Source organism: uncultured Roseibium sp. (assembly GCF_947494555.1).
Taxonomy (GTDB): domain Bacteria; phylum Pseudomonadota; class Alphaproteobacteria; order Rhizobiales; family Stappiaceae; genus Roseibium.
Genome location: NZ_CANLVF010000007.1, coordinates 343,368 through 395,929, shown reverse-complemented (window position 1 = coordinate 395,929; position 52,562 = coordinate 343,368). Strand labels below are relative to the sequence as shown.

At 57.6% G+C, this 52,562-nt stretch carries 51 protein-coding genes and 1 pseudogene (1 of these 52 only partly in view); 18 read left to right on the top strand and 34 right to left on the bottom strand.

All coding sequences use genetic code 11. The annotated features are described in order from the left end of the window. Positions 1 to 337 precede the first annotated feature (337 nt). The 3 genes and pseudogenes from Q0915_RS29170 to Q0915_RS29160 form a co-directional block, all read right to left on the bottom strand. A pseudogene (locus tag Q0915_RS29170) lies at positions 338 to 1,053 on the bottom strand (transposase); the annotation flags it as partial. 123 nt (positions 1,054 to 1,176) lie between these two features. Continuing rightward, a complete protein-coding gene (locus tag Q0915_RS29165; RefSeq protein ID WP_299482339.1) occupies positions 1,177 to 1,689 on the bottom strand; it encodes a DinB family protein in 513 nt (170 codons plus the stop codon). Between the two features lie 89 nt (positions 1,690 to 1,778). Then, positions 1,779 to 2,378 carry a TetR/AcrR family transcriptional regulator gene (locus Q0915_RS29160; protein WP_299482342.1) on the bottom strand — a complete coding sequence of 200 codons (600 nt, stop codon included), beginning with the start codon at positions 2,376 to 2,378 and terminating at the stop codon, positions 1,779 to 1,781. Positions 2,379 to 2,456: 78 nt separating this feature from the next. On the opposite strand from Q0915_RS29160, the gene Q0915_RS29155 reads away from it, so the two are divergent. From Q0915_RS29155 to Q0915_RS29140, 4 genes are all read left to right on the top strand, one after another. Further along, on the top strand, positions 2,457 to 3,248 hold the full coding sequence (locus Q0915_RS29155; protein ID WP_299482345.1) for a crotonase/enoyl-CoA hydratase family protein: 792 nt from the start codon (positions 2,457 to 2,459) through the stop codon (positions 3,246 to 3,248). Between the two features lie 2 nt (positions 3,249 to 3,250). Further along, positions 3,251 to 3,670 carry a DUF1330 domain-containing protein gene (locus Q0915_RS29150; RefSeq protein WP_299482348.1) on the top strand — a complete coding sequence of 140 codons (420 nt, stop codon included), beginning with the start codon at positions 3,251 to 3,253 and terminating at the stop codon, positions 3,668 to 3,670. Between the two features lie 261 nt (positions 3,671 to 3,931). Continuing rightward, positions 3,932 to 4,201, top strand: coding sequence for a hypothetical protein (locus tag Q0915_RS29145; RefSeq protein ID WP_299482351.1), 270 nt, complete (start codon positions 3,932 to 3,934; stop codon positions 4,199 to 4,201). Positions 4,202 to 4,204: 3 nt separating this feature from the next. Then, on the top strand, positions 4,205 to 4,591 hold the full coding sequence (locus Q0915_RS29140) for a transglycosylase domain-containing protein (protein WP_366525354.1): 387 nt from the start codon (positions 4,205 to 4,207) through the stop codon (positions 4,589 to 4,591). A gap of 284 nt (positions 4,592 to 4,875) precedes the next feature. On the opposite strand, the gene hisC is transcribed toward Q0915_RS29140, so the two are convergent. Further along, positions 4,876 to 5,988 (bottom strand): histidinol-phosphate transaminase, encoded by a 1,113-nt coding sequence (hisC, locus tag Q0915_RS29135; RefSeq protein WP_299482354.1) that lies wholly within the window; start codon positions 5,986 to 5,988, stop codon positions 4,876 to 4,878. A 92-nt stretch (positions 5,989 to 6,080) separates the two neighbouring features. Here hisC and Q0915_RS29130 point away from each other — a divergent pair, with 92 nt between their 5' ends. The 7 genes from Q0915_RS29130 to Q0915_RS29100 all read left to right on the top strand — a co-directional run bounded on the left by Q0915_RS29130 (position 6,081) and on the right by Q0915_RS29100 (position 13,453). Continuing rightward, positions 6,081 to 6,848 (top strand): glucose 1-dehydrogenase, encoded by a 768-nt coding sequence (locus Q0915_RS29130; RefSeq protein ID WP_299482357.1) that lies wholly within the window; start codon positions 6,081 to 6,083, stop codon positions 6,846 to 6,848. A gap of 190 nt (positions 6,849 to 7,038) precedes the next feature. Next, positions 7,039 to 8,106, top strand: a complete 1,068-nt coding sequence (locus Q0915_RS29125) for an ABC transporter ATP-binding protein (protein WP_299483414.1) — start codon at positions 7,039 to 7,041, stop codon at positions 8,104 to 8,106. 41 nt (positions 8,107 to 8,147) lie between these two features. Next, complete coding sequence (locus Q0915_RS29120; protein WP_299482360.1) at positions 8,148 to 9,251, top strand: PotD/PotF family extracellular solute-binding protein; 1,104 nt, start codon at positions 8,148 to 8,150, stop codon at positions 9,249 to 9,251. Between the two features lie 67 nt (positions 9,252 to 9,318). Next, positions 9,319 to 10,263 (top strand): ABC transporter permease, encoded by a 945-nt coding sequence (locus tag Q0915_RS29115; protein ID WP_299482363.1) that lies wholly within the window; start codon positions 9,319 to 9,321, stop codon positions 10,261 to 10,263. Beyond that, on the top strand, positions 10,260 to 11,060 hold the full coding sequence (locus Q0915_RS29110) for an ABC transporter permease (RefSeq protein WP_299482366.1): 801 nt from the start codon (positions 10,260 to 10,262) through the stop codon (positions 11,058 to 11,060). Before Q0915_RS29115 ends, Q0915_RS29110 begins: the two co-directional genes overlap by 4 nt. 30 nt (positions 11,061 to 11,090) lie before the next feature. Continuing rightward, entirely contained in the window at positions 11,091 to 12,416 is a 1,326-nt protein-coding gene (gene hisD / locus Q0915_RS29105; RefSeq protein WP_299482369.1) for a histidinol dehydrogenase, read from the top strand. Positions 12,417 to 12,421: 5 nt separating this feature from the next. Then, the gene (locus Q0915_RS29100; RefSeq protein ID WP_299482372.1) at positions 12,422 to 13,453 is read left to right on the top strand and encodes an alcohol dehydrogenase catalytic domain-containing protein; all 1,032 of its coding nucleotides are present in this window, start codon (positions 12,422 to 12,424) and stop codon (positions 13,451 to 13,453) included. Between the two features lie 199 nt (positions 13,454 to 13,652). Here Q0915_RS29100 and hutC read toward each other — a convergent pair whose 3' ends face one another. The 7 genes from hutC to Q0915_RS29065 all read right to left on the bottom strand — a co-directional run bounded on the left by hutC (position 13,653) and on the right by Q0915_RS29065 (position 21,963). Beyond that, positions 13,653 to 14,366 carry a histidine utilization repressor gene (gene hutC / locus Q0915_RS29095; RefSeq protein WP_299482375.1) on the bottom strand — a complete coding sequence of 238 codons (714 nt, stop codon included), beginning with the start codon at positions 14,364 to 14,366 and terminating at the stop codon, positions 13,653 to 13,655. Positions 14,367 to 14,813: 447 nt separating this feature from the next. Then, entirely contained in the window at positions 14,814 to 15,755 is a 942-nt protein-coding gene (locus Q0915_RS29090) for a hypothetical protein (protein ID WP_299482378.1), read from the bottom strand. Beyond that, on the bottom strand, positions 15,752 to 17,419 hold the full coding sequence (locus tag Q0915_RS29085; RefSeq protein ID WP_299482381.1) for an ABC transporter ATP-binding protein: 1,668 nt from the start codon (positions 17,417 to 17,419) through the stop codon (positions 15,752 to 15,754). Before Q0915_RS29085 ends, Q0915_RS29090 begins: the two co-directional genes overlap by 4 nt. Next, a complete protein-coding gene (locus Q0915_RS29080) occupies positions 17,416 to 18,282 on the bottom strand; it encodes an ABC transporter permease (protein WP_299482384.1) in 867 nt (288 codons plus the stop codon). Before Q0915_RS29080 ends, Q0915_RS29085 begins: the two co-directional genes overlap by 4 nt. A 1-nt stretch (position 18,283) precedes the next feature. Further along, the gene (locus Q0915_RS29075) at positions 18,284 to 19,207 is read right to left on the bottom strand and encodes an ABC transporter permease (protein WP_299482387.1); all 924 of its coding nucleotides are present in this window, start codon (positions 19,205 to 19,207) and stop codon (positions 18,284 to 18,286) included. 91 nt (positions 19,208 to 19,298) lie between these two features. Continuing rightward, positions 19,299 to 20,852, bottom strand: coding sequence for an ABC transporter substrate-binding protein (locus Q0915_RS29070; RefSeq protein ID WP_299482390.1), 1,554 nt, complete (start codon positions 20,850 to 20,852; stop codon positions 19,299 to 19,301). A gap of 256 nt (positions 20,853 to 21,108) precedes the next feature. Continuing rightward, a complete protein-coding gene (locus Q0915_RS29065) occupies positions 21,109 to 21,963 on the bottom strand; it encodes a MurR/RpiR family transcriptional regulator (protein ID WP_299482393.1) in 855 nt (284 codons plus the stop codon). 83 nt (positions 21,964 to 22,046) lie between these two features. Between Q0915_RS29065 and Q0915_RS29060 the strand changes: the two genes are divergently transcribed. Then, positions 22,047 to 22,703, top strand: coding sequence for a DUF1028 domain-containing protein (locus tag Q0915_RS29060; RefSeq protein ID WP_299482396.1), 657 nt, complete (start codon positions 22,047 to 22,049; stop codon positions 22,701 to 22,703). Between the two features lie 329 nt (positions 22,704 to 23,032). On the opposite strand, the gene fumC is transcribed toward Q0915_RS29060, so the two are convergent. Further along, the gene (fumC, locus tag Q0915_RS29055) at positions 23,033 to 24,427 is read right to left on the bottom strand and encodes a class II fumarate hydratase (RefSeq protein WP_299482399.1); all 1,395 of its coding nucleotides are present in this window, start codon (positions 24,425 to 24,427) and stop codon (positions 23,033 to 23,035) included. 306 nt (positions 24,428 to 24,733) lie between these two features. On the opposite strand from fumC, the gene Q0915_RS29050 reads away from it, so the two are divergent. Beyond that, positions 24,734 to 24,919, top strand: coding sequence for a hypothetical protein (locus Q0915_RS29050; RefSeq protein ID WP_299482402.1), 186 nt, complete (start codon positions 24,734 to 24,736; stop codon positions 24,917 to 24,919). Positions 24,920 to 25,021: 102 nt separating this feature from the next. Here the strand turns inward: Q0915_RS29050 and nqrF are convergent, their stop codons facing one another. From nqrF to Q0915_RS29020, 6 genes are read right to left on the bottom strand one after another with little or no spacing between them, the layout of a single operon-like run. Next, a complete protein-coding gene (nqrF, locus tag Q0915_RS29045) occupies positions 25,022 to 26,242 on the bottom strand; it encodes an NADH:ubiquinone reductase (Na(+)-transporting) subunit F (RefSeq protein ID WP_299482405.1) in 1,221 nt (406 codons plus the stop codon). 14 nt (positions 26,243 to 26,256) lie between these two features. Further along, entirely contained in the window at positions 26,257 to 26,865 is a 609-nt protein-coding gene (nqrE, locus tag Q0915_RS29040; protein ID WP_299482408.1) for an NADH:ubiquinone reductase (Na(+)-transporting) subunit E, read from the bottom strand. Next, positions 26,865 to 27,518 (bottom strand): NADH:ubiquinone reductase (Na(+)-transporting) subunit D, encoded by a 654-nt coding sequence (locus tag Q0915_RS29035; RefSeq protein ID WP_299482411.1) that lies wholly within the window; start codon positions 27,516 to 27,518, stop codon positions 26,865 to 26,867. The genes nqrE and Q0915_RS29035 overlap by 1 nt, the downstream gene beginning before the upstream one ends. Then, positions 27,515 to 28,336, bottom strand: coding sequence for a Na(+)-translocating NADH-quinone reductase subunit C (locus tag Q0915_RS29030; RefSeq protein ID WP_299482414.1), 822 nt, complete (start codon positions 28,334 to 28,336; stop codon positions 27,515 to 27,517). Before Q0915_RS29030 ends, Q0915_RS29035 begins: the two co-directional genes overlap by 4 nt. Beyond that, positions 28,329 to 29,537 carry an NADH:ubiquinone reductase (Na(+)-transporting) subunit B gene (locus tag Q0915_RS29025; protein WP_299482417.1) on the bottom strand — a complete coding sequence of 403 codons (1,209 nt, stop codon included), beginning with the start codon at positions 29,535 to 29,537 and terminating at the stop codon, positions 28,329 to 28,331. The genes Q0915_RS29030 and Q0915_RS29025 overlap by 8 nt, the downstream gene beginning before the upstream one ends. A gap of 4 nt (positions 29,538 to 29,541) precedes the next feature. Then, on the bottom strand, positions 29,542 to 30,885 hold the full coding sequence (locus Q0915_RS29020; RefSeq protein ID WP_299482420.1) for a Na(+)-translocating NADH-quinone reductase subunit A: 1,344 nt from the start codon (positions 30,883 to 30,885) through the stop codon (positions 29,542 to 29,544). 285 nt (positions 30,886 to 31,170) lie between these two features. Between Q0915_RS29020 and Q0915_RS29015 the strand changes: the two genes are divergently transcribed. The 3 genes from Q0915_RS29015 (at position 31,171) to Q0915_RS29005 (ending at position 33,185) form a co-directional block, all read left to right on the top strand. Further along, positions 31,171 to 32,202, top strand: coding sequence for an FAD:protein FMN transferase (locus tag Q0915_RS29015; RefSeq protein WP_299482422.1), 1,032 nt, complete (start codon positions 31,171 to 31,173; stop codon positions 32,200 to 32,202). Between the two features lie 31 nt (positions 32,203 to 32,233). Beyond that, entirely contained in the window at positions 32,234 to 32,479 is a 246-nt protein-coding gene (gene nqrM, locus Q0915_RS29010; protein WP_299482425.1) for a (Na+)-NQR maturation NqrM, read from the top strand. A gap of 181 nt (positions 32,480 to 32,660) precedes the next feature. Further along, on the top strand, positions 32,661 to 33,185 hold the full coding sequence (locus tag Q0915_RS29005; RefSeq protein ID WP_299482427.1) for a CBS domain-containing protein: 525 nt from the start codon (positions 32,661 to 32,663) through the stop codon (positions 33,183 to 33,185). Between the two features lie 106 nt (positions 33,186 to 33,291). On the opposite strand, the gene Q0915_RS29000 is transcribed toward Q0915_RS29005, so the two are convergent. Genes Q0915_RS29000 through Q0915_RS28950 form a run of 11 tightly spaced genes read right to left on the bottom strand, consistent with a single transcriptional unit; the run spans position 33,292 to position 44,512 of the window. Then, entirely contained in the window at positions 33,292 to 33,942 is a 651-nt protein-coding gene (locus Q0915_RS29000; RefSeq protein ID WP_299482429.1) for an HAD family phosphatase, read from the bottom strand. Then, on the bottom strand, positions 33,942 to 34,949 hold the full coding sequence (locus tag Q0915_RS28995) for a LacI family DNA-binding transcriptional regulator (protein ID WP_299482431.1): 1,008 nt from the start codon (positions 34,947 to 34,949) through the stop codon (positions 33,942 to 33,944). Before Q0915_RS28995 ends, Q0915_RS29000 begins: the two co-directional genes overlap by 1 nt. Positions 34,950 to 34,971: 22 nt before the next feature. Beyond that, entirely contained in the window at positions 34,972 to 36,141 is a 1,170-nt protein-coding gene (locus tag Q0915_RS28990; RefSeq protein ID WP_299482434.1) for a dihydrodipicolinate synthase family protein, read from the bottom strand. A gap of 22 nt (positions 36,142 to 36,163) precedes the next feature. After that, positions 36,164 to 36,478, bottom strand: a complete 315-nt coding sequence (locus Q0915_RS28985; protein WP_299482437.1) for a Dabb family protein — start codon at positions 36,476 to 36,478, stop codon at positions 36,164 to 36,166. Next, a complete protein-coding gene (locus tag Q0915_RS28980; RefSeq protein ID WP_299482440.1) occupies positions 36,475 to 38,067 on the bottom strand; it encodes a GMC family oxidoreductase N-terminal domain-containing protein in 1,593 nt (530 codons plus the stop codon). Before Q0915_RS28980 ends, Q0915_RS28985 begins: the two co-directional genes overlap by 4 nt. Before the next feature lie 9 nt (positions 38,068 to 38,076). Beyond that, a complete protein-coding gene (locus Q0915_RS28975) occupies positions 38,077 to 38,835 on the bottom strand; it encodes a 3-ketoacyl-ACP reductase (RefSeq protein WP_299482442.1) in 759 nt (252 codons plus the stop codon). Further along, complete coding sequence (locus tag Q0915_RS28970) at positions 38,832 to 40,316, bottom strand: GMC family oxidoreductase (RefSeq protein WP_299482445.1); 1,485 nt, start codon at positions 40,314 to 40,316, stop codon at positions 38,832 to 38,834. Before Q0915_RS28970 ends, Q0915_RS28975 begins: the two co-directional genes overlap by 4 nt. Before the next feature lie 4 nt (positions 40,317 to 40,320). Beyond that, complete coding sequence (gene ugpC / locus Q0915_RS28965) at positions 40,321 to 41,430, bottom strand: sn-glycerol-3-phosphate ABC transporter ATP-binding protein UgpC (protein WP_299482448.1); 1,110 nt, start codon at positions 41,428 to 41,430, stop codon at positions 40,321 to 40,323. 4 nt (positions 41,431 to 41,434) lie between these two features. After that, the gene (locus Q0915_RS28960; RefSeq protein ID WP_299482451.1) at positions 41,435 to 42,307 is read right to left on the bottom strand and encodes a carbohydrate ABC transporter permease; all 873 of its coding nucleotides are present in this window, start codon (positions 42,305 to 42,307) and stop codon (positions 41,435 to 41,437) included. Continuing rightward, positions 42,307 to 43,212, bottom strand: a complete 906-nt coding sequence (locus tag Q0915_RS28955) for a sugar ABC transporter permease (RefSeq protein ID WP_299482453.1) — start codon at positions 43,210 to 43,212, stop codon at positions 42,307 to 42,309. The genes Q0915_RS28960 and Q0915_RS28955 overlap by 1 nt, the downstream gene beginning before the upstream one ends. A gap of 55 nt (positions 43,213 to 43,267) precedes the next feature. After that, a complete protein-coding gene (locus tag Q0915_RS28950) occupies positions 43,268 to 44,512 on the bottom strand; it encodes an ABC transporter substrate-binding protein (RefSeq protein ID WP_299482456.1) in 1,245 nt (414 codons plus the stop codon). Positions 44,513 to 44,786: 274 nt separating this feature from the next. Between Q0915_RS28950 and Q0915_RS28945 the strand changes: the two genes are divergently transcribed. After that, positions 44,787 to 45,836, top strand: coding sequence for a LacI family DNA-binding transcriptional regulator (locus Q0915_RS28945; RefSeq protein ID WP_299482459.1), 1,050 nt, complete (start codon positions 44,787 to 44,789; stop codon positions 45,834 to 45,836). Between the two features lie 8 nt (positions 45,837 to 45,844). Here the strand turns inward: Q0915_RS28945 and Q0915_RS28940 are convergent, their stop codons facing one another. The 5 genes from Q0915_RS28940 to Q0915_RS28920 all read right to left on the bottom strand — a co-directional run bounded on the left by Q0915_RS28940 (position 45,845) and on the right by Q0915_RS28920 (position 51,177). Further along, a complete protein-coding gene (locus tag Q0915_RS28940; protein WP_299482462.1) occupies positions 45,845 to 47,365 on the bottom strand; it encodes an aldehyde dehydrogenase family protein in 1,521 nt (506 codons plus the stop codon). A 2-nt stretch (positions 47,366 to 47,367) separates the two neighbouring features. Continuing rightward, a complete protein-coding gene (locus Q0915_RS28935; RefSeq protein WP_299482465.1) occupies positions 47,368 to 48,135 on the bottom strand; it encodes an enoyl-CoA hydratase/isomerase family protein in 768 nt (255 codons plus the stop codon). Continuing rightward, positions 48,132 to 49,706, bottom strand: coding sequence for a CoA-transferase (locus Q0915_RS28930; RefSeq protein ID WP_299482468.1), 1,575 nt, complete (start codon positions 49,704 to 49,706; stop codon positions 48,132 to 48,134). The genes Q0915_RS28935 and Q0915_RS28930 overlap by 4 nt, the downstream gene beginning before the upstream one ends. A gap of 3 nt (positions 49,707 to 49,709) precedes the next feature. Beyond that, a complete protein-coding gene (locus Q0915_RS28925) occupies positions 49,710 to 50,711 on the bottom strand; it encodes a Gfo/Idh/MocA family oxidoreductase (RefSeq protein WP_299482471.1) in 1,002 nt (333 codons plus the stop codon). Positions 50,712 to 50,907: 196 nt separating this feature from the next. Further along, a complete protein-coding gene (locus tag Q0915_RS28920; RefSeq protein WP_299482474.1) occupies positions 50,908 to 51,177 on the bottom strand; it encodes a helix-turn-helix transcriptional regulator in 270 nt (89 codons plus the stop codon). Between the two features lie 176 nt (positions 51,178 to 51,353). On the opposite strand from Q0915_RS28920, the gene Q0915_RS28915 reads away from it, so the two are divergent. Continuing rightward, a protein-coding gene (locus Q0915_RS28915; protein WP_299482477.1) for an alpha/beta fold hydrolase crosses the window boundary here: on the top strand, positions 51,354 to 52,562 show its 5' portion. 438 nt of this gene lie beyond the right edge of the window; only the first 1,209 of its 1,647 coding nucleotides appear in the window; the start codon lies at positions 51,354 to 51,356; the stop codon falls past the right edge of the window.

Below are 52,562 nucleotides of genomic sequence, written 5' to 3'. Positions count from 1 at the left end.
AACGGGGCAGAAAAGCCAAATCCTAAACCCGAAACAAAAATCAGACCGCATGGCAAAAGCCGGCGGGCTTTTGTCGTTCTGACCTAAAACAGGCCACGCACCTTGACCTCCGTTTCCCGAAGCGCAACGGCTGACCGCTTCATAAGGGGCGGATCAACCATCCCGCCAAGAGCTGATGCCAGCACCGGCTTTGCTGCGAGAAATCCCGAGACAACACCCTTTTGCCGAAAAGCAACAACGGAGGCTCTAGGTGCAACGGCGTGTATGTCCGCCTGGTGTCCGGATTGACCCGGATCCGATCTGATGTGCGCTCTTCAGGATAAACGAGAGTGCGATCAACCAGCGTCAGGCACTCGCGACTGTAGTCATCGACCACGGCCAAAATCCGAAACCGGCGGCCGTCCGTAAAGGCATCCGACGCGAAGTCCAAGCTCCACCGCTCGTTTGTCCTACCGGGCAGCACCATCGTCCGCCTGGTACCCAGAGCTCGCTTCCGGCCACCTCGTTTGCGGACTTGCAGCTTTTCCTCGCAATAGAGCCGTCTCAACTTCTTCTGGTTCATTCGGATGCCCTGGCGTTCCAGCATCAGATGGATACGCCTGTAGCCAAAGCGCCGGCGCTATCCGGCAACCTTCTTCATAGCTTCACGAAGATCGGCATCATTAGGCCGAAGACTTCGATACCGAATACTCGACCGGTCAATTGCCAAGACCGCACACGCCCGACGCTGGCTCGCGCCGTGCGCTCCACACAGGTGAGCCGCAGCTTCCCGTCTTGCATCGGGCGTTACCATTTTTTTGAAGCGACGTCCTTCAGCATGGCGTTGTCGAGCATGGCTTCGGCCAGGAGCTTCTTCAGCTTCGCGTTCTCGTCTGCCAGCGCCTTCAGCTTGCGAGCATCAGACACGTCCATACCCCCAAACTTGGCTTTGTACTTGTAGAAGGTCGCTTCCGAGATGCCGTGACGCCTGCAAACGTCCGCCGTCTTCTGGCCGCTCTCCTGCTCTCGCAAAATGCTGATGATCTGTTCTTCTGTGAACCCTGAACGCTTCATTCCGTCCGTCTCCTGACTGCGACGGACTCTACATCAAACTGGAGGAGTTTTGGGGGATCAGAGCAATCCCTCTTAACAACTCCAAACCGGACCTTCGTTTACCCGAATACATCACATTTACTTCTATCCAGCAAAGAAGCCCGCGCCGGGGCGCCATGGGATATCCGTCGAGCCATAGTCAACGCCCATGCTGTGCAACGCTATCGTGACCTGGCTTCGATGATGGGTTTGGTGATTGAAGATCTGTACAACCATCACCCAGCGCGGAATGGCGGGAATGTCGTCCCCCAGCGGATCGCGCTTGGTGGTTTTTCCTGCCAACCATGCCTCTGTCCAGTCGCGTGCACCCGCCGCAAGTTGATCGTCCTGCTCCAGTCGAGCGCGTTTCAGATCGTCCCAATCAGGCCATGCCACATGACCCTTCGGATTGCGTTCCGGCAAGGTCCCATCTAGAAATGTCAGGATCCTGCGATTGACCACACAAATGTGGTCCAGTGTTTTATGAATCGACCCAAAAAATAGCCCCCGATCCCGGTTGCGTTCGTCATGGCCAATACCGTCACAAAGCTGAAAGACGGTGTCGTTTTGCCAGCGTGTATAGGTGGCCATCTCGTCGATGTAATCACTTGTGATCATGGAGCTTTTCTTTCAATCGTTTAATCGTCGCCGATGGTGAAGACAGGCGTTGGCAACCCACCATCTCATGAATTCAACCGAAGACTGGATTACTCTGTCGGGGCGTCGTTATCGGCCATCTTCAAGGCGATAAGGCTCTTTGCTGTCTCACCTGCGGCCAATGCATAGTCTGGATCCCTGTGGATCAGCATTGTCGAAAACGCACCTTCCATCAGCAGTACGATGCTGCGGGCAGTTTGCCCGGGGTGCCGGAGGCCCGCATCCTCGTATTTTTCCGCCAACCAGCTTTCGAATTTCTTTTTGTGGCCAGCACCAACGACGACCGCCGGGTGACCCGGCATGCTGGCAAGTTCCGCAGCGGTTCTGATAAAGCCACAACCCCTCCACTTGGGATGACGGGCACTCTCTGCCACACGCAGGAAGATCTCGGCTGTTTTGTCAGCCAAGCTGCCCTCGCACTCATCAAACCAACTGGCAAACGCTATCAGGTTGGGGTGATCACGTGACTCCAGATATCCGGTTATGAGATCGTCCTTGCTCTTGAAATGATAGTAGAGCGTTTTCTTCGTGATACCTGCCTTCTCGGCGACGGAATCGACGCTGACGGCGCGAATACCCTCCTTGTAGAAGAGCTTGTTGGCCGCATCCAAAATGCGATCTCTCGTCGGCTTTTCGGGTTCCGCGATCATGTATACTCCTTAGTGAGTGTACCTATGAACGCATTACCCATAGCTTTAGTCAAGCTTAAGAGACTGGAGAAAAAAGTGATGCAAAACAGTGTCCTGATCGAGATCAAGAATCGCGTGGCTCTTCTGACACTAAACAGACCGGAGAAGCTGAACGCACTGAATTATCTTACCAATGACCGACTATTGGAGCTTCTGGATCAGATCGAAAACAACGATGACATCGGCGCTGTCATTCTGACCGGGGCAGGGGATCGGGCCTTTTCTGCCGGGGGTGATATTCACGAGTTCACGGCAAGCATAAAAGAAGGTGTCGATGTTGCGGTGAGAGAGTTCTGCAAGCGCGGTCAAACCATGACGGCCAGACTGGAATCCTATCCAAAACCCATACTGGCGGCCGTCAATGGAATTGCCTTTGGAGGCGGTTGCGAAATCACCGAGGCCGTCCACCTGGCTGTCGCCTCGGATCAGGCAGAATTTGCCAAACCGGAAATCAACATAGGCATTCCACCAACATTCGGCGGTACCCAGAGATTGCCGCGTTTGGCGGGTCGGAAACGGGCTCTGGAGTTGCTCCTGACCGGCGACAGGTTCTCGGCTCAGCGCGCATACGAGCTCGGGTTGGTGAACAAGGTTGTTCCGCACGACAAGCTGCTTCCTGCTGCATTTGAACTGGCAGAACGCATTCTCCGGCATTCACCTCTTGCCGCGTCGAGAATTATCTCGGCCGTCACCAGAGGGATCAATACGACGATTGAAGAAGGCCTCCTGATTGAACGGGAACAGTTCGCGCGCATGGCCGCGACACAGGACGTCCTGGAAGGCCTCGATGCCTGGATTGCCCGCAGGGCGCCGATCTATCAAGGAGCCTGACAATGGAGGTTCATACCAGTTTCGACAAGGCAACCTGGCAAGCGTTCAAATCCTCCGATCGCGAGGGGCCAATTCAAATGCTGAACTTGATAAAACTGCGTGACAAGGCCGAGTATTCTGTTGGGTTCGATACCACCGGGGAAAGAGCGTATGCGGAATACAGCCGATTGAGCGCGCCGGTTTTGAAACGTGTCGGCGGCCGGATTGTCTGGCGCGGGGGCTTTGAACTCATGATGATTGGCCCGCAATCGGAGAGCTGGGACATCTGCTTTGTTGCCGAATATCCTTCTGTCATCGCCTTCATCGAGATGATACGCGACCCTGCCTACCAAGAAGCTTCGGACCACAGGACAGCCGCTGTTGAGGACTGCAGATTGGTCCGGTTGGCTGTGAAGGACGCAGGCGAACAGTTCTGCGAATGATGCCGCTCGTGACTTCAAGATGTCCGACACGCGCCGGAATGTCAGATCACCCACAAGAAACGATCGGGCGAATTGGAACGGCAATGGAAATGGCAACAGTGGCAGGTTACGCTTGTACCCAAACATGACACTCGTTGTCGAAAAATCAGCGCATCGTGTAAGCTAAGGGCCGAATTGGGGCATTCCTGATACCTGTGTCATTCCAACGCCTCAATTTCATTTGTTTTCTGGCACCAGGCAAAATCTATATGGCCCTTTTCCATGAGAAAACTTATCAAGATCTCGGCTGTTTCCTTGATGATAGCGTTCCTAGGTTTGGTGTTTTACGGAGTCCATGGATATTTCGATGCAATTTCTGACTCGGAAGAACTTGAAGCCCGTGCGGACAGTCTTCTCGCCGCGGATTTAGGCGGTTCATCGCTCGGTGAGGAGCGCTATCGTCAGCTCTTAATGGTTCAAGACCCAGCGTTCGAGCAGCATAGCGGCGTTGACATGACCACACCGGGGGCCGGTGTCACGACTATTACGTAATCGCTGACCAAGCGTGTCGGGTTTGAGCACTTTACACCGGGCATTGGCAATATCAGACAGACGGGCTACGCGCTCGGATTGGAGCGAGAGCAAGACAAAGAGCAGATCATGGTGCTCTGGCTTGCGACCTTGGAAATGGGTCGTGGACCAGACGGCTGGGTCACTGGATTTCACAAAATGAGTGAATCCATGTTCGGCTCGCCACCAGGTGCAATCGAAGCTGATGAGTATTTATCCTTGCTTGCAGTCCTTGTTGCGCCGGGCCGCTACAACCTCGGAACGGACGACCAGGCACTTCAGGAAAGGAAGGATCGAATTCGTCGTCTCTTGGCGGGAGAGTGCGTGCCCAATGGCAATTCCGATGTTTGGCTGGAGGGTTGCAACTCGTAAGTCGAAAGCCAGCAAAGTCCGCACAGCGCCAATGCTGTTCAGCGCTACGAACGGCCGCTTGCAGTCCAACTCGTAGACTTGATGCGTCTCCAAGGAATGTCTACTTTCAGGCCCAGGCTTCAACGCGGTGAACGTCTGTATTAGGGGCCCATAGCGGAAATTTGGGTCAATCGGAAAAACGATTGGAAGATCGGCAAGTTCGGAGACGAAAGGGAGGCGTTGGAAATTATTTCCGGGCCGGATGAGGACGTCAGACGGTATGCCGATTGGCAACACAGCCCGGCTCAAGCCTGAGCCCTGATGCTGTCCAGGTGGTCAAGAAATAGCCGGTTTTCTTCTTGTCGTCCCACGGTAACTCTGATGAACCTGTCGAAACCCTCCTGTTTCCAGGGCTTGACCAATGTGCCCAGGCGCATGAGGGCGTTCGCAACCTCAACGGATGGTAGGTCCGTTTCAAAGAAAACATAGTTAGCTTGCGTCGGTGCGACGCGAAGGTCGCGTTCCATCAACGCTGCACGCATCTTGTCGCGCTCTTTGGCAATCGCGGCGACGCTTCTCTTCATGTGGGCTTCGTTGCCCAATGCGAGCAAGGCTGCGGACTGGGCGAGCGTGTTTGTGTTGAAGGGTGTCTTGGTCAGGTCAAGAGCCGCTGCCAAGTCGGGGGAACTGCATACGCCATATCCTATTCTGAGGCCGGCAAGCCCCCAGGCCTTGGAAAATGTCCTCAGAACGATCCAGTGCCCCTTGCCCGGTGCCAGAAGGTCAAGTCCGCTGCAGTAGTCTCCGTTCAGGGCAAATTCGAAATAGGCCTCGTCGAGCACAAGCAGCGTCTCCGGATGCCGGGCATCCAGCACCTTCAAAAGGTCGTCGCGCGACATCCAGCACCCCGTCGGATTGACGGGATGTGAAAAGATCAGGAGCTTTGCGGGTTTTCTGGCGGCCTCGACCAATTTGTCCACATCGATGGTCAGGTCGTCGCTAAGGCCCACTCGTTCGATGCCGGCACCCATGAGAACCGCATAATCTTCGTGGAGCGGGAAGGAAGGGTAAAGCGTAATCACCCTGTCGCCAGGTTCGATCACGCTGCGAAAAATGATCGACAACAGTTCTTCAGAACCGTTGCCGAAAACGAGCAGGTCCGGATCCGTATCGAGATAGGCTGCAAGCCCGGTCCGCAGGTCGGATGCCTCGCTTGACGGATAAATGTGCAAATGACCTTGCTGCTTCCCGATATACTCCAGCACGTCTGGTGCGGGTCCAAAGGGGTTCTCGTTCGATGCCAGGCGGTTCACGTCCGCAAGTCCGCAAAGCCTGCGGACCGCAGCAACGGACAGACCCGAATTGTAGGGTTGAAGCTGTTTCAGGCTTGGCCTGATTATCTTGTCCAGATCGGTCATCGCGGGCTCGTGCTCGTTTCAGACGGGGGAACAATTGATTTGAAAGCATCTATGTATATACATAATAGCATGAAGCGGGAGGAAGCAAGACCATGGCACCGGCAAATTTTGATCTGACTGGCAAACGCGCACTGGTAACGGGCGCAAGCCGGGGCCTCGGCCAGGCGATGGCTGTAGGCCTGGCGGAGGCCGGAGCCAGCGTTGCGATCACATCGAGGTTCCTGGGCTCCCTTGAGGAGACGCAATCGCTCGTGGAGAAAGCCGGGGGAACTGCGCACAAGATGCAGCTGGACGTTCAGGATGTCCCCATGATGAAATCCGCAGTGGCCGGATTTGCAAGAGCTGTGGGTCGGCTGGACATTCTCATTAACAATGCCGGCTACGAAGAAGTTTGTCCGTCTCTCGACGTCGATGAGGCTCTTTGGGACCGGATCAATTCGATCAACCTGAAAGGCGCTTTTTTCTGCGCCCAGGAAGCGGCTCGACACATGCTTGAGAGCGGTGGCGGTTCTATCATCAACGTCTGTTCCCTGACGTCGTATGTCGGTGTGCCAACCGCAGTGCCCTATACGTCGTCGAAGTCCGGGCTGCTTGGAATGACCCGGGCCCTTTCCGCTGAATGGGCACCGCACAAGGTCCGCGTCAATGCGATTGCTCCGGGTTACTTTCGAACGGAGCTGACGGATGTCTTCTATGAGGATGATGCGTGGAAGGCCGCGATGCTCACGAAAATCCCGCTCGGGACGTTTGGCGATGCGCAGGACCTCAAGGGTGCGGCGGTGTTCCTGGCCAGCAATGCCTCGCAATACATCACGGGGCAATGCCTGGGGATCGACGGCGGATATCTTGCCGCAATTTGACCTAACGGGAGGGTGCCGGGCAGCATACGCTCCGGAGAGGGCTCACGTGTCTTGACAAGAATTCGCAATTTCGATTTCATGTATATACATAGCGTTTCGGCAGACCAGACCTGTCAAGTCTCGCGATGCACAAAGGCAGCAAAGAGTGACTGAAATCCAAGCGGCGGCAGTCTCGGCTATAAACGTCGAGATGACGTTCGGAACGTTCAAAGCTGTTAAAGACGCAAGCTTCGAACTTCAGAACGGCAAGTTCCTGACGATCCTTGGCCCGTCCGGGTCCGGAAAAACAACACTTCTGCGCTTGATCGCCGGTTTTCTGACACCCTCCAGTGGCGAAATCCTGATCAACGGCCGTTCAGTTCGAGCGGTGGCGGCAAACAAGCGCTCGATCGGCATGGTCTTTCAGAAGCTTGCCTTGTTTCCGCACATGACGGCTGCGGAGAACGTGGCCTTTCCCCTCAAGATGCGTCGCTTCGATGCGCGCACGATCCCGGACAGGGTGGCGCAGTATCTTAAGCTGGTACGGCTGGACGGCTTCGAAAACCGGAGGATTCATGAACTCTCGGGTGGGCAGCAGCAACGCGTGGCGATTGCAAGGGCGCTGGTGTTCGAACCGGATCTTCTTCTTCTCGACGAACCGCTGGCCGCCCTTGACCGGAAGCTGCGGGAAGAAATGCAGCTTGAATTCCGAAGAATACAGAAGGAACTCGGCGTCACCACGATCAACGTGACTCACGACCAGCGCGAAGCCCTGGTCGTTTCCGACCAGGTCATCGTGATGAATGATGGTGAAATCCAGCAAAATGCGGCGCCGACGCAGATGTACAGGATGCCAAGCAACCCCTTTGTTGCCAATTTTATCGGTGTGACCAACGACCTTTCTGGCATCCTTACGCGGGTAACCAGCGCTGACGCGACCGCGAGGTTCGGCAATGTCGAGTTGATGGGCGTTCACGGCGGGGCCGTTGCGCTGGAAGACGGAACGCCGATCAAGGGGGCGATACGCGCGGAACAGATACGTATTGCTTCAGCCGAACAGTCGATGGCGGGACTTGATGCCGATTTCCGGGGCACCGTTCTGGACGCGATTTTTGAAGGCGAACGCCATGTGTACGAAGTTGAGGTCCCGGAACTCGGCGGCGAGACGCTGAAAATCATTCATCACGATCGGAACGATCAGAGCGCCCTCGAACCGGGCGCCCTCGTGCACATAGGGTGGAAGAACCGGGATCTGCAGATTTTCCCGGCGAAACAATAAGGCGCGACAAAGCGCCGTCAGTCCATGAAAAGGGGAACGACATGAACTTTGAAAGAAAACTGAACAGAAGATCTATTCTCAAAGCATCGGCCGCTGTCGGCGCAACCGGCCTCGCGTCCGTTTCGATGCCAGCTGTGCTGCGGGCGGCTGAACCGGACAAGCCGAGCGAACTCATTATCCGTGCATGGGGTGGTCCCTGGGTGGAAGCGCTCAAGAATGGCGTTTCGGATCCCTTCACCGAAAAAACGGGCATCCGCATTATTCACGACCTGACGGAGGATAATGAAATCCAGCCGAAAGTCTGGGCCGCGGTTGCGCAGAACCGCACGCCGCCCATTCATATCAACTGGGACACGACGACGAATGCCACCAAGTCGGCCCTCCGGGGCGTTTGCGAAGATCTGTCCGACCTGTCCAATCTCTCCGGCACCACCGATCTTGCGAAGCCGGTCGGCGTGGACGGTTATCCGATCGTCAACACTTACGGCTACGTCTATGTTCTGGCCTATCGTCCGGAAGCCTTCCCCGATGGTCCTCCGAAGTCCTATCACGATCTTCTCGATCCGAAATTCAAGGGCCGGATCGCCTTTTACAACGACGGTATCGGCTTCCATTTCCCGGCGCAGGTCGCGGGCGGCGGCACGCTCGAGGATATCCCGGGCAACATGGATGCCTGCTGGGAGTTCGTTGAAAAGATCAAGGCGCAGAACCCGCTGCTCGGTGAGGACCCGGATTTCGTCACTTGGTTCCAGCGAGGCGAGATCGATGCTGCGTGTACGATTTCCACGAATGCGCTCGGCGCGAAAAGAAGTGGTGTCGACATAGCCTGGACGGTGCCCGAAGAAGGCGCAAAGTTCGATACGGATGGTCTGTGGATTCCGAAAGGTCATTCCGAATCCGATCTTTACTGGGCCAGGGAGTACATCAATTCAGCACTGACCCAGGCAAACCAGCAGGTCTGGCTGGACGGGCTCGGACTGCCGGGTGTTGTGCCCGGGCTGACACCTCCGGAAGGTCTGGCCGGGGATCCGTCCTACCCGACCAAGCCCGAGGATTTCGAACGCCTGATCCGTATTTCGGGCCAGATCCAGGTGGAAAACGAGAGCGAGTGGTTCTCGAAATTCAAGCAGATCATGCAGGGTTGATTGCAGGCAATCTGGTACCAGCCGGGCAGGTGAGACTTGCCCGGCATCCCACCCATTCGAGCCCTTCATGCGCAGATACAAGACTTCGTACCCGATCAGCTGGCGTTTCATGGACGTGCTGGAGGCGGCCTTCGCCCTTGTGCTGCCTCGAGGCGGCGGCCGGCTGACGCCCTACCTGTTGCTGACGCCAGCTGTGCTTCTTGTCGGCACGCTCGCGGTCGGCCTGCTTTACATAGGAGATTCGTCGCTGCGCGTACTTGACCGGAGCACGTTCCTCTTTTCCGACTACTGGACACTTGAAAACTACCAGCGTGCCTTTTCGGAGAGTTTCACGGCGACCATCATCTGGCGCAGCCTTGCTGGGGCTGTCATCGTAACCGCGGTTACGCTGCTGCTTGCCTTTCCGTACGCCTACGTGATGGTGAGGACATCAAGCGCGTTGCTCAGAAAGTTCCTTCTTGTCGCGCTGTTTCTTCCGTTTTTCATCGGTCAAGTTGTGCGCGCCTATGGATGGCTGATCATCCTTGGAAATCAGGGCATCGTTAACGATGCGCTTGCCCTCGTTGGTGTCGAACCGCTGCGTCTTCTTTTCAATTATCCGGCGGTTCTGTTCGGACTTGTTCAATACATGCTGCCATTCGGTGTCCTGATGCTGGCACCTGCTCTGACGGCAATTCCCGAAGATATCGAAGCGGCTGCAACGTCTCTCGGTGCCAACTGGGTCAGAGCGCTTTTCCATGTGGTCTTGCCAATGGCAAGGCCCGGCCTGATCGGCGCCGGTGTGGTTGTGTTGACCTTGTCGCTGACAGACTTTGCCATGCCTGCCATTCTGGGCGGTGGTTCGCAGGACTTCGTCGCCAACGCGATCTACGACCAGTTCTTCAGGACGTCCGATCAGGGCTTTGGGGCCTCGCTGACGCTTATCCTTATTGCCGTTGGATCAATGACAGTCGGCCTTGTCTTTGCGGTATTCGGTGCCGGGACGCTGGCCTTGGGGGCGAACCGGAAATGAATCGCTCACCCACGCAAACAATTGTCTTCTGGTCCGTGGCAATCCTGTGCGTCGTGGCATTGTCCGCGCCGACACTGGTGGTGCTCGGAGCGTCTTTCACGGCCGGCAACATCATAGACTTTCCACCCGACGGGTTCTCCCTCAAGTGGTACGTGGCGATATTGGGAGAGCGCGATCTTCAGCAGGCGTTTTTGCGCTCTGTCATTGTCGCCTGTATTTGCGTTGCCGTGTCGGTGCCCACCGGAACGCTCGCGGGGATCGCCCTGTCCAAGTATCAGGTGAAATGGGCGGGAGCGCTGCAGATCTATCTGCTGTTGCCGTTCACTGTGCCCCTCATCGGGTCGGGCATCGGCCTGATGCTTCTCTTCGGCGAGTTGAGAATTCTGGGAAGCCTCTGGCCGATCGGTATCGCGACGGCCGTCATCAACCTGCCATTCATGATATGGGCCGTGTCCTCCAGTGCCGCGTCGCTGGATCCGGATCTGGAGCTTGCTGCACAAAGCTGCGGTGCGGGTCCGCTGCAGACCTTTTTCAACGTGACGCTGCCGGCGGTCACGCCGGGTGTGATCACCGGGGCGTTGCTGATGTTCATTCTTTCGCTGAATGAATTCCTGGTGAGCCTGCTGCTCGTTGATGCGCGGATCGTGACGCTGCCCGTTCAGATTTACAATTCGATCCGGGCGATCATTACGCCCGACCTTGCAGCGGTGTCCGTGGTCTTTATCGCGGTCGCTGCGCTGGCGATCATTATTCTTGACAGGATCGTCGGTCTGGAAGTGTTCCTGAAGTCCAAGTAACGCCGGTTGGCGCTCGAAAGGTGTGGGTCTATGTCACAAGTATCCTTCCATGAACTCAGCAGCGTGAGCGCCGAAGCGTATCAGGATCTTTTGCGCCGCTCGGAAGCGGATCTCTCCGGTTTCATGGAAAAAGCCAAGCCGATCATCGAGGCGGTGAAAACGGAAGGCGACGCAGCACTTGTGCGTTTCGGGCAGGACCTCGATGGCGCGACATCCTTGACCGCTGCGACGTTGAAGGCCAGCGAAGCGGAATTCGATGCCGCCTTTGAAGCTGTTGATTCCGAGGTCATCGAGGCGATCCGGCATGGCATTGCCAACATCCGCAGCTTTCACGAGGAACAAAAACCAGCACCGATGTGGTTCAAGGAGATCAAGCCGGGTGCATTTGCCGGGGACCGGTACACACCGATCCGCTCCGTCGCGCTCTATGTTCCGCGCGGCAAGGGGGCCTTTCCCTCGGTCACCATGATGACGTCGGTTCCGGCCGTGGTGGCGGAGGTTCCCGAACTGGCGATCTTCACACCTCCAACGCCGGATGGCGGTGTCGATGCGGCGACGCTCGTGGCCGCGCGTATCGCAGGTGTCGAGACAGTCTACAAGTGCGGCGGTGCGCAGGCGGTTGCGGCCGCAGCGTTCGGAACTGAAACGGTTCGGCCGGCGCACAAGATCGTGGGGCCGGGTAGCCCCTGGGTCGTAGCTGCCAAACAATTGCTCTCGAGCGTCATTGATCCCGGCCTGCCAGCCGGCCCTTCAGAAGCGATCATCTTCGCGGACGATACGGTACATGGTGGCCTTGCCGCGCTTGATCTGTTGATCGAAGCCGAGCACGGACCCGACAGCTCCGCATATCTGGTGACCCATTCGAGACGCGTTGCCGAAGAAGCGCTTGCGGCCTTGCCGAACCATTGGGCGAAAATGACGGACCTGCGGGTTGGGTTTTCAAGAACGGTGCTGTGCGGCGACAACGGTGGCATCATACTGACCTCGGGCGTGGAAGAGAGCTACCGTTTCATCAACGATTATGCGCCCGAGCATCTTGAGTTGCTCTCGACGGAACCCTTTGAGCATCTGGGACACATAACCGAAGCCGCGGAGATCCTGATGGGGACACACACCCCTGTTTGCATTGGAAACTTCGCACTTGGACCGAATGCGGTTCTGCCGACCAGCAGCGGTGCGCGGACCTTTGGTCCCTTGTCGGTGCATGATTTCGTGAAGTGCAGTTCTGTTGGCTATGTAACCCGTCCTGCCTATGCCGAAATGGCGAAGCATTCCAGAGTGCTCGCACGTTATGAAGGTTTTTCATCGCATGAAAATGCCGTGTCGGAGCTGCGCGACCCTTACCTGGAAGGGTGAGTTGCATGCGATCGGTGCGACTTCACGATCCTCTGGACATAAGGTTCGAGCATGTTGATCCAGCACCCGCGCCGGGCAGAGGCGAGGTCCGGATCAAGGTGGCCTTTGCAGGCATTTGCGGATCGGACATTCACAACTACAAGACGGGTCAATGGATTTCACGTCGACCCTCAATCGCCGGTCACGAGTTTGCCGGGACGGTTGATGCGGTCGGGGAAGGGGTCACAAGACTATCGGTCGGCGACAAGGTCGTCGCGGATTCCAGGGACTATTGCACGAAATGCGTCAACTGCCTGCAAGGCAACAATCATCTGTGCAGCAAGCTGGGATTTGTCGGCGAAAGCATCGACGGCGGGTTTGCTGATTTCACAACGCTCCCTCAGCGGCTTGTCCTTGCCTGTGATCCCTCGATGGAGCTGGATATTGCAACGCTTGCCGAGCCGCTGGCAGTCGCACTTCATGCTCTTGATCGGGTTCGGATCGAAAACCATGATCCGTTGCTGGTGGTCGGCTGCGGGCCGATTGGCGCGTTAACTGCAGTAGTGTCCGATATTCTTTGCCAACGGCCGCTCCTCTTATGTGACCGCGACCGCCTCCGCGTTGAAACCGTTGCAACGGCATGCGCGGGGCACCCGGTCGATCTTGCGGCCTTCAACCAGTTCGAGAGCCTGCCCGGGAAAACCGTACGCCACGTGATCGACACGACCGGCAACGTGGAAGTCATTTGCAATCTGGCAGCGAAGCTGAGCGGATCGACGTTGGCGATGGTCGGAATTGGATCCGGAACGTTTCCGTTCGATCCTGTCGGCGCAGTTGAAAGGGAGCTGGCACTTGTCGGTTGCCACGCATTCAAAGATCAATTGCCTCGCGCTGTGGAGCTGCTTGAACGGCATCCCGATCGCTTCAGACCCCTCATTGAACACAGGATCTCGCCGGAAGACACACCGGCAGAATACGACCGGATATGCTCGGGCAAAGCGACTGGCATCAAGACGCTGATTGAATTTTTCGATAGCGGCAAGCCTGGCGCAGACTGAGACGTTGCAGCCGAAAAGTGTTCTTCTCCAGCGGCTAACCTGTGCCGGAGGCGAGGGGGATGCCTTGGCGCTTCGGCAGCGGGCACAATCCAGGTGTTGTAAGTCTGGAACACGGGTGCGGGGTTTCACATCACCGGCTGTCAGCAAGGGTGATTGCCGCTGAGCATCCACGTTCCTTCAGAGTTATAAGCTCATGGTCCTAACCGGCCCCGGTCGGTGTAAAACTTGCGACAAGTCTGTGCTTGTCGCCGGGATAGAACAGGCGGGCAATGGTCACAAACCCTTCGTTTTGCCTGGTCTTGCGTTCGACGACGAGGCATGGAAAGCCATCGGGAACCTGGAGCGTTTCCGCGATAGTGCCGTCGGCTGCGAGCGCATGGATCTGGTGTTCGGCGATGTTCCACGGAATGTTCCTCAACATCCAAAGGCCAGGCGAGACGCTGTCAAAACTGATCTCTTTCAAGCCTGGAACGATGCCGACATTGATAATCCGCTCCTCCAGGCAAAACGGCTCGCTATCCGCGAAATGCAAACATGTGATATCTCGCACCGGGTCGCTTCTGGAGAGGTCAAGCTGCTGCGCTTCCCGATCGGTTGAGGCTCTGATCGTGTCACCAAGCAGTGTGTAACTGTAGGTTTTCCCGGCATCTTCGACCTCCTTGCGGATATCGGAGATTTCCAGCGCTGCCGACAGCGTCTGCGGTTCCTTGACAAAGGTGCCCCATTTTTTGTTGCGTTCCAGCAGGCCGGCCCGGGATAGCTGGCTCAAGGCCTTGTTCACTGTCATGCGCGAACAGCCATAGTGTTTTGCAAGATCGGTCTCGAAAGGTATTCGGTGACCCGCCGGCCATTCGCCGGTCACGATCTTGCTATGGACATCATCGAGAATTTTCTTGTGCAGGGACTGGGTCAAAGGTGCTTGTGCTCGTTGTCATTGCGCGAACCGTCGGCTCTCAAGTATATACTTGAAGAGCGTTAAGGGGACAATTTTAGGTGAGAGCGAAATAGGACATGCTTTCGTATGGGCAAAGCTGGCACATGAACGGGAGCGCATGATTGACATCGAGTGTTGCCCCTCAATTCCGCCTCTCATGGGTGCTGTTCCATACCGTTTCGATTGCTTTGCTGCGAAGAGGGACACGTGTTCTGCATCGCACGCGCAATGCGGATGAAACCGTACTCGCACATTATTTCGGTCGTCAGAGCACGCTGAACACCAAGATCTCACAGCCCCGCAACGGTTGCCGCTGATCTACGTGCGCCCGGCTCGCTGACGGACTGATTTGGGGATGGGTGCTGATCAGTTACGCACTGAAAGGATACTCGGGTTCGTTGGTATGAAGAGCGGGTAGACCGAGCGTTACCAATTGAAGCCAGGGTCGCGGAAAACCGGCAATTCCAGGCGTGGTTTGCCGTCCATGCTCACAATCACTCCGTCTTTGACGATCATGAAAGGTTCATATCCCAACCAACCGACGGAGTTGCCATTGTGCATGATCCGTACCTGATCGCCCAGACCAAAGGGAACTGGATCGGAATGCAGCATCGCCTGCGGATGAAGCATTTGAACGACTGTGTCGTCGTGATTGATATGAACTTCTGCCCGCTCACCCTTACTCAACCGGATACCTTGAGATGCGGTTATCCAGTGCTCGGCTGCTGGAGGGCGCAACATTTCCTCAAGAACAACGTCGTTGATCATGTCAGCCAGAACCCGACTGGGATGTATGGCGTTATGGATCGTCGCGACAGACACCGGAGGGTTCTTGAGGGTGCGGGTCGCGCACCCATGATCCCGTCGCAGAAGAACCGCAGGCATGTTGCCGGCAGCGATGGTGCCATCAAGCGAGAGTGCGACAAATCCTGCATCATGATCCGGAAACCGGTCAATGACGTCAGCTATGGCCATTTGTGGTGACTGACCACGTTCCATTGCAGCAAGAACATGGGCGTTCAACGGTATGCCATCACCGGCCGGGATTTGAGGAAAGCGATGACCGGTGACAAGCCCGACACCCGGCTGCGCCGCAATGAACTGGGCCAGGGGCACGGGCCGGTTCGGACCGCTGGAAATTAGAGCAGCGAACGGTGCTCCAAGCATGTTTTCGGGAAAATCTTTTTGTAAAAGTCCACTTGAGCCACCTGTCTGTGTTTCTGAACGAGACAGTTGCTGATCTTCGGACAGAACCGCAAAACTGACAAACCCGCCAATGGCGCCGTGGCCGACCGCCTCGATCGCACGAAGGCCGGCGAGGACGCCTGCGCCTGCATTTGGACCGGTTGCCGCGATGCCGACCGTCATGACGCCACCCAGTGACCGGGAGACGCTTCGACAAGCGGACCGGCAGGATAGCTTCCCTTCAAAGCCGGGCGGACACCTCGTTTGCGAGCGGGATCCGGGACCGGCACCACATCGATCAAGGCACGCGTATAGGGGTGGCGGGGTGCGGCAAATATCTGTGTTGTGGATCCCAGCTCGAGAATCTTGCCGTGCCGCATTACGGCAACCCGGTCGGCAATCTGGCGAACCACCGCGAGGTCATGTGAGATGAACAGCATCGTCAGTTCCTCACCACGCTTCATTTCCTCAAGAAGGTCAAGGATACGAGCCTGAACCGAAACATCGAGCGCGGACGTCGGTTCATCCGCGATGACCAGTGAAGGACGGGCCGCGATCGCCCTGGCAATGGCAATCCGCTGGCGTTGGCCACCGGAAAACTCGTGCGGATAGCGCCGGGCCATGTCAGCTTCTAGACCGACTTTCTCGATGAGCTGCCTGACGCGTTCGTTTCGCTCGGAGCGCGGCAGCCTCTCGTGGATAATCAAAGGCTCCGCGATTGTGTGACCGACCGTCTGGCGCGGATCGAGGGACGCATACGGATCCTGAAAGATCATCTGAACCTGCCGCCGTGCCGCGCGCAGGCGGCGGCCCTTGCAGGCGGTCAGATCCAGGCTGTTCAGTTGGATTTTTCCCGAATCGGCCTCTGTCAACCGGGCGATGACCCGTCCGAGGGTTGTTTTACCCGATCCGCTCTCTCCAACCAGCGCCAGTGTTTCCCCCATTCGAACGTTCAACGAGACATTGTCGAGGGCCCGGGTGCCGTGGCGGCGAAACAGGTGAGGCCCCCGGCCGTTGAAGGTCTTGTTAATGTCGCTGACGGAAAGAAGAACGTCTTGCTTCGTTTCTGCCTGCTCCGTGGCGGCGTCAATGCGGGGGACTGCGTCGAGCAAAGTACGCGTGTAATCTGCTTCGGGGCTTTTGAAGATCCGGGTCACCGGACCATGCTCGACGGCTTGTCCGGATTTCATCACCAGGACCGTATCGGACATTTCGGCAACCACCCCCATGTCGTGGGTGATCAGAATGAGACCGATACCTGTCTCGGCAACGATCTCGCGTAAAAGGTCAAGGATCTGGGCCTGAACGGTGACATCCAGGGCTGTTGTGGGTTCGTCTGCGATCAGAACGCGGGGCCCGAGAAGCATCATCATTGCAATGACGACCCGCTGGCGCATTCCACCGGACAATTCGTGCGGAAACTGCCGCATCCGCATCTCAGGCTGAGGGATGCCGACCCGGTCGAGCATCGCGGCGGCTCTGCGCCGTGCTTCCTTTTGATCACAGATTTCGTGGCTCACGAGAGCTTCGGTCAATTGAAGTCCGATGGTCAGCACAGGGGTCAGAGCGGTCATCGGTTCCTGAAAAATCAGTCCGATCCCGGTGCCCCGTGGTGGTGCGATATCGGCATCGAGCAGATCAGCCCCGTCGAATTCCGCGCGACCGGTCGCTGTTGCCGCTGGCGGCAACAATCCCATGAGCGCCTTCGCGGTCATGCTCTTGCCCGAGCCGCTTTCTCCAACAACAGACAGAACTTCACCGGCCTTCAGGTCGAAACTGATGCCTTCGACCAAAGGTCGGGTTCCAATGCGAACAGCCAGATCGCGGACGGAGAGGAGCGCGTTCATTTCCGTTCCACCGGGTCAAGGCTTGTCCGCAATCCGTCGCCGAGAAGATTGAAGCCGAGGACCGTAACGGCGATCGCCAATCCGGGGATGGTCATCAACCACGGTGCTCGATTGATGTAATCACGCGACCCGGCAAGCATGTATCCCCATTCCGAAGTCGGCGGCTGCGCACCGAGACCGAGGAAACTGAGCCCTGCAGCAGCCAGGATGGCGGTTGAAACGCCCAGGGTCGCAACAACAATCATCGTTGGTAGAACGTTTGGCAGGAGATGCGTGAGAACAAGTCGGGCGGGGCCGGCACCTGCGGCGATGCTTGCCTCAAAATACGGTTTCGACGTTTCGACAAGCGCTGCCGAGTAACAGGTACGCGCATAGAAGGGAACGCCTGCGACCCCGACGGCAATAACCGCGTTCTGCAGGCTGGGGCCCAGTACGGCGACGAAACTGAGCGCGATCAGCGTTTCCGTGAAGGAAAAGAGCACATCTGTGCCGCGCATGAGGATCGCCTCGATCCATCCACGACGGAATGCGGCGATCATGCCGACCAGCATGCCGACCGTAAGCGATATGCCGACGGCAACTGCGCCAATCAGGAGCGTGATGCGGCTGCCGTACAAAATTCGGGAAAACATGTCCCGTCCGAATTCATCTGTTCCCAGAAGATACTTTCCGCCTGGAGGCAGAAAGCGGCCGCCGGCGCCCATCTTCGTCGGGCTGTATGGCGCAAGCACGTCCGCAAAAGCGGCACAGAAAACAAGCAGCAGGACAATGCTCAATCCGACCAGCCCGCTTGGCGAGCGCACCAACCGCCGCCAGAAACCGGGCGGCGCACGCTGCGTTTGAGGTTCGGTCACCGTCTGCATGTCAGGCCCGCCGGATCCGTGGGTCGAGCACGGCATAAAGCGCATCGATGACGATCGCCACCGTGACGACAACAACTGAAAATGTCAGGATGAAACCCTGAATGATCGGATAGTCGCGCTGAAAGATCGCCTCGACAGCCATGCGGCCGACACCGTTCCAGGAAAAGATGTTCTCAACGACAATTGTGCCGCCCATCATGAAGGCGAATTGCAGACCCATCATGGTCACGACCGGCAAGAGGCCGGCGCGAAGCACGTGGCGGCGCAGAACCAGGGCCTTGGGCAGCCCCTTGGCAAAGGCCGTTTGAACGTAATCCTGGCTCATCACGTCAATCATGGAAGACCGGGTGAGGCGGGCGAAAATAGCAGCGTTCGAAAGCCCCAGTGTGAGCGCGGGCAAGATCAGGTTCAGTGGTCCGCTGCCGCTGACCGGGAGCCAACCCAGTTCAAGCGCGAAGAAGAACAAAAGCATTAGCCCGAGCCAGAAATGCGGCATGGAAATCCCCGCGATGGCCAAAACCATGAGCGAGATGTCAACAACGCTTCCTTCCCGGTAGGCCGCCAGGAAACCGATCGGGACGCCGATCAAAATGGCGATGAACATCGCGGCACATGCCAATATCAGTGTGTTCGGCAGACGCTGCATGATCACATCGAGCACAGGTTGGCCACCGCGAATGGTATTGCCCAGATCACCATGAAGAAGGCGCTCGATGAACATTGCGTATTGAACGGGAATGGGCCTGTCCAGGCCGAGAGAACGCCGCACTTCTTCAATCTGTTCCGGGGTCGTGCCCTGGCTTTGGGCATACATTATCTGGACCGGATCCCCGGGCACGGCGTGGATCAGAAGCGTCACGAGTATGGTCGTGATCCAGATTGTCAGTGCACCCATTGCGAGCCGGGTGCCTAGAAAGCGCCACATCCTGTCGACCCTAGAGCATTGTGCGTTCGATTGAACAGCCGTTGATCTAGATGAATGCCGCCCGGATCAGAGATCCGGGCGGCATGGCGGCTCAACCGCCGAGTTTCACGTCGCTGAAGTTCGGATAGACAAATGGCGCCACGAAGAAACCATCGACTTCAGGCCGGACGGCAAAGACCCATTCCCAGCCGGGCGTGTAGAGCGGCACGTGGATCGCGTTTTCAAGGAGATACTTGAACACTTCCTGGACCTTGGCCTTACGGGCGTCCTGATCCGTCAACACACGCGTTTCGTCCAGCATTGCGTCGAGCTCGGGCGAGGTATAGCCGCGATAAGCACCGGGCGTGTGCCAGAGAGCGTAGAGGATGTCCGGGTCGTACCAGGACCACGTCATCATATCCATGGACCCTGTTGTGCCGGTCGTCGTTTCGTTTTCCTGACGGACCCGGGCATTGAGAGATCCGATGTCCATGATCTCGATGGATGCCTTGATGCCGACTTCCGCCAGTTGCGCCTGGAAAACCTCACCAAGCTTCTGGCGGTTTCCGCCAGTCCAGACGAGCAGAGCGGTTTCGAGCGGCTTGTCCATGCTGTAGCCAAGTTCTGCGAGCAGCGCCTTTGATTTTTCCGGGTCATATCCCGGACGGTACTGGGCGCAGAAGTCCTGATCGTTGCCGAAGACACCACGGGAGACCGGGCAGTTTTCCTGAACCGACAGGTCACCATAGATCAAACTGATTGCCGCTGCGGCATCGGTCGCATGGGCAACCGCAAGGCGTGCGCGCTTGTCGTTGAACGGAGGGCGGTGGACCGCAAACTCCCAAAACACGTTCTGACCCGTGTTCTCGGCAACGATGATGTCCAGTTCGCCGCTTTCCTTGATCGATGGCACATCATCAAACGGCGGCTCGGCGATATGGACTTCGCCGGTTTTCAGGGCCGCCAGCCGCGCCTGAGGTTCTGGAACGACCGCGATGATGAGACCGTCCTCATGAGGCGCTCCGGGGTTTTCAGCCAGCTTGCCGAAATTCTTGTAATCCGGGTTCTTCTCCAGAACGATCCTGTCGCCCTTGGTCCAGGACACCAGTTTCCACGGGCCGGAGCCAATGGCCGTGGTGGTTCCGAAGCCGTCCCCATTGCTGTCGCAAATGATGGACGAGAAGCTGTCCGCGAGGAACGGGATCATCGCCACGAAAGGCTTCTCAAGCGTGAGCTTGATGGTCAGCGGATCAATGACCTCTGCACTCGTAATCGGGCCCCAGCTGCCCTTGGTGACGCTTGGCGTCTCTTCGCTGAAGGCCGCATCTATCGTGTATTTGACATCATTCGCATCAAGGGGTGTGCCGTCATGGCACATGACGCCGTCCTGCAGGCTGAACGTATACTCGGTCCCTTCTTCATTCGATGTCCAGGACTTCGCTAAGTGGGGCACCGGCAGGCCCTCTGCGTCCGTCGCGAGCAACGTGTCGTACAGCAGGCTCCAGACCTGGAGGGACAATGTGCTGGTTGCGCGATGCGGATCAAGGGAATCGATATCTCCGTACCGGGCCCAGACAATGTCACCGGCTGCCGCCGAGCTTGTAAGACCTGCGACAATGCCTGCCGCGCCTGCCAATCGGCGCAGGGAATTTCTTCTAAGTATCATGTCAACATCCTCTCCTTGGAGCTGCGATGTGCTTGCCCATGCGCACGCCGTCCGTCGCGCGAGACAAAGTCGCCCGTGACGCCGGAGAGCGATCCGGCGCGCTGACATCCGTCTGTTGATTTCTGGGCAGGCCCACGAAAACGGTACGAGGCCGCGCATACTGCGTCAAAAAGAAAGCAGTTTTGACAAGATTAATTTCATTTTTGAATCGTTTGACGGTGTCTTCTGCGCGTGAAACGACGCGTTTGAGTCGCTTTCAGCCCAGGTCGCCCCACTCAGAGTGGATGCCGTCGATGTATTTCAACCTGTCGACGGCGTTCTGACCGAGGCGATCCGCAACGGCCATGCACAGATAGGTCATGACCGAAACCGGAGAGGCAAGGGAATCGAAGTAAGACAACCCGCTCGTGCGGCATCGCAGCGTGACTTCCGCCAGTTCCGAGTTGCCGGAGCTTGTCAGGTCCGTCACGGATATCGTTCTGGCCCCGGAAAGGCGCGCGGATTGCAGGATCGAGCGCAGCGTCGCCGTCCGCCGGCCGATGGCCAGCGCAAGAACGGCATCGGTCGGACGGATCGAGGCAAACTCTTCCGGCACGGGAAAGCCGCCAAGCGGGATCATGCGGATGTCCGGCTTCACCTTGATGAGTTGGGCGCGAGCAAAATGTGCCAGCGGGTAGTTGTCACCAAAGCCGACGACCCAGACTTTTTCCGCCCTGGCCAGGTAAGTGACGGCATCTTTCAGTTCGTCACCACGAATGGCTTCGATCGTTCGGATGAGGTTCTGGACATCGGATGCAAGGTGATCGGCCAGGTCACCGCGCCCACTGCGTTGTTGAATGGGTTCGGAAAAAACACGCTTGTTGTGCTGGCTGTCACTACGGCGGACGCGTGCCATACGCTGCGCGGTCTTGAAGCTCGGGAACCCGAGGCGTTTGAAAAAACGGGCCGTGGTTGCTTTGGACACGCCTGCCAGCGAAGAAATTTCTTCAGCGGTGTGGAGCGCAAGGCTGTCGGGGTTTTCCAGGAAGTGTTCCGCCAGCAGACGCTCGGATTTGGTGAGGTCGTCAAAGCTCTCAAGAATGCGCTCAGAGAGCCGCGCTGTCTGTACCATGGCAATCTTCACGTTTGACAGGTTCTGAAACTCTGTGAAACAAACTACTCAAAACGCAGTCAAACGCAAAGGCTCAATATGAGATGACATTCTCGATCCTGGCGCGGGACCCGGATACCGGTGCATTGGGCGGTGCCGCCGCCACGGGAAATCTGTGCGTGGGTGGCTGGGTGCTGCGGGGAAAGCCTGGCATAGGGGTCTCCGCATCCCAGGGACACTATCCAAGCACGCTTTGGGGAGAAGAGGTGCTCGATGCGCTGGCAAGCGGCCTTGATCCCGTCCGCGCGATCAAGCGAACGGTGAACCCGGATGCCGGAAGAGATTTGAGACAATTGCTCGCCCTCGACCGATTGGGCAATAGCAGCGTGTTTTCCGGGACAGACAATGTGCCGGAGGTGGCCGAATGTGTAAGGCCTGGAATTTGTGCAGGCGGCAACATGCTTGCCGGAACTGACGTAGCCGAAGCTTGTGTCGACGCGGTACTGTCAAATTCAGACAGTTTTCTCTGGCGCTTGCTGTCAGGTCTGATTGCTGGTGCCGAAGCAGGAGGTGACGCGCGCGGTCTGATGTCGGCTGCAATCCTTATTGTTGCTGAAGACTTCCCGCCCATCGATCTGCGCGTGGACTTCGATCAGGATCCACTGAAGGCGCTAGAGGTATTGGTGAAACGCATCGAGGATCCCGGCTACGCTTCCTGGGCTAAGAAACTGCCGACGAAGCGCAAACCTTTCGCAAATTAGCTGCGGGGGAGCGATGCTGGAATTGCGGTCACCATGCATTCGTTGCTTGCGTTATTCGCAGTGGGGTCAAGGTCCCCGATCTTTTGATGAAAATTGACACGAAGAGATTCAAAACGCACCAAACGTTAAAGTCTCGATGTGATCAGCCTACGCAACTCATAAAACAACCCGGCCTCGCGCCGGGCTATTTGTTGGAAGGGGTCGTCAATTTTGATCTGACAGGGGCCCACAAGAAGGGAAAGGCCAGACGTAGCGGGACAAAAACTACAAATCCTGCTCTCGAGACCAAAATCAGACCGCATGGCAAAAGTCGGCGGGCTTTTTGTGTTTTAGGACGGACCGATCATCTGGTCGGGGCGTACAAGGTCGTCGAATTCCTGTGCGGTTACGTAACCCAGTTTCAGGGCTTCCTCTTTCAGTGATGTCCCGTTTTTATGAGCCGATTTTGCGATTTCGGTTGCCTTGTCGTAACCAATTGCAGGAGCGAGTGCGGTGACCAGCATCAGGGATCGTTCCATCAGTGCCTTTATGTTGTCTTTGTTGGCCTTGATGCCGGAAACACACCGGTCGGCAAAGCTTCTGCTTGCGTCTGCCAGGAGCTTGATGGATTGAAGCATGGCATATGCCATGACCGGCTTATAGACATTCAGTTCAAAATGACCCTGACTTCCCGCAACCGAGATCGTCGTCTGGTTGCCGAAAACCTGTGTGCAGACCATCGTCATGGCTTCGCATTGCGTCGGGTTGACCTTGCCGGGCATGATCGATGACCCAGGCTCGTTTTCCGGCAGCGAGAGTTCACCGAGGCCGGATCGCGGGCCGGAGCCGAGCAATCGAATGTCGTTTGCGATCTTGAAAAGGGATGTGGCAATCGTGTTGAGCGCGCCATGGGCAAAAACATACGCGTCATGCGCGGCAAGAGCCTCGAACTTGTTTGGCGCTGTTCGAAAGGGCAAGCCGGTAATGTTTGCAACTTCGGCGGCAAATTGTTCTGCAAACCCTTTCTTTGTGTTGAGCCCGGTGCCCACCGCTGTGCCGCCCTGGGCGAGTTCATAAAGGCCGTCGGAGGCGTCCAGCAGACGCTGAATTCCAGCTTCGACTTGCGCCGTATAGCCACCGAATTCCTGTCCGAGTGTGAGCGGCGTAGCGTCCTGCGTATGGGTCCGGCCGATCTTGACGATGTCCGCCCACTCATCGGATTTTGTCTTCAGCGCGTCTTTCAGATGGTTGAGAGCGGGGACCAGACTTTGATGGATTTCCCGTGCCGCAGAAATATGCATCGCTGTCGGAAACGTGTCGTTCGACGACTGGCTCATGTTGCAATGATCGTTGGGATGGACCGGTGTTTTTGTGCCGATCTCGCCGCCGAGGATTTCAATTGCGCGGTTTGCAATGACCTCATTCGCATTCATGTTCGACTGTGTTCCGGAGCCGGTCTGCCAGACAACTAACGGGAAATGGTCATCGAATTTGCCTGCGGAAACCTCGCTGGCGGCCTTTGCGATCGCTCCCGCGAGCTCAGGGGCAAGTTTACCCTGGTGCTCGTTTACCGTCGCCGCAGCCAGCTTGATGATACCGAGTGCATGAATGAGGGGTATGGGCATGGTTTCACCGCCGATCGGAAAGTTGACGAGCGATCGGGCGGTTTGTGCGCCGTAATATTTGTCGCCTGGTATTTCCAGGGCGCCGAACGAGTCGCTTTCTGTGCGGGCGGATGTGGACATTGGTTCCTCCTTTATGATGCAACAGAGGGCAGGACTTGGATGCCGGGACAAAGTTCTCCCAAAGATATAGGATGCTTTCGCTGAACCGCTCGCGGGAAACCGGAACAGCCTGTGTCACGTGACTGCGTGGATCTCCGGCGGTGGCTCAATTCGCGGCACATTTCGGCCGGGCCCTTGCTTGATGGGGGCTGCCGGCCCGTAGTAGAAGACTTTATCAATGAGGAGGGCTCAAAAGATCAGCCCTTACCTTCAATTCGCGAGATTGTTCAACGAACCGGTGCACACCGGTTTCAACGGAAGCAGATTTTGGAAGACTTTTACCTGACGCCGCTGACCGGTTCCATTTTGTTGGTGCTGGTTGTCGGATGCGGCCATCTTTATCGCGATAACTGGAAAAAGCAGGAGGAGGGATGGCGTCGTCGCGCCTGGCTTTACGGTCTGCCTGCCGGTCTGGGCCTTTTGACGCTGGCTTTTCTGCCTCTCAAATTCTGAGTTCCGTTTGTGCAGCGCTGGCAGAGCGCGCGTGCTTTTACAGCGTTTCAGCTTTTTGCAACAAAAAACCGGCACGTGAGTGCCGGTTTTTACTTTGTGGGCTTATCCGCCGAAATCATCGAGCATGATGTCCTCGCGATCAACACCAAGCTCAAGCAGCATGTTGATGACCGAGGAGTTCATGATCGGGGGACCACACATGTAGAACTCGCAGTCTTCCGGCGCCGGGTGCTCCTTCAGATATTCTTCGAAAAGCACATTGTGAATGAAGCCGGTATAGCCGTCCCAGTCGTCGCCAGGTTGCGGATCGGAAAGGGCAACGTGCCACTCGAAATTCGGGTTTTCCGCCGCCAGCTGGTCGAAATCCTCGACAAAGAACATTTCACGTTTCGACCGGGCGCCGTACCAGAAAGTGATCTTGCGCTTGGAGCTGAGACGCTTGAGCTGATCGAAGATGTGGCTGCGCATCGGAGCCATGCCCGCACCACCGCCGATGAACACCATTTCCTTTTCGGTATCACGGGCGAAGAACTCGCCGAACGGACCGGAAATCGTCACCTTGTCACCGGGCTTCAGGTTGAAGATGTAGGATGACATCTGACCCGGAGGAATGCCCTCCGAACCGGGTGGCGGCGAGGCGACGCGGACGTTGAGCATGATCATGCCCTTTTCTTCCGGATAGTTCGCCATGGAATAGGCGCGCTCGATCGGAACGTCGACTGTGGACTTGTACTGCCACAGGTTAAACTTGTCCCAGTCCTCCCGGTACTCCTCCTCAACGTCGAATTCCGTGTAGGAGAGGCTGTGTGTGGGTGCTTCGATCTGGATATAGCCGCCAGCCCTGAAGTTGACGTCTTCGCCTTCGGGAAGCTCCAGAACCAGCGCTTTGATGAAGGTCGCCACGTTCTCGTTGGAGCGGACCGTGCATTCCCATTTCTTGACGCCGAAAACCTCTTCGGGCACCTCGATGTCCATGTCCTGCTTGACGGCGACCTGGCAGGACAGGCGGTCGCCGCCGGAAGCCTCACGCTTGGTGATATGGCTTTCCTCGGTCGGCAGGATCGAGCCGCCGCCGGAGTGGATTTTCACCCTGCATTGCGCACAGGTGCCACCGCCGCCGCAGGCGGACGGCACAAAGAGCTTCTCTTCGGCGAGTGTCTGCAGCAGCTTGCCGCCGGCAGGAACCGAAATCGTCTTTTCGCCGTTGATGGTGATGTTGACGTTCCCGGTCGATACGAGCTGGCTGCGGGCGACCATGATGATGGTCACCAGTGCGAGCACGATCAACGTGAACAGGACGACGCCGAGGCTGAATGTTTCCATTCCGATCGTCTCCCTTAGAGTTTGACGCCGCTGAAGGACATGAAGGCCATGGCCATCAGACCTGCGGTGATGAATGTGATGCCGAGACCCTGAAGACCGTCTGGAACATCCGAATATTTAAGCTTCTCGCGGACGCCGGCCATTGCCGTGATTGCGAGTGCCCAGCCAAAGCCGGAAGACAGGCCGTAGGTCGTTGCCTGCGCAAAGTCGTAGTCACGCTCGACCATGAACAGGGATCCGCCGAGAATGGCGCAGTTCACGGTAATCAGAGGCAGAAAGATGCCAAGTGCGTTGTAAAGCGGCGGGAAGAACTTATCGAGGATCATCTCCAGGATCTGAACCATGGCCGCGATGACACCGATATAGGTGATCAGGCCAAGGAAGGTCAGATCGACATCGGAAAACCCGGCCCAGGCAAGCGCACCGGGTTTCAGAAGATAAGTCAGCAACAGGTTGTTTGTCGGTACGGTGATCGTCTGCACGACCATGACCGAAATGCCGAGACCGATTGCCGTGGAGATTTTCTTCGAAACGGCAATGAAAGTGCACATGCCGAGAAAGAAGGACAGCGCGAGGTTCTCAACGAAAATCGCTTTGACGGCGAGTGAGATCAAACCTTCCATCAATGGGCCTCAACGGTCTGGATCTTGAATTCGCGTTCCTCGACCTGTTTCGGCTTCCAGGTGCGGAAGGCCCAGATCAGAAGACCGATGATGAAGAACGCCGATGGGGGTAGCAGCAGCATGCCGTTCGGCACGTACCAGCCGCCATTGTTGACGGTTTCGAGAATGGTGATCCCAAACAGTGAGCCGGCGCCGAAGAGTTCGCGAATGAAGCCGACCAGCATCAGGATCAGGCCATAGCCGAGCCCGTTGCCGACACCGTCGAGAAACGATGCGACTGGCGGGTTCTTCATGGCGAACGCTTCCGCACGCCCCATCACGATGCAGTTGGTGATGATGAGGCCGACGAAAACAGAAAGTGTCTTGGAGATCTCGTAGGCAAAAGCCTTGAGGATCTGGTCGACCAGGATCACCAGCGACGCGATGATCACCATCTGCACAATGATCCGGATGGAACCTGGAATGTGATTGCGCAGCATTGAGATGAACATGGAGGAGAAGCCGGTCACCGCAATCACTGCAAGCGCCATCACGAAGGACACCTGCAAGGAAGACGTGACGGCCAGCGCTGAACAGATCCCGAGAACCTGCAGCGTGATCGGGTTGTTGTCGACAAGCGGGTCGACAAGCAGTTCCCTGCGTTTCTGAGTCATGAGATCTCTCCTGCCTGCAGGTTGTTCAAGAAGGTCGCGTAACCCTCTTCACCCATCCAGAATTTTACAAGGTTGTCCACACCGCGCGACGTGAGAGTCGCGCCAGCCAGGGCGTCAATATGAAAGTCTTCGCCCGCGGGTGGTGCTGTCTTGTCGACCGTGATCTGCAGGTCGCCGTTGTCGTCCCGCAGTTTCTTGCCGGCCCAGAGCGATTTCCAGCGCGGATTGTCGACTTCCGCGCCAAGGCCCGGTGTCTCCGCGTGCTGATAGAACTGGAGCCCGAAGATGTCGTTGCCGTTGTCTTCCAGCGCGATGAACCCGTATAGGGTCGACCAGAGACCGTAGCCGTGGACCGGCAGAATGACCTTGTCGATGGATCCGTCCTCCCTGCGCAGGAGATAGATCGTCTTGAAGTTCGATTGGCGGCCGATGCCGGCCGGATCGCTGGCGAGTGCGCGGCTCAGATCAGGATCGGCGGCGGCAACCTGCTCATCGAACGTCGCGACATCGAATTCTTCGGTGAACCTGCCCGTCGTCAGGTCAAGCACATGGGGCTCGAACGCTTCGAACGCTTCCCTGACATTCGCTCCCGGAGCGTAGACCCCGGCCACCTGAAGGATGTTGATGCGCTTGTCGCGCAGCTTGTTCTCTTCCTGGATCGGCCGCAGCGATACGGCTGCAACGGACACGACCATGGAGGCGAACAGGCAAAGCGCGATGGCGACGAAAAGCGTTTTCGGGATCGAATCCGTCGGCAGGTCCAAAAACCGCCGGAGCGGGCCCTTGCCGCTGTTGTTGTCGGGAGTGTTGTCAGCCATAGCGGCGCAGTCTCCGTTTGATATTCGCCTGAACGACGAAATAATCGATCAGCGGTGCGAAAACATTGGCAAACAGGATGGCGAGCATCATTCCTTCCGGGAACGCCGGGTTGATCACGCGGATCAGGACCACCATGACGCCGACGAGAGCACCGTAGAAGTACCGGCCCATGTTGGTATGAGATGCCGAAACCGGTTCGGTGACCATGAAGGCCAGACCGAAAGCGTAACCGCCCAGCACGAGATGCCAATACCAGGGCATTGCGAACATCGGGTTGGTGCTGGATCCGATGACGTTCAACAGTAGCGAGAAACCGATCATGCCCGCCAGGCAGCCGACAATCAGGCGCCAGTTGGCAATCTTTGTTACCAGCAGGAAGGCAAGGCCGATCAGGCACGCCAGTGTCGAGGTTTCTCCAAGGCTTCCCGGTATGAACCCGATAAATGAATCCCACCAGGTCATACCGGAAGCCGCAAGTTGCTGGAAGCCTTCCGACGCGGTCACCGATAGCGCGGTCGCACCGGAAAAGCCGTCAACGGGCACCCACACGGTGTCGCCCGACATTTGCGCCGGATAGGCGAAGTACAGGAAGGCCCGGCCCGTGAGCGCCGGGTTGAGAAAGTTCTTGCCCGTCCCCCCGAAGACTTCCTTGCCGATCACCACGCCAAAGGCGATGCCGAGAGCAACCTGCCAAAGTGGCGTCGAGGCTGGCAGGATCAGGGTGTAGAGCATCGACGTGACGAGGAAACCCTCGTTGACCTCATGGCCCCTGATGGTTGCGAACACGACCTCGCAGATACCGCCGGCGACCAGCGTCATAATATAGATGGGGAAGAAATAGAGCGCGCCGTGCGCCAGGCAGGCGAAGACGTTTGTCGGGTCAAGTCCGATGCCGAATGCTTGCAGGATCCAGATGCGCCACCCGGTCTGGGCCTCCGGCCCGAGCGAAGCGAGCGCCGAATTGGCCTGCCATCCGGTATTGTAGAACGCAAACAATATGCAGGGGATCGTGGAAATGACCACATAGGTCATGATCCGCTTCATGTCGACGTAACTGCGCACATGAGGCGCGTTTTTCGTCACGGTTTTCGGCGTGTAGACAAAGGATTCCACCATTTCGTAGATGGGGAACAACTTTTCGTATTTTCCGCCTTTTTCAAAAAGGGGTTCGATACGGTCAAAGAACTGGCGCAGACCCAACGTATCAGCCCTCCTTTTCGATTTTTTCCAGGCATTCGCGCAGGGCGATGCCGTATTCGTATTTCGCCGGGCAGGCGAACCCGACGAGACCGAGATCTTCTTCGTCAAGTTCAAGCGCGCCAAGCGCTTGTGCCGCGTCGGTGTCCTTGATCAATAGCGCCCGCAAGAGCTGCGTCGGCAGGAAATCCTGTGGCATCAGCTCTTCAAATGTTCCGGTCGGAACCATCGCGCGGCGACCACCGTTCAGGTTGCTTGTCAGCGCATAAAGCTTTTTGGCAAAGGCCGAGCCCAGCACAGGTTGAACTGCGTATTTGCCGGGCATCGGGCGGATCCAGCCGAGCGGGATCTGCTTCTTGTCTTCTTCAATCATCGAGATCTGCCGATGATAGCGCCCGACGAAACTAAACGGACCTTCCGCTTCGCGGCCGCTCAGGACGGAGCCGGACAGAACGCGGGGTGTGACGTCTTCAGCGATTTCACCTTCTGTTAGGTCCTCGATCGAGGCGCCGCGGATCGTGCGCACGAGACGGGGATTTTTGGCAATCGGACCGCAAAGAGACACGACAAGCGCCGGATCCAGAAATCCGGTCCGTGCAAGCGCACCGATGGCGAGAACGTCCTGGTAAGAGATCGTCCAGACGGGTTGCTCGGCGCGCGGCGGTGTCAGAAAATGCATGTGGGTCCCGGCCAGACCCGACGGGTGCGGTCCGGTGAAGCCGACCGATGTGACGCCGGCCTTTCCAGCACCATCGAAGGAAAGACCTGGTGATTGGCATAGGTACGTCGGGCCGTCCGAGAGCTTGGAAACGGCAAGCAGGCCTTTTTCAAAATCCTCGAGGCGCTCCTCGATAATCACACTGGCGTTCGCGGCCAGCGGCTCACTTTCAATTGCGGTTACGTATATCGCGAGGGGCTTGGAATCCGTCTGCGGCACCTTGGAATAGGGCCTGGTTTTGAAAGACGTCCAAAGACCTGCGGCGCAGATGGTGTTTCGAACCGTATCCGGGTCGGCATCGTCGGGAATGCTGCCGAACTCGATGCCTTTGTCATCAAGGTCATGGGCTTCGATGACAACACTTTGCAAAACGCGCCGGGCACCGCGGTTGATTGCTCTCACACGGCCGGTGACAGGGGACACAATCACCGCATCGGGATTGTCCTTGTGAAAGAAAAGGGGCGTTCCCCGCTTTACTTCCTCCTGATCCTGAACCAGGACTTTCGGCTTGAGGTCGATATAATCCAGCCCAACCAGTCCGACTGAGCGAAAGGTTTGCCCCGGGTGGATCTTTTGTTCTGGTGCGCCCTGGAGTGGCAGGTCCAGACCTTTTTTGATGCTAATTGTGTCCATCTTCAACCTGCTGCGGATGTGGAGAGTGCCGCAGTTTTAAGTTAGCTTTCAGTGATGGTGAATTCGACTCGCCGCCCACGCTTTCCTTGCTGTCACCGATAGGTCAACGCGACAGCATTTATTTGAATGCCAGCAGAAAAACAACTGGCGTTCTTACTTAAAAAACAGTATCAGCCCCCTAACCAAGCCTCTGTGTCCGTCCAAGTGCGCACCATGCACCAGGCAAGGTTAACGCATCCTTTGGCATTTGCCCAATAGACCACATGCAATCCGATGTTTGATGCCATGAAAAAGACACTCGCCATCCTCGCAGCTCTTACCGTTTCAGCCTGTTTCGGCGAAGAACCGCCGAAGGTCATCACGTTGTCCGGCGAAACGATGGGCACGACTTACAATGTTTCGGTTGTCGGTCCCCCGGACACTCTTGAGGAAGCTGCTCTTGCAGCCGATGTCGAGGCTGTCCTTGCCGATGTGAACGCCAAAATGTCCAACTGGGACAAGGGATCGGAAGTGTCCCGGTTCAACGTTTCCACCGAAACCGGCCCAGTCTCTGTTTCAGGTGACTTTGTGACGGTGATGGCAGCGGCAAATGAGGTGCACAAGCTGAGTGACGGCAAATTCGACGTCACGCTCGGACCGCTCATCGAGCTTTGGGGTTTCGGGCCGCGTGAACCGGCAGATCCGGTGCCCTCGGATACAGACATCGAGACTGCGCTCAGCTTCGTCGGGCAGGCTGACAAACTGATTCTCAAGGCGGAGGATTCCACGCTTTCGAAATCCGCCCCGGAAGTCGGCATCAACCTGTCGGCAATTGCCAAGGGGTTCGGGATCGATGCCGTTGCAGGCAAACTCAAGGCGCTCGGAGTTGAGAACTATATGGTCGAAATCGGCGGCGACCTCGTAACGGGTGGACGCAATGCGGAAGACAAGGCCTGGCGGATCGGGATCGAAAAGCCGGAACCGGGTGAAAAAGCTGTCGAGCTCATCGTGCCGTTGGAAAGCAAGGGACTCGCAACGTCGGGCGATTATCGCAATTTCGTGGAACATGACGGCGTGCGTTATTCCCACATTATCGATCCGGTGACGGGCAAGCCTATAACTCACTGGACAACCTCGGTGAGCGTTGTGGCCGATGACGCCATGATGGCGGACGCCTGGGCGACCGCAATGCTTGTGCTTGGATCGGAAAGAGGTCTTGAGATCGCCGAAGCCAATGACATTGCCGTTTATTTCATTTCCCGAGATGAAAATGGCGACAAGAACACATATGTTACCAAGGCCAGCAGCGCGTTCGAGGCGTTGCAAAAAGCCGACTGAAACATCAACGGGCATTGCCTAGAAGACTGACATGGCTACTTTCCTGATTGCGTTTGTGTTGCTTATGCTTGTCGTGGCGGGCATGTCGCTCGGCGTTATCTTCATGGGTAAGACCATCAAGGGCAGTTGTGGTGGACTCAACGCGATTTCCGGCGCCGACAAATGCGTTGTGTGCCAGAAAGACGTCGATCCCGACAGTCCGCTGCGCGACAAGCTGCAGTGCCCGCGTGCGCGCAAGATGCTTGAAAAAATGGAAGAGCCGGCAGAAGCCGTCTGACGTTTCACCCGAATCGATGATTTTTCGGGAATCCTGCATTCTGATGACAGGGAACACGGCTGCATTTTCTCTGTGCGTCACCTCACCGTAATTCCACCGACTTTTGGGCGTATCATATTCGCAAATCCTGTCGTAAGATTCCGCTGCGAACGCTGAACTCAACGGTGAGAAGGAAGTCCCCATGGCCCCCAGTTCCTATCAGGCTCCCATGCGCGGCGATGCTGAGGATAAAAGGACGGTCAGTCAGTCCGTAGATACAAATCTCGGATCGACGACGAGCACTGTTTCCAAGATTCTGGAGAAAAAGGGTTCGAACGTCTTTTCTGTGTTGCCGAGCGATACCGTCAAGACAGCTGTCGAGGTGCTGCGCGACAAGCGTATCGGCGCCCTGCTTGTGACGGATGAAAGCGGCGGGATGATCGGTATCCTTTCGGAGCGCGATATCGTTCGAAAGCTTGCTGAAACGCCAGGCCAGACACTTCCGCAGCAGGTCGATGGTCTGATGACGCGTGACGTGAAGACTTGTGCTCCCTCCGACCCGCTTGTCACCGTTCTCAAGGTGATGTCCGAAGGACGGTTCCGTCACCTGCCGGTCATGGAAGACGGCAAGTTATGCGGCATGATCACAATCGGTGACGTCGTCAACTTCCGCCTGACCGAGCTGGAATACGAAGCCTTGAAAATGAAACAGATGATCGTCGGCTGAAACGCCGCGGTCGCGTCACAGTCTCAACAGACCTGCTTCCTGTCGCGCGGTGCGCATCTTTTGTGCACCAGCGCACGGATGCCTCGCCGGTCATGTTTGCCGTGTATCATATGACCGCAACATCGATCGCCGTCATTCCTGCATTGGCCGCTGCCTGAAGTCCCTGAGCACTGTCTTCAAAAACGAGACAGGCCTCTGGCAGCGTTTTCAGCCTGCTTGCCGCTTCGAGAAACAGGTCCGGAGCCGGCTTTGCATGTTCGACATCATCAATCGTCACGATTGCATCGAACAGGGGTAACAGGCCCGATGCCTCCAGTGAGGCCAGGACGATTTGCCTTGACCCTCCCGACGCGACCGCCATCGGCATATGTCTGTGTTTCGCGCGTGCGATCGAGGCGACCTTTGATATCTCCTGAACAGAGTGAATGTTCTCCAGGATATACTGCCGCAGATCCCTGACCGTCCGATCACGGTCAAGGACCATATTCTTTTCCGCTTCGAAGGCGTCCATAAGAACGTGTTCCGACATGCCGGCACGCTCGTGATACCAGCCTGCATCCATATCCAATCCGGTCTTTTTGAAAGCATATTGCCAGCCGACTGTGTAGAGATCAGGTGTTTTCAGCAGCGTGCCGTCGCAATCGAATATCAGCGCATGCGCTGCGCTCAGAAGAGTTTCGAGGGTCTGTTCCCTAGAATGAGCAAGTGAACCGTCGATTGACGATGTTGCAGACGGACCGGTGATTTTTCTGGTCATCAGATGCCGGTGCTTGATTGGCGCTCGATGAGCTTTACATCGTAGTGCCTGAGGTCGGGAGGGCGTTCGCCATCCACGATCCAGGACAGCATCGTCTGGGCGGAACTCCGTCCGAAGTGTTCCGTGTTGCACCTGATGGAACTGAGACGCGGGAAGACAAGAGAGCTTTCCTCGATGTCATCGAAACCCACGATCCGAAAATCCGTGCCGACCTTCACGCCGGCCTCCGCAAATCCGGAAATCATGCCAAGCGCAACAAGATCGCTGAAGCAGATGGCGGCTTCGATTTCCGGCCGTTCGGTTGCGATCTGAAGCGCCAGATCCCGGCCGAATGACCGCGATGGCCTGCCGTGAAACGTCTGCGCCGCGAGGCCCCGATCCATCATGACGGCGCTATAGCCGGACATTCTCTCGTTTGTGATCGGACGGTCCTTGAGGCCGCCTGCAAAAGCGATGTTCCGGCATCCTAGATCGAGGAGGTGGTTTGTCGCCAAACGGCCTCCGACTGCGTAATCATGCGTCGCAAAGGGGAAAATATCGGTGCGCTGGTCGATTTGGCGAAGGACCTGCAGCGTCGGGATACCCGCTCGCTGAATGGAATCGAACGCGTTGGCGTCACCACCATAGGCCGGAGAGATGACGAAAGCCGAAACACCGTGTTCGATCATGGAATCGATCACCTGGGCCTGTATTTCGGGATCCTCGTCGGTGTTCGCAATGACCGTCGCATATCCCTTGCGCGCAAATTCCATTTGTGCGCTCGCGGCAAACTCCGTGAAAAACGGGTTGCGCAGGTCGTTGATAATCAGACCGATCAGTCCGGACTCAGCGCCCCGCAATCCGGCCGCGGAACGGTTGTAGACATACCCGAGGTCCTTGATTGCCTTTTTGACCTCATCGCGTTTCGATTGCTTGACCAACAGGGAATTCTGCAGCACGAGCGAAACCGTCGATTTCGACACGCCGGCCTTGTCCGCAACGTCCAGAATTGTTGGTCTTTTTTTCATTCACGCCCGCCCCCGGCAGAAATCACTCAACACCGTGAAGCTTCAAGAGCAGTCCCATGCGCTCGACGGCAGTGTCAGGCTTTGACAGCAAACGCGCCTTGTCCGCAAGTCTGAAGACTTCCGCATAGTGCGAAATTTCCCGGGAGGACTGAAAGCCTCCCGGCATGATGAAGTGGCTTTGGGCGTCATTCAGCCAGGCGAGAAATGCGATGCCTGCCTTGTAGAATTGTGTCGGTGCCTTGAAGATTTCCCGGCTGAGCGGGACCGTCGGACGAAAGAGATCGTGATAGGTCTGAAGGTCACCTTGCGCGAGTGCTTCGAGCGCCTGGCTGGCTGCCGGTGCGATCGCCGTGAAGGCCCCGAGCAGAGCGTGCGAATAGTGTTCACCGTCGCCTACGATCAACTCCGCATAGTTGAAGTCGTCTCCGGTGTAGAGATGGACGCCGTCCGGAAGACGTGCGCGTAACTCCTCTTCATAGGTTTTTTCCAGAAGCGAAATCTTGATGCCGTCGACTTTGACCGGGTTAGCTTCAATAATCGCAAGAACCGTGTTCATAGCCGTTGCAACATCGACGGAGCCCCAATAGCCCTTCAGCTTTGGATCGAACATGTCCCCGAGCCAGTGCAAGATGACCGGTGCGGAAGCCTGCCCCAACAGTTTTTGATAGACATGAACGTAGTCGTCTGCGGTTGCACCGATCGCGGGGAAGGCCTGCGATGCCATCAGGATGACCTGGCCGCCCGCCGCTTCGATTGCTTCCATCTGTTCGGTATAGGCTGCCAGAATATCGTCCGGTGTCCGGTAATCTTCCCGTGGCTTTTGGTCTGTTCCCGCGCCGCAGGCGACGCGCGGCTTCAACGGGTGTGCTTTTGCATCGCGCATCGTGCGCTGGATCAGTTCCTTTGCCGTCGGCCAGTCGACGCCCATGCCCCTTTGTGCCGTGTCCATCGCCTCGGCAAGACCAAGGCCCTGATCCCACAGCCAGTTGCGGAAGCGCAATGAATTCTCCCAGTCGACAGCAGGTGATCCAAGCCATGGATCGCGTTCTTCGAGCGGCGAAGAGACCACATGCGCGGCGGCAAACGCGATGCGATTGAGCGGAACGCGCGGCGCACGCGGGATCAGGGGATCACCGATCAGCTGATAGGCCTCAAGTCTGTTGTCGAGTGTCGGAAGGGTCAGCATGTTCATCTCCAGCGTCTTGCGTCACCCGTCATGCCGCGACCGGAATGTCGAGAACCAGAATTCCGTCGATGCCGCCAATTGCATTGGCCACCAGCTTTGCCCCGAGTGCCTTGTGATCGGGGTGCGTCTGGTAGCGCTCGAGCGCGTCCCAGTCTTCAAAGTCGACGACAAATCCGTGCATGTAACCGCGTTCGATCTTTTCCGGGCTTTCGCTGCGGCCGGACGTGATGTCCAGAATGCCGGGCACCTGATCGCGGATCGTGCGCAATTCCTGAAAGAGACCGGCGATCGTGTCTTCGCTGACGCCGTCCTGAAACTTGATGAGTACGATGTGTCTGATCATTGAGTGTCACCGTGATCCTGTTTGATCATGTCAGCCCCTTTTTCGCCGATCATGATGGCTGCTGCATTCGTATTGGATGAAACGACCGTCGGCATGACCGAAGCGTCGATGACGCGCAGGCGGGAAAGGCCGTTGAAGCGCAGTCTGGGGTCAAGCACAGCCTTGTCGTCCGCGCCCATCCGACAGGTGCCTGCCGGGTGGTGAGAAGTCTTGGAGTGCTCGCAGATGAAGTTGAAATAGTCTTCATCGGTTTCGACATTTGGGCCCGGCAAGCGCTCGGCCTTGATGAAGGGCTTGAGCGGCCCCTGCGCCAGGATCTCCTGGGTCAGTTTCAGCCCTCGGATCGACATGTCCCGGTCCTGGGGATCCTGCAGGTAATTCGGATCGATCAGCGGTGCATCCATGGGATTGTCGCTTTGAAGGCGAACGCTTCCGCGCGAGCGGGGCCTCAAGTAGCAGGAGTTCAGCGTGACGCCGCCATTTGGCATGGCGGCGACGCCCGATTCGATGCCGGTTCCAAGGCCGAGGTGAAACTGCAGATCCGGAGAACGTGCCTCAGGATCGGCGTACCAGAAGCCACCGGTTTCAAAGAGGGAAGAGGACACGGGTCCACGCTTTGTGAAGAGATATTGCAGACCGGCGATCGCCGACCAGTGCATCTTGGCATAGCGGTCGTAGGTGTAGGGGCCACTGACCTCGCAAATGCAGTAGAGGTCCAGATGATCCTGCAGGTTCGCGCCTACCTCGGGCTGGTCGTATACCACGTCGATGCCAAGGCTTTTCAGATGATCGGCGGGACCGATGCCGGAGAGTTGCAGCAATCTGGGCGAGCCGATTGAGCCCGATGACAGAACGACTTCGTTGCTCGCCGTGAGGCGGGTGCCGTCAGCGAGTTCAACACCTGTCGCAGTGCCATTCTCAACAACAATACGGCGGACCTGCGCTCCGGTTTGAATGTGAAGGTTCTGCCGGTTCCGGTTCGGGGCAAGATAGGCCATCGCCGCTGAGGAACGACGTGCGTTCTTCTGGGTCAGCTGGTAGTAGGCGACACCGTCCTGCTTCTCGCCGGTCACGTCCTCGTTGTGCGGAATGCCGAGCTCTGCTGCCGCCTTGAAATAGGCTTCGCAGATGGGCAATGGCGCGCAGGGTTTGGAGACGCCCAAGGGTCCACCCTGGCCATGGTAGCGGTTGTTGTAAGTGTCGTTGTCCTCGGCCTTGCGGTAATAGGGCAGGACATCCTCATAGCCCCAACCTTCGCATCCCATCTGGCGCCATTCATCATAATCGAGCGCATTGCCACGGGTGTATATCTGCGCATTGATCGCCGAACCGCCGCCGATCACCTTGGCCTGGGTGTAGCGGAACACACGGTCCTTCATGTGCCTTTGCGGAACCGTGTGCCAGCCCCAGGAACCGATGCCCTTGGTCATTTTGGCAAAGCCGGCGGGTACATGAAAAAACGGATGCCAGTCGCGTCCACCCGCTTCCAGAAGCAGGACGCTGACATCGGGGTTTTCGCTCAGCCGTGCCGCAAGCACCGACCCTGCGCTGCCACCTCCGATGATGATGAAATCGTAGCCTTTTTCCATGATGAACTCTCAAAGGCGTGGAATGGAAAGTCCGCCATCCACATTGATGACGGTGCCCGTGGCAAAAGCCATCTGACCTTCCGCAAGTGGAAGGATGGTCGAGGCGATGTCGGCCGGATACCCCCAGCGGGCCGAAGGCACGAGGCCGTCTTCAATCCGCTTTGTGTATTTGTCTTTGACGCCGGCTGTCAGAGCGGTCTCGATGACACCTGGCCGGATATCAAAGACACCAATATCGTGTGGGGCGAGCCGGACAGCAAACAGCTGCGCCATCATCGAAGCCCCGGCCTTCGAAAGGCAGTATTCCGCGCGCTCGACAGAGACCATCTGCGCGCTGACCGACGTGACGAAGGTCATCGATCGGTACGTTTCGCTGGTCGTCTCCAGCATGCGCCGCGCAACCTCCTGGGCCAGGAAGAAGGCTCCTCGAAGATTGACACCCATCACGAAGTCGAAACTCTCGGTCGTGATTTCGAGCATGTCTCCGCGCACTTTCGCCGGCACACCTGCATTGGAGACATAAGTGGTGAGTGGCCCCAAATGTTCTTCGACACGGTTCAGGAATACAGCATGACCATCCACATCCAGGAGATCGTGAGAGTAGAAGGCCGCTTTCGGTCCCAACTTGCTCAGCGCTTCGACAACTTCCGGATCGTCACTCCGGTTTGGAGCCAGAATTGCCACCTTGTATCCGGCGCCGACAAAGGCTTCGGAAATCGCAAGCCCGATACCGCGCTGACCACCCGTGACGAGGGCTACCTTGGTCATGCAGCCAACTCCTGCCTTATGGTCTCGGCAGTCCGCAGCGACAGGGCGGCGACGGTAAGAGCCGGATTGACTGCCGCAGATGTCGGCAAAGCAGCTGCGTCCGTCACGAACAGGTTCGGGTGATCCCAGGAGCGGCAATCCGGATCAAGCACGCTGGTTTTCGGATCGTCGCCAAGTCGCACCGTGCCGCATTGATGCGAAGGCACGCGGCCATCGAAGAGGCGTGATAGCACGACGGGAAATCCGGCCTTTTTAAGCGTCGCCTTCGTGCGTGCCGCGAGCTTCTTGTGGGCCGTCATATTGGACCGGCGCCAGTTCAGCTGGATCTTGCCGTCCTTGATCAGGACGCGGCTTTCCGGATCGGGCAGATCCTCTGAAATGAGATAAAGATCGAGCGCATGTTCCGAAATCCACTTGGCAGCGAATTTCGGCAGTTGCGGTACCTGTATTTTCAGGATGTCCGGGGTGACCCGTCCGAGCAGTTGCACATTGCCGAGCGGCTTTCCGTCTTCTTCTTCTGCAAGGTACCAGTCGTTTATGCCGAAGGTTTTCTGATAGACCGCATCGTTCCGGAAGCGCGGGTCGATGGCGATCATCGCGGTCGCATTGTGGTTCATGAAGCAGCGGCCGACATAGTCCGAACTGTTCGCAATTCCGGACTTGAGCAAGAGCGCTGCCGACTGCACCGCGCCTGCACAAATGGCGACGATCGCAGGCGTCAGATCGGTTTCCTCACCGTCCTTGAGGAAGGTGACGCAACTGATTTTTCTTGTTTCAGGGTCAACCTGGAGCCTGGTGACTTCAGCGCCCGTGATCAGCTCCACATTTTCGTATGCAAGTGCCTCCGCGAGACCGCACGTCTCGGCATCCATCTTGCCGCACCGAAGATCCGGATAGCCGTCCCAGCCGGTTTTGCCGGCTGAAAGCCATGTGTCGATATCGACGCCGAGAGGTAGCGAGAATGGTTTGACGCCGGCACCTTCCAGTCTCTGGCGCGCCGTGCGGATTGCTGGTTCGTCCGGGACGGGTGGAAACGGATAGGGACCGGAATGAGACGGTTCGGTTTCGTCCGAGGCGATGTCTCCGCGCACCCGGTAGAGCTTTTCCGCTGCTTCGTACCAGGGGGCAAGCTCGTCATAGGAGAAGGGCCAGGCCGGCGAGACGCCTTCGAAATGCTCCAGATCCCCGAAATCCTCTTCGCGGTAACGGATCAAGACCGCACCGTAGAGTTTCGAATTTCCGCCGACATTGTAGTAATTGCCGGGCTCGAACGCGTTTCCCTGCTGATCCAACCACGTTTCCGATGAGCGGAAGGCGCTGTTGGTGTAGATCCGCCAGGGGTCCCGCGCCGGGGCATCATCAGGGATCTGGTGGCCGCGCTCCAGGATCGTGATCTTTGCGCCGGACGGCGCAAGGCCGGCAGCAAGGGTTGCACCTCCCATGCCGCTGCCGACAATCACGATGTCAGGAGCCTTCGTCATCGGGTCAGGCGATCCTGTTCTCGCTCTGAGGGTCGAACGCGACCGCCTTTTCCATGTTGAACGCAAAGGGGAAAGTGTCGCCGGCATTGACCGCGACATCTGCGCGGAAGCGCCCGGTGACATCCTTGCCGCCGATCTGGCTGACGACAAATGTGTCGGATCCTGCCGGTTCGGTGACTTCAACCGGTGCTTCAACGATATGGACCGCCTGCGAGTTTCTGTCGGCGCCGTCCCTGTCGGTGATCGCCTCGGGGCGGATGCCCAGGATAATGTCGCGGCCGACATCCGAGGCAAGTTCTTCCGTGGCGAAAGGGATAGAGGCCTTTGTGCCGTTCGCCAAAGACACTTCTGCGGCAGACTGGCCGTTTTCCGATACCACCTTGGCGGGGAAGAGGTTCATCGAAGGTGAGCCCATGAAACCGGCAACGAACATGTTCGCCGGATTGTCATAGATTTCCTTGGGTGTCCCGAGCTGCTGCACGTAGCCGCCGAACATCACGGCAATGCGGGTCGACAGTGTCAGGGCCTCGATCTGGTCATGGGTCACGTAGACAATCGTCGTCCCCAGCTTCTGGTGAAGCTTCTTGATCTCCGTGCGCATGTCGACACGCAGCTTTGCATCCAGGTTGGAGAGCGGCTCGTCGAAGAGGAAGACGTCCGGTTCGCGAACAAGGGCACGGCCCATCGCAACACGCTGGCGCTGGCCGCCGGAGAGCTGACCCGGCTTACGATCGAGCAGGTGCTTTATCTGCAAAAGATCGGAAACCTGCGAGATACGCTTTTCGCGTTCCGACTTTTCAATGCCGTGCATCTCCATGCCGAAGGAGATGTTCCCGCTCACCGTCATGTTCGGATAGAGCGCGTAGGACTGGAACACCATGGCGATGTTGCGGTCGGCCGGCTTCACGCCATTCATGCTCTTTCCGCGAATGGCGATCTCGCCCGAGGTGATGTTTTCCAGTCCGGCGATCATGTTCAGGAGTGTGGACTTGCCGCAGCCGGAAGGTCCTACGAGGACGAGAAACTCGCCTTCTTCAATCGAGATGTCGGTTTCGTGCAGAACCTGAACGGCTCCGTAAGACTTGGTCGCCTGTTTGATGTCGAGAAAGCCCATTGTCTTATCCTTTAACTGAGCCGGCCATCAGGCCACGGACGAAGTATCGGCCCGCAACGATGTAGACGAGGAGTGTCGGCAGCGCGGCCATGATCGCGCCTGCGAAATGGACGTTGTATTCCTTCACGCCGGTTGACGATTGCACCAGGTTGTTGAGCGCAACGGTCATCGGCTGGCTGTCGAAATCGGAGAAGGACGCGCCGAAGAGGAAGTCGTTCCAGATATTGGTGAACTGCCAGATGATGCAGACAACAGCGATCGGACCGGACGACGGCAGCAAGATGCGCCAGAAGATCCGGAAGAAACCGGCTCCGTCGATCTGTGCCGCCCTGACCAGCTCGGTCGGGAACGCCGCGTAGTAGTTGCGGAAATAGAGTGTTGAGAAGCCGATGCCGTAAACGAAATGCACGAAGATCAGGCCCGGGACCGAGCCCGCAAGCCCCATCAGGCCGAGCATGCGTGCCATCGGGATCAGGACCATCTGGAACGGGATGAAACAGCCGAACAGCAACAGTCCGAAGAGAATGGTCGCGCCGCGAAACGGCCACTTGGTGAGAACGTAACCGTTCAGCGCGCCGACAATCGTCGACAGCGCGACCGCCGGAACGACCATGATGATGGAGTTCAGGAAATAGGGGCGTAAACCGGTTGCCTCAACGCCGACCTGTGCGCTGGACCAGGCGCTCAGCCACGGGGCGATGGTCCATTCCTGCGGCAGAGCCATCATCCCGCCGGCCGTGATCTCGGACAATGGCTTCAGCGAGTTCACCAACATCACGTAGAGCGGCAGGAGGTAGTAGATGCAGAAGAAGACGAGCAGCGTATATAGGACGATGCGTCCGATACTGTTGCCGCTTTTTGCGTGAGTGGTGGCCATCACTTCTTCTCCCTCAGTTCGGACCAGAGATAGGGCACGATGATGGCGGCGATCGTCATGAGCATGATCACGGCGGAGGCTGCACCAATCCCCATCTGGTTTCTGGTGAATGTGTAGGAATACATGAAGGTCGCCGGCAGCTCCGTCGCCGTTCCCGGGCCGCCGCCAGTCAGGGCGATGACAAGGTCATAGGACTTGATGGCCATATGGGCGAGCACGACGAAGGCCGACATGAAGGCCGGTCGCAATTGCGGGATCACGATGCGGCGATAGAGAGCGAAAGTCGAGGCGCCGTCGATCTGGGCAGCCTTCATCATTTCGCTGTCGATACCGCGCAAGCCCGCCAGGAACATCGCCATGACAAACCCGGATGTCTGCCAGACGGCGGCGATCACGATCGTATAGATCGCCATTTCCCGATTCTTGATCCAGTCGAATTCGAAGCTGGTCCAGCCCCAACCCTGGACGACCGCCTCGATCCCGATGCCCGGGTCGAGGAACCATTTCCAGGCAACACCGGTGACAATGAAGCTCAGGGCCATCGGATAGAGATAGATCGTACGGATGAAGCCTTCGGCGCGGATGCGCTGATCCAGCAAGATCGCCAACAGAAGGCCGAGGGCGCAGCAAATGATGATATAGAGGAGACCGAAGATCACCAGGTTCGAAACGGCCGTATCCCAGGCCCGGATCCGAAAGAGGTTCTCGTAGTTCTGCCACCCGACCCAACCGAAAGAGGGCAGAATGCGGCTGTCGGTAAAGGACAGATAGAGCGTGAATAGGATGAAGCCGTAGACAAAGATCGCGACAATGGCGACCGTCGGGCTCAACACGATTTTAGGCAAAGCGTCACGCAGTCTGTCAACAACGGAACCCTGCGGGTTCGCCGTTTCAGAAATAGACATCTCAGGTCCCCCGCTGCCGGAAAGCGGTGCTGTGCACCGCTTTCCGTAGGGTCTATTACTTGTTGATTTGAACGGCGGTCACGAGCTCTTCGATAGCTGTTTCGCTGTCATATTCGCCGTTGAAATGCGCCGTAATCACGTCGTACATCGCGTTCTTGATCGCCGCGGGGTTGGCGTGACCATGAGCCATGGAACCATATAGATTGCCGCTGTCCGCAGCTTTCTTCAGATCGGCCATGCCTTTTTTGCCGCAGGCATCAAAGGCTTCGTCGGAAACGTCGGTCCGGGCCGGTACCGATCCCTTGACCACGTTGAACGCGGACTGGAAGCTTGGCGACAGGATGGCGGTTGCAAGCGCAGCCTGTTCCTTGCCGACTTCCGAGCCTTGAGCGAACATCGCGAACTGGTCAGCGTTGAACGTCACCTGGTCCTGGGTGCCGGGGAAACGGAAGCAAAGGAAGTCAGCGTCCGGCTGTTTTCCGGCGTTCAGGAATTCACCCTTCGCCCAGTCACCCATCATCTGGAAGGCGGCGTCGCCGTTGATCACCATTGCAGTGGCGAGGTTCCAGTCACGGCCCGAGAAGTTGTCGTCGACATAGGACCGGATAACAGCCATGCGGTCGAACGTTTCCTTCATCGTGTCGGAGCCGAGTGTTTCTTCATCAAGGTCGATGAAGGCCTTCTTGTAGAAGTCCGGTCCGCCAGTCGACATGGCAACCGCGTCGAACACGGTCGCGTCCTGCCAGGGCTGTCCGCCATGTGCAATCGCAGTCTTGCCGGACGCTTTTACCTTTTCCAGAGCGGCAACGAACTCATCCCAGTTGGTCGGAACCGCAATGCCGAGTTCGTCCAGGACCGCCTTGTTTGCCCAGACCCAGTTTGTGGAGTGGACATTGACCGGTGCAGACACCCACTTGCCGTCGTGCTTGGCAAACTCCTGAAGTGCTGCCGGGACAACGTCGTCCCAACCTTCCAGGCCGGCCTGGATGTTCAGGTCGGCAAGTGCGCCTTCCTTGGCCCAGTCAAGGATGTCGAAGCCGAGCATCTGCACGGCGGTCGGCGGGTTGCCTGACGTTACGCGGGCACGCAACACCGTCATTGCCTGCGAGCCGCCGCCACCGGCAACCGGCATGTCCTGCCAACCGATACCCTGACCTTCAAGATCCTGTTTCAGGACATTCAGTGCGGCAGCTTCACCGCCGGATGTCCACCAGTGCAGAACTTCAACGTCTTCTGCCTTCACGCTTGCGCTCGCTGCCAGCAGGGCAGCAGCAGCCGTCATCATCGTCAACTTACGCATGGATTTCCTCCCTTTACGTGCCTGTCGTCGTCATGGGTGCCGGACTCCGGCGGACCCTAAGTCACGCAACGTCTATTGTAACGTTGCAAACCACGTGCATGTCAATAATTTAATTTGTGCTCCGTCGGAACAGGTTTTTCGTTTTTTTATAGTTAGTTATTTCGATAGTTGGCATTTTGCGACGCAACATCTTTCTTTGTTGCAACGTTTTAAATTCCCTGATTAGACTTGTCGGACTGTTTGAGCTACAAGCCTCTGGTTGAGGGGAACGGGCATGTCGCGAAAGAACCTTGGAACCAAAGCGGACAGCGTTGGCGCGGCGCAGTCGCGTCCGACCCTGCGCACGGTTGCCGCTGAAGCAGGTGTCGCGGTTACGACGGTCTCGCGGGCGCTGGCCGACGACCCGAGGATCGCGGAAAGCACACGCAAACGCATTGCTGAAATTGCAAGGAAGCTTGGCTACGTTCCGAACAGAGCCGCGCAGCGGCTTCGCACCGGACGGACCCGCGTCATCAGCCTTCTGCTCAATCCGAGGCATGAGTTCCTGAGTTTCACGTCCGAGTTTCTCGGAGGCATGTATGAAGGCCTCAGTGGGACCGGCTACGCGATCAATATCACCGCGGACAGCCTGGGCGACGACCGCCTCGAAACCATCCGGAGCATTCGCCGCCACTCGCTGGCCGATGCCATCGTGTTCACGCGAACCGAGTGTTTCGACGACCGGGCGCGATACCTGCTGGAGCACGACTTTCCGTTTGTCACCCATGGACGCACGGACTTCATGACGCCGCATCCCTTTGTCGATTTCGACAATGAAGCGTTCGTGCGCATGGGCATTGCCCGGCTCGTCGAAAAGGGGCGCAAACACATCTGCATTGTCATGCCGAACGAGAAGTACACGTTCGGACAACACCTCAGGTTCGGAGCCAGGCAGGCCGCGACCGCGCACGGCATGCGGGTGACCATTCCCGAAGATGTCGACCTGGACAGCGAACCGGACGAAATTGCCGCCACGTTGCGGGCCCTTCACGCCGGTTCCGACGCGCCCGACGGTTATGTCTGTGTCGGTGAGGTCAGCGCACTGATCACGCTTGCCTTCCTGAGCGACATGGGGCTGACGCAGGGCGTGGATGTCGACGTCGTCGCCAAGCGGGCTTCGCCGATCTCCAACCACTTCCGCCCTCGCATCGAAACCATCGACGAGGATCTGCGCGCGACCGGCCGGGCGATGGCAAAGGTCCTGCTCGGACGCATGTCGGGTGCGCCGGTGGAGGATCTTCAGGTCCTCCTGCAGCCCGAAGGGCCGTTCGCGATTTCGAGCTAGGACGGTCATCAGGCGACCCACGGCTCGCGTGATCTGCCGATCCGCATGGTAACGGTCTTGGCCTCGAGAAATTCTTCCAGACCGTATTTTCCCAGTTCCCGCCCCTGGCCGCTTTCCTTGACGCCGCCGAAGGGAAGTTCCGCAAAGCCATCCATCCAGGTGTTGGTCCAGACGGTGCCGGCATTTGCCCGCCGGGCGAATTCCAGACACGTATGAACATTCTCGCTCCAAACGCCTGCCGACAGCCCATAGTCGGCGTCGTTGACGAGGTCTATCGCCTCATCAAGGGTCTTGAACGTCAAGACAGTCAGAACGGGACCGAAAACCTCTTCACGGGCAATCGGCATCGAACTGCTGACATTCGTGACGACGGTCGGTTGATAGAACTGGCCATCGAGGCCCGGTACCTGCAGCGCACCGCCACCGAGAGGAACCTCAGCACCCGATACCTTTGCGTCCTGAACATAGGTATCGATCTTGTTCTGATGTTCAGGCGTAATGATCGCGCCGACCTTGGTCGATGGGTCCAACGGGTCGCCGAACGGGACACGGCGCGAAAGATCGACCGTTCTGGCAACAAACCTTTCAGCGATGTCTTCGTGCACGATGATCCGGGATCCGGAATTGCAGCATTCGCCTGCGTTGAAATAAACGCCGAACACCACGGCATCGACCGCGCTGTCGAGATCCGCATCGGGGAAAACAACCTGCGGGTTCTTGCCTCCGAGTTCGAGCGATACCTTTTTCAAGGTGCCTGATGCGGCGCTGACAATGGCCTTGCCGACGCCGGTCGAGCCGGTAAAGGTGACCATGTCAACGCGCTTGTCGGCAGTCATCGCCGTCCCGACCGGATCACCGAAGCCAAGGACGATGTTGACGACGCCTGCCGGGATGCCGGCTTCCAGGAGCAATTCACCCAGGATGACCGTTGTTGCCGGGGTCATCTCCGATGGTTTGACAACAGCTGTACAGCCAGCCGCCAAGGCGAAAGGAAGTTTCTGCGAAACGATCAGAAACGGGAAGTTCCAGGGTGTAATGATCGAGACAACACCGACTGGCTCCTTCAGGACGAGGCCGAGAAAGTCCTGCCCGAGCGAATTGTGACTTTCGCCATGCATGGTGCGTGCAAGCGAGGCGGCAAAGCGCCAGATATCCGCAGCGCCTTCGATCTCGGCTTTCGCCTGGCTGATCGGCTTGCCGGATTCGAGCGTTTCCATCAAAGCGATCCGTTCTCTCTCACGGTCGATCAGATCCGCGACCTTGAGCAAGAGCGCCGCGCGATCCTTGCCGCTTGTGCGTGACCAGTGCCCCTTGTCGAAGGCGAGCCTTGCAGCCGCGATAGCCGCATCCGCATCTGCCTTGCCTCCTTTGCTGGCAATCGTGACGACGGATCCGTGCGACGGCGATGTTCTTTCGAAAGTTGCCGAGTCGGCACTGCCCCGCCATTCACCGTCGATCAGGTGGCGGGCGACAAAAGGCTCGGCTGGAATCTTTGCTTCGCTGATGGAGACGACGTTGAGTTCACTCATTTCTAGTTCCCAGGAAAGTCCGGTTTGCGTTTTTCGCGGAAGGCGGTGACGCCCTCGGTTCGGTCTGCGGTGGGCGAAATCATGCCGGCGCCAAGCGCTTCGATCATGGCGTTCGTATCTTCATCGACCGCTGCGTGGATCATGTATTTGGCGACTTCGACCGCGCGCGACGACTTGCCTGCGAGACCTTCTGCGAGTTCGAACGCCTTGGCTCTGGGATCATCGGAAATCTCGGCGGCGAAACCCGCGGTGAATGCGCGTTCCGCTGATATCCGGCGGCCGAACAGGGCCATTTCCTTCACGATCGGCTCGCCGAGGAGCCGGATCAGGCGCTGCGTGCCCGACCAGCCGGGCACGATACCGAGAGAAGCTTCCGGCAATGCCAATGTGGCCTTAGGCGCCATCACGCGGATGTCGGCGGTTGCCGCAAACTCGAGCCCGCCGCCAAATGCATGAGCGCCGATGGCGGCAACTGTCGGTTTCGCCAGGCGTGCGACACGATCGAAAATGCGGTGACCGTCCCGCACCCAGTGCCTTGCAAAATCAAACGGCTCGAGTTCCGACCAGGCGAGTATGTCTGCGCCGGCGCAAAACGCTTTGCTGTCTTCCGCGCTGATCACGACAACGTTGATGGCGGGATCCTTCTCGATCTCCGCACAATGCGGCTCGAGGGCGCTCAACATTTCGCTTGTGAAAGCGTTGAGCTTCGCCGGGTTGTCGAGGCGAATTTCGGCGATCGGGCCGTGGCGTATGAGATGGAGCGCACTCACAGGCGCAACTCCATCGGAGCTTCGCGCAGCAGAGCCGTCGGCATCTCGGCCAGGTCGTTGGCCAATCTCACGCGTCCATGAGAGGCATCGACAATGTCTTTTTGGGGATCGATACCCGGCATGACTTCGGTTGCCAGCAGTCCGCTTTCGGTCAGCTGTATGACACAGCGTTCGGTGACGTAGAGGACCTCCTGGCCGAGCTCGCGTGCGCGGCGTCCTGAGAAGGTGACATGCTCAACCTCATCCACCATTTTGGTGAACTTGCCGGGCGACTTCACGGTCAGCCTGTCGTCGGTGAGGGCGAGGTCCGCACCAGCCTCGAACAGGCCGGAGAAGACGATCTTTCCGGCATTTGCCGTGATGTCCACGAAGCCGCCGCAACCGGCCGTCAGATACGGCTTCTTGCCGAGTTTGGAGACGTTGACATTGCCTGCAAGATCGATCTCCAGGAAGGAGAGGAACGAGACGTCGAAGCCACCTCCCTGAAAGTAGGTGAATTGCTGAGGCGAGGGCATGTAGGCATCGGCGTTGGATGCACAGCCGAAGGCAAATCCGGTGAGCGGCATGCCACCTGTGGCGCCCTGCTCGATGGCCCAGGTCACGGCCTGTTCCTGTCCGGCTTCGAGGAGGACGCGGGGCACCATCGCCGAAATGCCGAAGCCGAGATTGGCGGTCTGACCCGATCTCAATTCCATTGCGGCCCTGCGCGCGACCACCTTCTCCACGCCGTGCTCGGAAAGCGAAAAACTGGACCATGGTCGCATGATCTGGCCTGAGATCGCGGGATCGTAGTCCGTTTCCGTGGTTTGCCGCTGGTCCGGGTCGACAACGACCAAATCGACCAGATGCCCGGGGACTCGAACGTCATGCGGGCGCAGGGACCCGGACGCGGTCACTCGCTTGACCTGAGCGATCACAAGACCGCTGTGGTTGCGCACCGCAATCGCCTGTTCCAGACCTCCGAGATAAGCGCCTTCGTGTTCGTAGGTCAGGTTGCCGCGCTCATCCGCTGTTGTTGCCCGGATGATGGCGACATTCGGTACAATATTCGGGAAATGCAGCCAGGTTTCGCCGGCAAGATCGAGCCTTGAGACGATTGGCTTGCCGACCGCCACGTCATTCATGGCGCAGCCTTCGCGCACCGGGTCGACGAACGTGTCCAGTCCGACCTTCGTCATGACACCAGGCCGGCGTGCCGCAACATCCCTGTGCATGTCGAAGAGGATTCCGGATGGTACGTTGTAGGCTGCGATGCGGTTCTCAACGAGCATCTTCCAGATCTCAGGCATCGGCAGCGAAGACGGACCGGAGGGATAGGAACCGGCAATGATCGTCGACAGAAGTCCATCCTTGGCAATGTGGTCTATGCCCTTGATGCCGTACATGTCACCGGCCGCAATCGGATGCAGCGTCGTAAGGTTCCTCGGGTGCCCTTCCGTGTCGAACCTTGAGCCGATGGCTTCAAGGACCTTGTCGGGGCACCCGAGGCCGGAGGAAGAAGAAACGGTGACAACGTCACCATCATTGATCCGTGAAACAGCGTCCTGGGCCGAGACGATCTTGGAAGACATCGCTCAAAATCCTTCATAGTCGACACGAACCGCCGTGGCGGATTGCGCCGCCTGGCGGACGGCATGCGCGACTGCGAGCGACTTGATGCCGTCGACGCCATCTGCTGACGGTGGACCGTTCCCGCGAACCGCATTCGTGAAAAGGCCAAGAGCACGGTGGTAGAGGTTGTGAGCCTGGAAGGTCACCGGGCTTTCGCCGCTTTGGTCGACAAGCCTGACTTCGCCGACCGGCTCCTGTGTCATAACGTTCCGAGCGAAGATCGAACCTTCCGTTCCGTGAAATTCGATCCCGGTACCGGCAAAGCCATGCGTGAAGCTCTCATGGGTCTGGACCATTGCGCCGGACGGCATCGACCAGACAGACATGACGCTGTCTTCAACACCTTCACCCATCCCCGATGTTCCGGCTTTCGCCACCACATCCACCGGATCTTCCGAGAGATGGAAGCGGATCGTGTCGGCGTCATGGACGACAATATCGGGAATGACACCACCACCTGCAGCAGCATCATTGATGCGCCAGCCGCGAAGGTGTTCAGGAAGATTGACCGCATGAAAAACGCGGGCGCTCAAGACCTTGCCGATCCGTCCGGAAGAGATGAGTTCTCTTATTGCAAGATGCGAGCCGGCATTGCGCAGATGATGGTTGGTCGCGAAAACAACGCCCTTTTCACGCGCTGTTTTCACCATCTCCACGGCATCTTCAAGCGTCATGGCGAGAGGTTTTTCGCACAGGACATGTTTGCCGGCGGCGATGGCGGCCATGGCTTGCGGGTGGTGTTTTTCGTTTGTTGTCGAGATGTAGACCGCGTCGACCGTATCGTCCGCGAGCAGCATGTCGAGGTCCGTCATGGCTTCGGGAATGCCGTTGTTTCTTGCAAAGGAGGTACCCCGGCCAAGATCCGTACTCAGGACGGACTGAATGTCGGCACCTTCCTGTGCACGGATCGCATCAATCACATAACTCGACGCAATTCTGCTCGCACCGATCAGGGCCCAACGCATTCACACCTCCCATTTGAATTTTTTTGGAACGTTCCAATTTCTCGAAGCATAAAACTTGGAACGTTCCAATTTGTCAAGCTGCCATTTCATAAAATCACTTGGGGCTTTGAAACAATGTTTTTGGAACTGCCAGGGCAATGCCCGGCGGTGGAGGGTGAAAGGTAATGTTACTCTTCGCGCGTGGGTGGGGTCGCGATCATACTGCTGTCTTGAGTTTCGGGCGGCCGTTCAAGGAAACATCGTTGAGCAACCCGTACGACAGGGCAATTGCAATTGCGTGTTCACGGGTTCTGGCACCGAGTTTGCGCCGGGCGTTGCGGATATGAAAGTCGACAGTAATTGGCGCGATTCCGAGGGTTGCTGCAATCCTTTGAGGACGCTCTCCATGCGCCAGTTCCCGGAGACATTCGCATTCTCGCACCGTAAGCGGTTCAAGATCCTTTCCTTCAGGAGCAATGACTTGCAATTTCCGCCTCCCAATCCAGCTCGCCGACGCACCTTGTCTTGGCTAACAGAGCGATTCCCCCAGGACATGACCAAATTTGGGTATGCCGTTGAATGCGCTCTGAAGAGTGCTAGGTTTTTGGTTGGCGAAAGCGCGAATCCACCAAGCTGTTGAGCATTTGCGGGGCGATTGGACTTTTGAGCGAGACGAAAAAAGGGCAGGACCCTTCCAAACTGGACGACATGATCGCGCATGCCTACAGCGCCATTTTAGACCAGGACAGATTTGACGAACTTATCTTCCTCGCAGAAGGAAGCATTTCGGATCCCAGGGCACACAGGGAATTGCTCCGGCGCAAGCGGGACATTGAAAGCCATTTCGAAACGGCCGAAAAACTCCTTTCAAGCCTGAAAAAACCTGCAATTGAGCCCGATCGGCCCGAAGTGACGATCGGTTCGGATCTGTCTGTCAAAAGCGTGAACGACATTGCCCAGAACCTTTTGGGTTTGAGCCCGGGCGTGTCGCTAGAGGACCTTCCGATCGATGGCGACGCGCTCACGATGCTCCGCGACGCAATTGCAGGCCGGCTTTCCGACTGGCCCGTCATCCGGATCCCGAATACGGACACGGGAAAGCAGGTCCTTCTGGCCCTTTCCAGGGGCGAGGCTGAATTGAATGGTGGGACCTGGACCTTATCGGGCGTGGACCGGGTCTGGCGAAGCGGAGCCAGCCTCGCGATGCAGAGCCTTTACGGGCTGACACCGAGCGAAACCGATGTTCTGTCACTGCTCGTGAGCGGTCACTCGCCCTCGGAAGTCGCCGACACCCGCAAGAGGTCCGTGGACACTGTTCGCCAGCAGATCAAGTCGATGATCACCAAGACACGATCACGCGGCACCAGCGAACTCATCGATCTGGCGAGGGCAGTAGCTGCGTCAGCGAACAAGCGCTCCTCAGATCGGCAAAGCACCGAAAACTACTCCCGTTTGCAATTGCGGCTCAGAGACGGACGGCAACTCGACTATCTCGAACAAGGTGCTCCCGATGGCAAGCCCGTCGTTTTTCTCCATGGTTGCCTTTGCGGAAATCGCATGCCCAACACGGCGGCGCGCCACTTCGCCGCCGAAGGGATACGTCTTCTTTCACCTGCACGGCCCTGGCATGGCCGAAGCGACGGGCACGATATCCTGCTTCTGGATCCCAAGCGTTATGCGCACGACCTCAACGACATGCTCGATCAGCTCGACATCGAGAAGGTCTCGCTTGTCGCCTTTGACGTCGGCAGCATCTTTGCGCTTCTCTGCCTGCCAGAATTGCAGGAACGTGTCTCTGAGGTCCTGTGTGTATCAGCGCAGCCGCCCATGCGAACGCTGCAGGATTTTGCCAGCGCACCGCCGCAGCAGAAG

Coding starts and splice junctions, on each gene's coding strand:
- Q0915_RS29150 (WP_299482348.1), top strand. CDS start 3,251: ATGGAGGTTCATACCAGTTTCGACAAGGCAACCTGGCAAGCGTTCAAA.
- Q0915_RS29080 (WP_299482384.1), bottom strand. CDS start 18,282: ATGCAGACGGTGACCGAACCTCAAACGCAGCGTGCGCCGCCCGGTTTC.
- nqrE (WP_299482408.1), bottom strand. CDS start 26,865: ATGGAAGGTTTGATCTCACTCGCCGTCAAAGCGATTTTCGTTGAGAAC.
- Q0915_RS29060 (WP_299482396.1), top strand. CDS start 22,047: ATGACATTCTCGATCCTGGCGCGGGACCCGGATACCGGTGCATTGGGC.
- Q0915_RS29160 (WP_299482342.1), bottom strand. CDS start 2,378: ATGATCGCGGAACCCGAAAAGCCGACGAGAGATCGCATTTTGGATGCG.
- Q0915_RS28960 (WP_299482451.1), bottom strand. CDS start 42,307: ATGGCCACCACTCACGCAAAAAGCGGCAACAGTATCGGACGCATCGTC.
- Q0915_RS29130 (WP_299482357.1), top strand. CDS start 6,081: ATGGCACCGGCAAATTTTGATCTGACTGGCAAACGCGCACTGGTAACG.
- Q0915_RS28940 (WP_299482462.1), bottom strand. CDS start 47,365: ATGAGTGAACTCAACGTCGTCTCCATCAGCGAAGCAAAGATTCCAGCC.
- Q0915_RS28985 (WP_299482437.1), bottom strand. CDS start 36,478: ATGATCAGACACATCGTACTCATCAAGTTTCAGGACGGCGTCAGCGAA.
- Q0915_RS29120 (WP_299482360.1), top strand. CDS start 8,148: ATGAACTTTGAAAGAAAACTGAACAGAAGATCTATTCTCAAAGCATCG.
- Q0915_RS29005 (WP_299482427.1), top strand. CDS start 32,661: ATGGCCCCCAGTTCCTATCAGGCTCCCATGCGCGGCGATGCTGAGGAT.
- Q0915_RS28980 (WP_299482440.1), bottom strand. CDS start 38,067: ATGGAAAAAGGCTACGATTTCATCATCATCGGAGGTGGCAGCGCAGGG.
- hisC (WP_299482354.1), bottom strand. CDS start 5,988: ATGACCGATCTGGACAAGATAATCAGGCCAAGCCTGAAACAGCTTCAA.
- Q0915_RS29110 (WP_299482366.1), top strand. CDS start 10,260: ATGAATCGCTCACCCACGCAAACAATTGTCTTCTGGTCCGTGGCAATC.
- Q0915_RS28950 (WP_299482456.1), bottom strand. CDS start 44,512: ATGCGTAAGTTGACGATGATGACGGCTGCTGCTGCCCTGCTGGCAGCG.
- Q0915_RS28970 (WP_299482445.1), bottom strand. CDS start 40,316: ATGACGAAGGCTCCTGACATCGTGATTGTCGGCAGCGGCATGGGAGGT.
- Q0915_RS29115 (WP_299482363.1), top strand. CDS start 9,319: ATGCGCAGATACAAGACTTCGTACCCGATCAGCTGGCGTTTCATGGAC.
- Q0915_RS29085 (WP_299482381.1), bottom strand. CDS start 17,419: ATGAACGCGCTCCTCTCCGTCCGCGATCTGGCTGTTCGCATTGGAACC.
- Q0915_RS28995 (WP_299482431.1), bottom strand. CDS start 34,949: ATGAAAAAAAGACCAACAATTCTGGACGTTGCGGACAAGGCCGGCGTG.
- Q0915_RS28990 (WP_299482434.1), bottom strand. CDS start 36,141: ATGAACATGCTGACCCTTCCGACACTCGACAACAGACTTGAGGCCTAT.
- Q0915_RS29100 (WP_299482372.1), top strand. CDS start 12,422: ATGCGATCGGTGCGACTTCACGATCCTCTGGACATAAGGTTCGAGCAT.
- Q0915_RS29000 (WP_299482429.1), bottom strand. CDS start 33,942: ATGACCAGAAAAATCACCGGTCCGTCTGCAACATCGTCAATCGACGGT.
- Q0915_RS28925 (WP_299482471.1), bottom strand. CDS start 50,711: ATGCGTTGGGCCCTGATCGGTGCGAGCAGAATTGCGTCGAGTTATGTG.
- Q0915_RS29065 (WP_299482393.1), bottom strand. CDS start 21,963: ATGGTACAGACAGCGCGGCTCTCTGAGCGCATTCTTGAGAGCTTTGAC.
- Q0915_RS28945 (WP_299482459.1), top strand. CDS start 44,787: ATGTCGCGAAAGAACCTTGGAACCAAAGCGGACAGCGTTGGCGCGGCG.
- Q0915_RS28975 (WP_299482442.1), bottom strand. CDS start 38,835: ATGACCAAGGTAGCCCTCGTCACGGGTGGTCAGCGCGGTATCGGGCTT.
- ugpC (WP_299482448.1), bottom strand. CDS start 41,430: ATGGGCTTTCTCGACATCAAACAGGCGACCAAGTCTTACGGAGCCGTT.
- Q0915_RS28955 (WP_299482453.1), bottom strand. CDS start 43,212: ATGTCTATTTCTGAAACGGCGAACCCGCAGGGTTCCGTTGTTGACAGA.
- Q0915_RS29070 (WP_299482390.1), bottom strand. CDS start 20,852: ATGATACTTAGAAGAAATTCCCTGCGCCGATTGGCAGGCGCGGCAGGC.
- Q0915_RS29165 (WP_299482339.1), bottom strand. CDS start 1,689: ATGATCACAAGTGATTACATCGACGAGATGGCCACCTATACACGCTGG.
- Q0915_RS29035 (WP_299482411.1), bottom strand. CDS start 27,518: ATGACTCAGAAACGCAGGGAACTGCTTGTCGACCCGCTTGTCGACAAC.
- Q0915_RS29075 (WP_299482387.1), bottom strand. CDS start 19,207: ATGTGGCGCTTTCTAGGCACCCGGCTCGCAATGGGTGCACTGACAATC.
- Q0915_RS29015 (WP_299482422.1), top strand. CDS start 31,171: ATGAAAAAGACACTCGCCATCCTCGCAGCTCTTACCGTTTCAGCCTGT.
- nqrF (WP_299482405.1), bottom strand. CDS start 26,242: ATGGAAACATTCAGCCTCGGCGTCGTCCTGTTCACGTTGATCGTGCTC.
- Q0915_RS29155 (WP_299482345.1), top strand. CDS start 2,457: ATGCAAAACAGTGTCCTGATCGAGATCAAGAATCGCGTGGCTCTTCTG.
- Q0915_RS29090 (WP_299482378.1), bottom strand. CDS start 15,755: ATGACGGTCGGCATCGCGGCAACCGGTCCAAATGCAGGCGCAGGCGTC.
- hisD (WP_299482369.1), top strand. CDS start 11,091: ATGTCACAAGTATCCTTCCATGAACTCAGCAGCGTGAGCGCCGAAGCG.
- Q0915_RS28930 (WP_299482468.1), bottom strand. CDS start 49,706: ATGTCTTCCAAGATCGTCTCGGCCCAGGACGCTGTTTCACGGATCAAT.
- Q0915_RS29125 (WP_299483414.1), top strand. CDS start 7,039: ATGACGTTCGGAACGTTCAAAGCTGTTAAAGACGCAAGCTTCGAACTT.
- nqrM (WP_299482425.1), top strand. CDS start 32,234: ATGGCTACTTTCCTGATTGCGTTTGTGTTGCTTATGCTTGTCGTGGCG.
- Q0915_RS29145 (WP_299482351.1), top strand. CDS start 3,932: ATGAGAAAACTTATCAAGATCTCGGCTGTTTCCTTGATGATAGCGTTC.
- Q0915_RS29020 (WP_299482420.1), bottom strand. CDS start 30,885: ATGGACACAATTAGCATCAAAAAAGGTCTGGACCTGCCACTCCAGGGC.
- fumC (WP_299482399.1), bottom strand. CDS start 24,427: ATGTCCACATCCGCCCGCACAGAAAGCGACTCGTTCGGCGCCCTGGAA.
- Q0915_RS29030 (WP_299482414.1), bottom strand. CDS start 28,336: ATGGCTGACAACACTCCCGACAACAACAGCGGCAAGGGCCCGCTCCGG.